This is a genomic window from Paenibacillus radicis (ex Xue et al. 2023) (assembly GCF_024722015.1).
GTDB lineage: Bacteria > Bacillota > Bacilli > Paenibacillales > NBRC-103111 > Paenibacillus_S.
The window spans coordinates 1-57,671 of sequence record NZ_JANQBD010000002.1; the positions used below are offsets into that span (position 1 = coordinate 1).

The window sequence follows — 57,671 nt, forward strand, 5'->3', positions numbered from 1 at the left end:
TTCATAGTAGAGCGTCCTCCTGGATGATGGGATTTAAAGGGCTTTGACCCGTTGCGTACTCCCATCGTACCGAGGCGCTTGTTTTTTTGCAAAGCTCAAAAATAACGCTCTACAGGAATGCTAACGTGTCCTCTTAGTTTAGCAACCGTTTTCTCTACATCGTTGTATTTTTTCTCGCCGAAGTAACAGCTAAATTGCTAAACTCTTGTAAAAAATCGTTGTGGTCGCGCTCGTTATCTGCGTAATTTCCTTTCTCCTGATTTGACATACGTACTACTACTAGATCTAAATCTGGAACAACTAAAACTAGAGGACCGTATGAACCCACAATTTCATATGAATTTTGTGGTACATTTTTCCCCATTGAACATTGTGATGATTCACCATCCTTAACGAACCACAGGCAGCCGTTTCGTGGAAGCCCCTCAGATAATTCAATTGGCGATTGTACAGCAATGGCGTTCCTAATAATGATTTCAGGAACAATGGATTTGCCGTTGATGATACCTAATTTCAAATGCAGATATCCCCAATAAGCTAGTTCCCTTGCTGAAACAAATAAATTCCCTTGACTCCCGTCAGTGTTAGAACGAACACGTACATAAGCGCTTTCACCACTAATAATAGGTACGAGCTGTTCTGAAACAGCACTACGATAACCTGTTTCTGTCCATCCTAATGGTTCAAATATCTTTTCATGCAGTAAATTAATATATGGTTTTCCTAAAGTATTACTGATTATTGTTTGCAGTAATCTAATGCCCACACTGTTATAATCCCAATCCGTACCTGGTTTAAAAATTCTCGATATATGACCCTCTTTTTCTGATAGCCCGTGGGTATAAGTTAATAAGTTTCTAATTGTGACGCCTTCTAAAGCAGCCCTTTCACTATCACTAACCTGTAAATATTTCAATACATAATCGTCGAAAGAATGGATTTTCCCCTGATAGAATGCCCACGCCGCTGCAAGTCCAAGGTAACTTTTTCGAACAGAGGCAACGTTAAATTGCGAATCCGCTCCAGTTTTGCGTGCTGCCTCGTCAAAGGAATGAGTACCGCTGTAAATTTCAGCAACGATATGGTCATTTTGAATGGCAAATAGCGCACATGCCGAGGCAGCATTCAATTTACTAATTTGCTCAACATAAGACATCAGATTGTCAAAGCTAGAATTTATCTTTCTCTTCAGCATCGCATAAACGCCCCTCTAGAATAAAATAAAAATCACCCATTTTCTCTAGAGTATACCACTTATAAAATTAGAATTTGATATATCTCTGCTAAACATGCTTAATACGCGGAAATGACTGGGCCGCCACATTCATGGTGGAACCGCAACCTCCTTATTGGGTGAAACTCAATCAAGCCAGAACTTCGACCATAAATCCACCCGGGGATTGAACATAGAATGTCCAACCATGCGACCTTTGTGGTGGCTTCACATCAAACCCATCATCTTTCAGACGTTGATTGATCTCGTTCACCCGCTCTTCGCTCTCCTGAATGAAGCCGATATGAAAGGTCTTAGGATAACTGACTTGAGCACCGCTCATCAAGGTAAGCACTAATCCGTGGTTGTCAGATAGTACAGCGAATGAATTACCTCGCGTGCTCCCGGTTTTTAGTTCGAAATATTTCTCCAAGAACTCTCGAGTCGCTTTAACGTCGTTGACCGTGAGATTAAGATGGTTTAATTTCATAAGTTACAACTCCTTCATATGATACTGAGATACTTCAAAAATTAATTCCAGCATCCATATTTTAACACAAGCATCATGTTGTCAATATTATATTCGCTTGCTCGATTTACACAAAACTATTTTTTGATCCCTACAGGAATAGATATGGTCTTGTCGTAGGTTTTAATATAGTGATATCCGTTCAACAGCAAGTATTCTGGAGAGTCAAATGTATTAAAAGAATACGTCTGCTCCCACAAGATATTACCGTTCTTAAGATCCCACGGGCGTGAAGAGGAAATGGATGATACGGGTACTGCGATACCACCCGCTTGAACAGATAAATTTCCCGTTTCCAGGATTGTAAATTGTTGTCTAGCGATTACGATATCATACCCTGTATCGGTTTTTGTGACGCTTCGAATCCATATCTTTTCACTTCCAATTTTTATGGATTGGTCCGATGGTGAGGCTAGTGAGATAGATTCTTCAACTTTCTGATAGCCGGCGAAATTTTCAAGTACAAGTTCAACAGTCTCAATCTTGTCTGTCGGAAGCACATCATATTCAAGTTCAAATCCCGGGAAGCCTTTTTCGCCGAGACGATCCGAACTCATTCCCCATGATTTCAATTCTGTTCCATTCACATAAAGCTTTGTTTCAGCTGAAAATCTCGGGAACTTCTCATAATCCATTTCATAGTGTCCCTTCACGATGGTTGAAGTTGGTGAAGCCGTAATGGAGTCATAGTGCACAGTTCCCTGATCGACAGGAATGGATTTTGAAATGTCCTTTTTAAGCATACTGTTCATCGCTTTATTCGCTTCAAACTTGAAAGAGATCGGATATGACGCCTGTTCCCCGTTATCTAACCGCTCACTGAATGTGACGGTTAATGTTCTGGAGAATGGACTAACCGGCTTGAATTTATATACTCCCTCGTAGTGGGTCTCGTCTTTGCTATAATTTCCATTTCCTTCTTTCGGATCTGAATCAGTCAAGAACCCTTGCATTTTACCCACGCCGTAACGAGATGTACCATTATCTCTAAATACGGAGCCTGTGAGTCGATCAATGGTGTAATACATTAACAATGCGTTATCGTCCGCGATAACCCCATTGATGGTAATGATAGTGCCGTCATTAAGTGTTTTGCTTTTGTTGATCGTTTGTCCGTATCCTTGCTCCGCCACTTCAGGAAAGCTCAGAGAGCTCAGCTCGATTTTATTAAACAACTTACCTCCGTAATAAGCAAATGCAGGAAATTGATAGGTACCTACAATCAGAAGGAATGCTGCAACTGATGATGTAACCCATTTCATTGCTCTATTCGTGTTTCTTTTCTTAGTGGGGACATGCTCAAGTGCAATTCGAAGTATGCCCTCAAGTTCTGACGGAGCCTGTACGATATTCATGGTCTGTTTGTGCACCTGTAATCTCTCCTCGACCGTTTTCATAACGATCACCCCCAATCATGGCTTTCAGTTTTTGTATGCCTTTCGATATTCTTGATTTAATTGTGCCAACCGGTGCACCGGTCATGTCCGCAATCGTCTGATACGGAAGATCATGTACGAAACGAAGTTCGATCGCTTCCCGCTGCCGTGTATTCAGATTAGAGAGCAGCACCTGCATGTCCATCTCGGACTCCGTATATCGATATGGATTATTGGCAGTTAATGCAGCAAGTGATGCTTCTCGCTCGTCTCCTAGTGGAAGAAATCGTTCCTTTTTCTTGAGGATGGTTTTGCAACGATTGACGAGAATGGTTTTGCTCCAGCTGTAAAAGACTTCACTCTTTTGCAATTGATCCAATTTTTCATAAAGCGTAACAATCATATCGGCCATAGCATCCATCGCGTCATGCTCATTTCTCATGTAGCTGTAGGCAAGACGATAATAAGCGTCCTGATCGGCTATGATTAGTTGTAATAAAGCTTCCTTGTTGCCTTTTTGGGCTTGTTTGACAAGACGGCTTACATCCATATTCTCACCCCTTTTCATAGATAAGAGATCGCAGAGGTTATTAAAGTTCATTTTGCGCAAAAAAATCTCCACAACCAAGTCATAGGGACGTTATCCGATCCCTATGACTTGGTTGCGGAGGTATATGAAATCAATAATACTGTATCCCATATTCGGAGTCGAAGGAATAACCTCCCCCCCCCACGTTTCTAATTTGGTTAGGGAAATCTGCTCACCTGTCTCGGCGTCATAGGCTCATGTTCCGTCAATTCTACGATGGACTGATCTTGTAGAGTGTGTGCCTTTTGCCCAAATAATCGGTGTATTCAACATACTCTATTTCTCTAGATGCTGCATAATGAAATACAAGCTGTTCACTAATCATTTCAGTTATAAAAGTTGTCTTGGTTGAGTTGTGACTTACTGGAACTAATTTGAATTTATATAACACATCGTACATTTTAGGGACAGTTAGATACAGCTCGTTATTTTTTAATGATACGTCTAACACTTTATTCGTCCCATTTTCAATCATGTACTTACCTACTTTGGAATCTTTATTGTTCAATTGGATTGGCTCAGCTGGAAGTGGCAATGAAACGTTACCCTCAAAAATAGTCTTGGCAATTTCTCTGCTTAAATGAGTTACAGGAACAACACTCATGTTACTCAAAAAGATTACAGTAACTTGTTCGTCTACAAATCTTAGGAAATCGCAAAAATAACCGCTAATATCTCCAAAATGATTCACGCATTTCCTGTCCCATACTTCTGAAACCATCCATCCACATGCATACGAGCCGAGATATGGAGTAAACATTCTGTCCATCAGTTCATTATTAAGGAGTCTGGATGTTGTTAAGGCCTTATCCCAGATAAACAAATCTTCCGTCGTAGAGTATAAACCATAGGCTCCTAATGGAAATGACATGTCCGTATATGCTGGGCGAATCGGTTCTTCATAAAATGAATAGCCAGAAGCAATATCTGAAACAAGCTTTACACCATCATCACAGCCAGTATTATACATACCCAACGGTAGACAAATTTGATCCTTAATATAACTGGAATAGGGCATCCCTGAGACTGTTTCAATAATTGCCGTTAGCAACGCATATCCAGAGTTTGAATACCCAAACCTGCTTCCTGGCTCGAAGTCCAATTCACTTGCTTTGAATGAGTTAATAAGTTTTTCCAAGGTCGAAGGAAGTCTCATTTTATGAGACCAAAAATCAGGAAAACTTGTATAATTGGGAATGCCAGATGTATTCGTTAAGCAATGAAAAATTGAAATCCGATCACCGTTCGGGTAATAAGGTAAATATTTGCCAACAAAATCGTTTATGTTCAAATTTTTCTTCTCGTGTAATTGAAATATGCTCATAGCTGTGAAGCCCTTAGTAATAGAACCAATTGGGAATTTAGTAGTAGATGTATTTGGCACCTTATGTTCCCAATTCGCTATTCCAAAGCCTTTACTCATAATGATTTTCTCGTTACAAGCTATTAATATGGATCCATTCAAGTATCCGTTTTGATCGTATGCTTCCATCCATTTACTTATCCGTTCTAGGAGCATACGAAGTTTCCCTCCTCGGGGTCAAGAGTCATCAACTACAAGATAACCAAACTGCAACGTAATAGTTAGAAGTTTTAATAACAATATTACCACAATATGGGCCATAGGCTGAACAAATCTGCCCGTTTCAGGAGGTTTATAGAGTTCTTGTCGAAGTAATCCGGAAATAAAAGAAGAAGAGCTTCTGTCGTGCAAAGCTCCTCAACTATAGTTTACACTTTAGTCATCTGATTTTTTTGTTCTAGTAACCACAAAAAGCCGTTCGCATTACTTTGCCGTTTTATTCATGAAGTCGACGTATTCTTTCTCCGCATCAGCGGTTGCCGGATACCATTCCTTCTCCAGGAAATCTTTCAATTGCTGCTGTGTAACTCCGCCCGTAATGTATTTCATCTCCTGCTCATCCTTCTTCTTAACGATATCGGGAATGCTGCTGTTCAAGTTCAAAATCTTCGGAGATCTTACCGCAGGGACGTTCACCGTTTTCATTCCTTTTAAGGCAGCTTCCGTTTGTTCCTTGAATTTATTTACTTTCTCCGCAGTATCGGCTCCCTCGATAATCGCGCCATTGCCATCAATTGCGTTAGCAATGGTCATGTAAGTGCTTGTCAGAGTAGCTAGCTTTGCGGCTTCCTCCGGTGTTCTCGTAATGTTTTTCGTAGCCGGATCATAGCTGTCGAACGTGACCCCTTTTACCCCAAGCTGGAATAGGGTGTTGGCTTCCACTGTATTGCCCCAATCCAGGAATTTCAGTACGGCATCCGCGTTTTTGGACGATTTGGAAATCATCCATCCGCCCCACGTAGCAGGAGTCACCCAATCCGAAGCAACCCCGGTACTGTCCTTTAATACGCCGTGGTACGTATATTTTTTATCCGATTCCTTCTCCTTCGACAGGTTGGCCATCACCGCGTATTGATGCGCGTAGATCATACCAATCTTGTTCTGATTCAGTTTATCCTGGTCGACATAAATTTTGTTGATCAAAAATTCCGGATCGATCAGCTTTTCATCGTTCAATTGCTTCAGATAAGTGAGGTACGGGAGGTAACCGGACATTTTCTCCCGGATTTTATATGCTCCATCCGTATCCTTCACTCCATTCACCACCGGAAGGGCAAAGGCCGAGGCAAGGAAATTAGATGCGTTCCAGATCGTATTAGCGGCTAAGGACGGATTGGAGAAGCTCAAGCAATAGGTATCCGCCTTCCCATTGCCGTCCGGATCGTTCTTCGCGAACGCTTGACATACTTTCGTGAACTCGTCCAATGTTGTAGGCGCTTTTAAATTCAACTTGTCAAGCCACTGCTGATTGATCATATAGCCCCAATGATTGACGATATTCGGCCGTGGAATTAAGTATGTTTTACCGTCGTTAACGGATTTGACGCTGTCCCACATTTCCTTCGTAATGTTCTTGGTCAGATTCGGGTATTTGGAAATTTTATCGTCGAGCGGCATAAGCAGGCCGTTCTTAGCCCACGTTTCCATATTGGCGTCCGCGCCGCCCCAGTTATAGATGAGGTCCGGCAAATCACCCGAAGCCATCAGCACCTGCAACTTATCGACGTAGTTGTTAATCGGCGGAGCTTCAATGGATAGCTTCACATTAGCCAATTTCTCCGCTTGTGCGATAACAGGGTTGTTCTCGAATACAATCCCTGCGTTCACCCTGTTGAACATTTTAATGGTGACCGGTGCGCTTGTGCTTGTACCCGAGCCGCTTCCGCTTGCCTGTTCATTCTTGGGGCTTTCGCCTCCTTGACTGCAGCCTACCAGAGCAGAACCCAACAGCGACAGACTGAGGAGCGAACCTGCCATATTTTTACCCGCCTTTTTCATGTACAACACTCCCTGAATTATGAATGTATATTACAACTGCAATGACGCAGCTATAAACGTAAGTCAATCAGCCTTTGATGGAGCCGATAAGCATGCCCTTCATGAAGAACTTCTGCAGGAACGGATACACCAGAATAATCGGCAGCGAGGCAAAGATGATAATCGCCATCTTGATCGTAAAGACGGTCACCCCGGTGCTGTTCATATCCATTGCATCCTTTGCAAGGCCCCCGTCGTCGACCACCAGATCGCGCAGAATGAGCATGAGCGGCCATAGATCTCTTTTGGACGTATAAATGATAGCGGAGAAAAACGTATTCCATTGCGTCACTGCGTGAAAAATAACGAAAGTTGCAATCGCCGGCTTGGAGAGCGGAATGATGATCCGGCTGAGCACCGTAATTTCATTGGCCCCATCGATGAAGGCCGACTCTTCCAGACTCGGAGGAATGGCGCTGACAAAGTTTTTCATCAGGATCAGGTTGTAAGCGCTAAGCACCCCCGGCAGGATCATGCTCCACAATGTATTGTAGAGGTGCAGAGTCTTAATCAAATAGAAGTTTGGAATTAAGCCGCCATTGAAGAACATCGTAAAGGTAATGAGAATCAGGATGACATTACGTCCCTTAAGGTCCGTTTTGGATAGCGGGTACGCCGAGATGAGCAGCAGAGAGATGTTAAGCGCCACACCGATTACGGTGATCAGGATCGTATTTCTATACCCGGTCCACATGACCTTCATTTGAAAAATTTGCTTGTACGCTCCAAACTCCAGTTGGCTCGGGATCAGCTTCAGCGGGTTGGCCAAATATTCGGAATACGGCGTTACCGAGAAGGATGCGACGTAAAAGAATGGGAATAAGCAAACCAGGGCGAATAACGAGATGGTGAAGTAATTGAACCAATCGAATGATTTATCTGCGAATGATCTAATTTTCATGCGATTACCAAATCCCTTCTTCTTTCATTAGCTTGGCTATTTGATTGCTTATCAGCAGGAAGATTAAGCCAATCACAGAGGTAAACAGTCCGACGGTCGTACCGAAGGAGAAGCGTCCGCCAAGAATACCGACTCTGTACGCATAGGTCTCAAATACTTCGGACACTTCCAAGTTCATTGGGTTCTGCAGGACGAAGATTTGCTCAAAGCCATTACCCATGATGTGTCCGAGTCTAAGGATTAGCAGAACGACAATCGTCGATTTGATTCCCGGAAGCGTAATATACACTATTTTCTGAATCCGATTAGCCCCGTCGATGCTAGCCGCTTCGTACAATTCCGAGTTGATTCCAGCAATGGCGGCGAGGTAGATGATGCTTCCCCAACCGGATTCCTTCCAAATGCTGCTCAGGATGACCACGGGTCGGAAATAGTCTATATCAGCCAGAAAAAAGATCGGGTCCGTGCCGAATTTGCCGAGAAAAATGTTGACGATTCCCCAGGTTGGCGACAGGAAGTTCACCAGAATGCCTCCGATAACTACCCAGGAGATGAAGTGAGGAAGGTAAATCAAGGTCTGGGCGACCCGCTGGTAAACAGCGCTGCGCAGCTCGTTGAGCAAAATCGCCAGGATGATTGGGAAGGGAAATCCGAATACCAATTGCAGTAGGCTAAGATAGAGTGAATTCCAAAACACCTTGTAGAAATCGCTCAAGCCAAACATGTACTTGAAGTTGTCCAGGCCAATCCAGGGACTGCCTAAAATGCCTTTGGCGAAGTTGAAATCCTTGAACGCAATCAGTACACCATACATCGGGATGTAGTTAAATACAAAGAAATATACGACACAGGGAAGAAGCAGGATATATAAGTATTTCTTCTTATTCAAATAATGAAGCGCACTTTTGGTAGACACGAATACTTTCACCTCGGTTTAATCTGTATTTGTCGGAGTCGCGGGGATCTCACAGGACCATTGTATAATTTCAGCCCTCGAGCAACATCTATTAACTATGGAAAAATGGATATAATTTTTAGGTTTGCGATGATCGTTTCATCCCTAAAGCAGCATCGGCATATCCAAGCACTATTGGTGCTCGTGCCTCTCGTTATTTCAATCGACACAAAAAAATCAGCAGCCCGGATACCTATCCGTTCTGCTGATTCCCACACTATTTCTGCTGCTCTGCGCGCTGCTGACTAAATATATCGTAAATATCCTTCGTCAAAATAATCTTGTCTCTGTCGTTGGCATAGAAGCTTCTGTACCAGTCATCGACCTTCTTACCTCCAGCCTTCTCCCATACTGCTTCCGCATCCTGCCGGGCCATCTCAGGTGAGTAGCCCGGGTTAAGAATGGATTTGATCCAGATGTCGCCTTCACCGGAACCGACATGCCTCGAAGCTTCGGTCAGAATCTGCTGCAGCTCCGTAGGCAGCTGCGGCATTTGCTCCGAATGGGTCGGACCCGCCACTTGCAGATTAAAGTCCACATAGGACGAGTTGAGCTCAAACATCTGCTTCACCTGCCTTTGCAGTGGATCCTGGCTGCTCAACTTCTCTGTCCCGTAGTAGCATTTACCCGAAAGAATCGGTGAAGCCAGTATGGCGAAATCCCCGGAGCCGTAATTAAATTCCGTCTTCCATTTGTCCAGGTCCAGCATCTGCGGACATTTACCCGACTCCGTCTTGCTGTGGATCCCCTCGAATCCGTAATACATCGTTTTCATAAACGTTTCCGAGGTGGCAAAGTCGACATACTTCATCACGGACTCCAAATCTTTAGCCTGCGCGTTCACTACAGCCGTCATTTGAATCGGATTCACAAAGATCGGATTGAACTGCCCGATCGGCGTCTTCGGATAGGGAATGACCGTCAGCTCAGCAAGAGGAACGTTTCTCTTCAATGGCAAGTAAAAGTCCGTATAAAAAGTAACAGGCACATTAAATTGGTCCATATAGATGCCGATTTTGCCGTTTAGGAAATCCTGCTTCGCCTTCGAACCATTCTTATCATTCAAGTAGTTCTTATCGACCAGCCCTTCGGTGTAAATTTTTTTCTTAAAGGCAGTAACCGCTTCCAAATGATCCCAGCCATGAACAAGCTCATTATTATGAACAACATAGTCCGGATACGTGACGCCGAATATTTCATCAAGAACCGCTCCGGGGTTTAAGGACATGGCTATACCGTAGGTATCGTTCTTGCCGTTGCCGTCGGGATCGCGCTCTGTGAACGCTTTTGCCACCTGGTAAAGCTCCTCCGTCGTTTTCGGAGTGTCGAGGTTCAGCTTTTTCAGCCAATCCGTACGAATAAACAGCCCCCGCTGCGGGATCGTTTCATTGATGCGGCCGAACTGGAACAATTCGCCATTCGCCGCCCTTCCCACTTTACCCAGCACCGGATATTTTTTCAGCAGCTCCTTGTAATTCGTACTGTACTTCTCTATCATGTCATGAATCGGCAGCAGCAGCTTCTGATCCATCAGTGTATACTTCAGCGGAGCGGTATACTCCTGAATCAAATCTGGCGCTTCTCCGGCTGCAAATAATGTATTGAGCTTTTGCTCCGACTGTGAGCGGGGAACAGGTACGAACTTGATATCCACCGGTCCGGTTTCATTAATCCATTTGGTTATTTTGTTATTTTCAACTGAGCCTTGACTGGATGGAATCGTACCCCGTTCATAGATGGTAGCCGTAATATGCCCTCGCTTCTCGGACTTCTTGACCGCATGGGTCGTATTTTCTTCCACGGATATGCAGCCAGTTGCAGAACACACAAGAATCGTAATAACTGCTATAGGTAGGAAAACCCGCAACCTTGAAATTACCATGACGGCTCCCCCATATTTAAATTTGACTGAGCTTGCGGAACTCCTTCGGAGAGAGACCCGTTGACTGCTTGAACAGCTTTGCAAAATAATTCGGCAAATCATATCCAATCATGCCGGATACCTCCGTCACATTCATATCGGTGTTGGACAGCAGCTGCTTCGCCCTTTCCATCCGCAGATCGATCAAGAAATTGACGAAGCTACAGCCGGTTTCCTTTTTGAATAGATGGCTAAAATAGGTGGTGTTTAAATGTACCTGCGAGGCGACCTGCTGCAAAGAGAGAGGCTCGGAATAGTGCTCCTTCATGTAGCGGATCGCCTTCGATATCGCGTTAGCGCTGTGCTTACTTTGCCATTGATGATACGTATGGAGGAACCCGTCTGTCTCCGCCATCATCCAAACATAGGCTTCATCCGTGCTGCGGCATTCGTGGAGCCTGCTGATTCGCTGAGTCAAGGCTTGCGGGTCGTGCTCCGACTCGAACTGCTTGCGTGCCGTATCCTGAAGCGCGAAGCTAAGCGATAAGGCATCAATCTTCCAGCTGTCCCCCTGCATGGCGCATATTTCCTTCATGAGCTGCTCCAAATACTCCTTCAGATTGTTCGTTTGGCCCCCCAATATAAAAGCCACCATCTGCGAGCTGATCAGCAGCTGCTGAGCCCGGTTCAGCGGGAACAAATCTTCCACACTGCCTCCCGGAGCCGCATCCGTACGGGTCATGATCGACTCGTATAGATCGGCTAGCTGCAGCAGACTTTGAATTAAGCCCCCTTGATGCGTGGTTACGGTGAGTCCCAAGAGCTGCATAACGGTGGCGCACACCTCAGTACACAGAGACTGCTCTTCCGATCCTTGGGTTATGAAGAGCGCATAACGGCCAGGTTCTACGAGCAGCAGCGTACCTGACATATCATGCACGTCGAGCAATTCGCTAATAATATTCAGGACGGCAAACTGCAGCAGCGGCACATCGCGCTTCGAATACTGCCTGTGAGCTGGAAAATAATCGGTAATCTGAAACAGAATAAGCCTACTGCCGAATAGGCTGTGCTCCAGTTGCGTAACGGATTCTATCGAATAAGGAGACCGCAAAAAGATGGAGCGGAGCGTATTCTCCAGCTGCAGCTGCCTTTCACTAGCCTGTTTTCTAAGTCTTTTCTGCTTTTCCTGAACGATAGTCTCTACCTTCTCGAGCGCCGTGTCGATATCCTGCTTGCTGCAAGGCTTTACGAGCAGGTCAAGCGCACCATGCCGGAGGGCGGTCTGGGCATACTGAAAATCCTGAAACCCGGTAATCACGATAAACTCGATGTCCGGAGAAGCCGCCTTTGCGCGCTTCAGCAGTTCCAAACCATCCATCAATGGCATCCGGATATCCGTAATTACGAGATCCGGATGCCATTCGGCTATAAGCTGCTCCGCTTCTTGCCCGTTCTCCGCTTCCCCGCACACATTCCAGCTCATCCCTGAGCCAGCAATCATTTTGGCCAGCCCTTTGCGGAATAAAGGTTCATCCTCCACCAGAAGAATTCGTGTCACTAGCAGCCGCTCCTTCCTTCGCATAATAGGCTTCATAAGGTAAAGTTAAACGGATTAATGTTCCTGGACGCAATCTTCGGATATCCAGCCCGTACGGCTCGCCGTGGACCAGATAAATGCGGCGAACTACATTGCGGACACCGATGCTTTCCCTCTCTCTTCGCTCGTCATACATAGTCTGTTCATCCAAAATTTTATGAATCATTCCTGAGTCCATCCCGCACCCGTTATCCTGAATTTCAATACGCAGGTCGGTTTCGTGACGGTAAGCGCGAATCAACAGCCGTTTGTCTGTGGTCTGGTCCCGGAATGCGTGAACAAACACATTTTCTACCAAAGGCTGCATCAGCAGCCTCTGCATCGGGCAGTCCGCAAGCTCTTCGTCCGACTCGATACTTACATTCAGCTCATCGCCATGCCGTGCTTCTTGTATCGTAATGTAGTTGCGGATTTGTGCCAGCTCATCCTTCAGCGTGCTTGGAGTAGTTACGGGAGCTAAAGAATATTTCAATAAATCGGACAAGCTGGTAACGAGGGACGCGGTTTCCACATCATCGTACAGCAGCATAATTTTCCAATAAATCGAATTCAACGCATTGTGCAGGAAATGGGGATTAAGCTGTGCCTGCAGCGCCTTCAGCTCCGCCTCCTTCTCGCTTAGCTTACTTATGTAAACCTCTTGGATGAGTGATTGGATATTGGCGATCATAGTATTGAAGCTATCGGACAAAAAAGCAAATTCGTCACTGGATGTTTTCGGGATTATGACGCGCAAATTCCCTTCGCGGACCCGCTGCATCGCCTTGACCAGCACTTGCAGCGGCCGCAGCAGCTTAGCGCTGAAGATATAGACACTGACCGCCATAAGAATAACGCTCACAAGGCCCGAGATTAAAGCCAGATGGTAAATGTTTCGTCCCTTCGCTTTTATATCCGTTAAGGAAATGCCGCTGACGAGCGTGAAAGACCGGGGCTCATGCACACTTTTTACGAAGAGGTAATCTTCGCCGTTGTTATGCTGAATGAACGATCCCTCCCGCTTCTCCAGCTTGGGCTCAAAGGCTGCCGTGTCTTGAGGTTCCCGGCTGTAAAGCAAACGATTGTACTGATCGTAAATATAAGCCCCCGTCGTCCGGCCGGCCATAAGCGGTTCAAGTGAGTTTCCTAGAAACGCCTCATCAATGACCAAGATAATCATCCCGTATGCGGTTTGCTGCTTGGTTGATTTTAACAGCCTGGCCGCTACGATACTGCTTTTATCTCCTGACGGCTCGGAGGAATCCGGGATCTTCATCCTTTGCCACACAATCTCCGCGGAGGTTGTCGGCATTCCCTTCTTTACCTGTTCGTAGAACTCAGGAAATCTCACTTGAATGGAAGCGTTCGACTGACTGTAATACATATTGTGGCCCTGCAGATCCACAATGTATATCGCGCGAATTTGTGGCGTTTCATTTTTGAGAGGAAGGAGAATGTCCGCGAGGTTCCGCTCCAGCATAAAATCCCGGTAGGCCTCACTGACACCGTCTGCCGGTTGGGCATGTGTACCTTGAACGATTTGCTCCACGAGCGGATGGAAAAAGACAAAGTCGGTAATCCGGTAAACATCTTGAATCTTAAAGCCGATCTGTTCAATTGTTTGTTCGCTGGTTTTGAGATATTGCTTGCTGATTTCGCTTTCGAACATATTCAAATTAATTCGGTAGGAGGCGTAGCCGGTAACCAAAGAACAGACGATAATGATGACGGATAAGCACAAAATTAACTTCACTTTAAAGTGCTGATTAATATATTGAAGTATATGGCTGTGCATCATCTGATTATGAATTCCTCCTGAAGGACGGCACCGGGTGAGCTATAGACGTAAACAGAGAAATTGATCCCATCTGACACAACTCCCCTGGACATAGTTTAGCACTTTCACTAGGACTTAACAGCCAACAATGATTGAAAAACGGATAAAATCTTTAGGTCTATCTTTTGATCTAATGAGTATTTACATGCCCGTCTAGCTCAATGAACGTTCGCATACTAACGACCTATACCTTTTGTACATACCTTCTATGTTCCAAACAACCTAAGTTTTTGATCTAATACTGTCTTATTCTCAGCATCTCTTGTGATTTGGTGTTCAAAGGTCCCCGGCTCAAAAAACAAAGGAAATCTCCTTTTAAACCAAGACTGCATCGGTAAATTTAAAGCTTCCTTAATTGAAACCCAAACTAATTCACCTTCTGGAGGGTTCTGAAGTAGTTCTCCTTCGAAAGAGGTTGCTAAATAGTTAAAGACCATATAACGATATTTTTTTTCTGGGATAACAAATTCATATAGACCTTTATAAACAATATCGATTACACGCAGACCTGTTTCTTCCCATACTTCTCTAATTGCACCCTCACTTGTGGTTTCGGGAAAATCAACCTTTCCCCCCGGAGCAATAAATCCAGGAAAGCCTAATCTATCTGGACGATTTATTAATAATACTTTGTCCCTATCTTGAACCATACAAATGGTATAGATGTCAATTTTAATCTGAGGTGCTTCTCTCATTTAATCGTCTCCCGTATAATTTCATATAATCCTTATTTTAGCATATTTTCAATTGATCAGAGACTATTTCGTTATTTGCCATACTCTCATGATCTTTCCTAACGGGTACTTGCTCATGAAAGAGTCACAGGGTATCCCCGGTTCCCGTGCTATCAATGTTCAGCATGCCTGGCTCTTTGGTTACTGAGTTAAGCCGTATTAATTCAAAGAAGACGGAATATCAATAAGAAAGAGGTGATGGTAATATGACTCTCCCGTTTCTTGCTGAAGATTCAACCTTCTTCGCCGCAGCCGTAAAAGCCTCCGAACAATCCGCTGCACCAAGCCAAGAAGCAAATTCAAGATTTTTCCCCGGCTTCAGACAAGGCTTCATCCGTACAAACGGCGCAATTATAAACACGCTTGTCGGTGGCAGCGGACCTCCATTGCTATTACTGCACGGACATCCCGAAACGCATGTCGCTTGGCACAAAGTTGCAGGAACGCTTGCAAAGAGTTTTACCGTGGTGATGACGGATCTACGGGGATACGGCGACTCCAGTAAGCCGGACGGCGGTCCGAATCATATTCATTATTCCAAAAGAGAGATAGGACTCGATCAAATCCAAGTGATGAACATGCTAGGTTTTAGGCGATTTCAAGCGGTAGGCCATGACCGCGGAGGACGGGTTCTTTTTCAGATGATGTTGGATCACCCCTATGCTGTGGAGAGAAGCGTTGTACTGGATATTGCCCCAACTACTCAAATGTACGCTCATACCAACCAGGAATTTGCCACTAAGTACTTCTGGTGGTTCTTTCAAATTCAACCGGCACCGCTGCCTGAACGCATGATTGATGCGATGCCTGAGCTCTATTTGGCGAATCATTTATCTGCTCAAAGCAGAACGCCTGGAGCGGTAACGCCTGAAGCCTTTGCAGAATATTTGCGTTGCTATAGGAATCCCGCCTGCATTCATTCCGTTTGTGAGGACTACCGTGCTTCGGTCACTATCGACGTCTCCATCGAGAATGAGCAAAATGGACTCAAGGCTGCACAGCCGTTTCTAGTGCTCTGGGGACAAAAGGGAACCGTTGGACAACTCTTCGACGTTCTTGGCTTATGGCGAGAACATGCAACTGATATTAGCGGTTATCCGCTACCCTGCGGTCACCTTATTCCTGAGGAGGACCCTCAGGGTCTGCTACGAGCGTTGCTTCGCTTCTTGCGTGTCTGAGGGCGTACTTATAATGGGAAATCAGAAGAGGATAATCCGTTGTTCGAACCTCCGCGAGCTCGGCAAATTTCTTTTCTAACTGAATTCGAACCCCTGCCGGGTTTAAATTTACTTCCTTAGTTCTATCCCTTCCGTTGGCCAAATGTTATCCAATCCTCCCTCGTAACCCTTGCCGATTACTATTCCAATATTATTTTTCCATCGAATTTTTTAAAGTCTTTAAATACTCTTTCGTGATGTTTTGCAAAAAGCTCACTTGAAGCTTCTGGTAGATTATCTAACGGATAAAACTTAGCATCCACGCTTTCATTTGTCTCTCTTTCAAGTGTTCCCGTCCACTCATCCACTTTAAATAAATATTCTATTATATGATGCTCGTTTCCCCAACGGTCCGTGAATGTTTGCGTTGTTGGAGATGAATAAATAGCAATTAATGTTGCTTTAAGAACATCAAGCCCTGTTTCTTCTTTAACTTCACGCTTCATCGCTTCAAATACTGACTCGTCTAGCTCCATGGCTCCTGCAGGCATGCCCCACTTTTTATCACCACTACGTTTTATAAACAAAGCACGACCTTCATCATCAAGTAAGATTGCCCGTACTGAGTTTACGATTATCTTTTGTGAGCCAAGGACTTTGCGAAGATTACCTATATAAGAATCGTGCCACCCACTACCCATTTTTCTCACCCTCTGGATTATTTTGGATGATATTATAATAATACTTAAATCCTATTAATAAAATAGTTTAATTTATATGGATTCGTTCTAATGAAAACAGTTAGACTGATGAATCGAATCTGAAATAACAAAAAAACGTTCACATCTGTGAACGAAGTTCTAATTTTGAGAACACCATGTATTGTGATTGAGAGAATGCTTGGGATGCTTTCATTTTGCCTAAAATCATGAGTAACGGATCAAACCTCCATTTACATGAATCACTTGACCAGTGATGTACATGGATTCATTTGCTGCAAGGTATACGAAGGCGGGAGCTATCTCGAAAGGTTGTGCTGCACGTCCGATCGGGCTGTTAGTGCCTAGAGTAGCTACATGTTCTTTGGAGTAGGTACTCACATTGAGCGGCGTCCATGAAGGGCCTGGAGCGACCGCATTAACCCGGATCCATTTATCAGCCAACGACAGTGCCATACTGCGAGTAAAACTTACTATTGCACCTTTAGTCGCAGAGTAATCAATAACATCCTTGTCTCCTTCGTATGCGACCCTTGAAGTTGTATTGATGATGGCGCTGCCTTTGTCCAAATAAGGTAGAGCGGCTTTAGTCAAATAAAACAAGGGGAATATATTGGTTCGAAAAGTGTTTTCGAGTTGTTCGTTGGAAATGTCCATTATACTGCCCGTAAAAGGTTGAACGGCAGCGTTATTGATTAAGATGTCTAGTCTATTATAATGACGGAGCGTTTCAGCTATTATATCTGGTGAACTGTCTGGATCGCGAAGATCTCGAGCCAGAAGCAGACAGCGAGTGCCGAATTGCTCAACATACTTTTTGGTTTCTTCCGCATCAATATGTTCATTTAAATATACAATAACCAGATCCGCTCCTTCTTTAGCATAAGCGGCTGCAATTGCACGTCCAAATCCACTATCACCTCCAGTAATGATCGCAACCTTCCCTTTCAGCTTGCAGCTACCGACATAACCGGGGTAATCAAAAATAGGACGTGGCGTCATGAGATACTCTAGACCAGGGACTTGATCCTGATGCTGGGGTGGGAATGCTATAGGCTCCTGTACTAACTTAGTTTGATAACCAATGAAGGGGTACACAGGATAGTAGAATTGCATATTTACCACCTCCGAATAGTCGCTAGTAAATCTTTTTTTCAGAATCCCCTTAACGGTTATACTGACTTACCTTAAAAGATCTGAGCTACATCTAGATTTATTCATCAGATTTATGAAATATGTTTACTTTACACTCAAGTTTCTTCCCAATCCTCATTCCTCTATCGACGATCCATTTCAAATCGAGCCACCTTTCCCCCTTAAAGCACATAAAGCCGTGATGTTTGCTACAGCAAACATCACAGCTTTATGCATGCACTTACCTACATACGTTTACCTATTGGGCTGCTGAAATAATTTCTTCGTATGCCCAGTGCGTGCTGTCCAAGTCAGTAAACGGATTGTCTCCTGCGGAGTAAGTTCCTTTAGCCGGGCTTCTGCCTAACACGCGGTTGACTAAGGCAATGAGCTCCGCTCTCGTAATCGTGCCATCCGGTTTAAACGTGCTGTCGGAATAGCCTTGAATAATACCCTTGGAAACGAGGAGCTCAATGCTGCTCTGCGCCCAATGACCTTGAATGTCCTTGAGATCTGCTTTGAATGTGCCCTTATCATGATAGAACGTAGATAAGATACTGGCAACTTCTGCACGACTCAGCCCTTTATCAGGCATGAATGTACCGTCCTCATATCCTTTGAATAGTCCTTTGGCGGCAAAATACTGGATCGCCCCGTACGCCCAATGCTCGGAGGCAACATCTTTGAACGAAGACTTGCTCGCCGGTTCTTTCTTATCGAGGTTGGCGCTTAGCTGAAACAAAATATACGCTACTTCGCTTCTCTTAATATTACCGTCCGAATTCACAAACCGCTTACCGCCCTCTTGGCTATAGCCGGTGATGTATTTGACCGAAGGGTCTGCCGATAAGACGACACCTGTTGTACTTTCCAGTACAGTACCCGGTTTAGTGGGCTCGGCAGATTGAACCGGGACTTCCAGATCGGCCGCTTTAACCGGATCGCTAGGATCTACCGGGTTTACCGGGTCTACCGACGATGTGCTGGACTTCCTGTGGACTGTATACGAAGGATCTACAGGAAGTGCAGGCCAGCCGTTTGCCAGACGATTTTTCCATGTCACGTAATCGGTTTCAATCAATCTCTTTGGAGTTTCCACATACCATTCATATGCAGTGCGGGTATCATAAAACATAATTTTAGCCGCAACGGTGTAGTTGCTGTAGTAACTAGAAGCCCCCGGTTGTCCGATCACTTCCCTCGGATCGTTCGGGTTGAAGTTCATCAGCGGAATGTCGCCTCGAGTAATTTGACGATCCGAAAAAAATGGAACGAAGCTTGAGCCCGAAACTTTGTAGTTTCTCGCCCATGTTACATGGCCGGGTTGGTCGACTAAATACCGTTCGATACCGTTATTCATTGTTATATCTGATACAGTAATCATTATTTTGTCGTTAATTTTCACGCTGGTCAGCCAATTCACAGCCGCTTCCGCCGCAGCCTTTACTTCGTTGGAAGGATTGCGGACGTTCATCAAAAATTGTGCAATACGCGTCGTTTCAGTAGCATTAATGCCTGGACGCTCGTAAGTTTTACCGATCACAGGACTCAGATTAACGGGATGATGATGCGAGCTCCAGCCAGTTAGTGTACCGTTTACTTGGATCTGGGTTTTCACGATACAGTCGATGCCCTTCTGGAGTGCTTTATCCATTAGAGAAACAAGCGATTGGTTGTTATTTCTTACGAAAACGAATTGCTGGTCATTGAGACGGGCAACGTCGTTGAATAATGTTAATACACTGATCATAGCATTGTCCGCATAAGCGATTGTGCTGTTGTAGCCGATGCCGTTTTTTTGAATCGACCAGCCGCCATTATCCATTTGCGCATCGAGCAAGTATTGAATTCCTTTGTAGAAAGCCGGCGTATATTGAGAGGCTTGACCAGGAAAAGCAGTGATCATCTTGGCTAGATAACGAAGCTCTGTTACCGTCGATACTTGTTCTCCTGCTATCGTTTCGATAGAAGATTTGCCTTTCGTGCCTATTTTGCCAACCAACTTGCTTTGCGCCATGTCGATATCGCCGCTAAGCTTCATAAAACCACCGTCATCGTTTTGCAGAGCGATAATATTAGCTGCAATAGTTTGCGCCTTCTCGCTATTTTTGACTGGATCTAGGGAAAAAATTTGATCAAGCCGCGAGCCTTGCTTGTCTGGATAAGACATGTTCGACTTGTTTGTCAACACTTTCACTACAGCATAGATGGATGCTTGACCGCTATCCCAATAAAGTGATGCCCCAAAAGCGTTCAGGATGTAGCGAACAGGCAAATAAATGATTGTCACATCACTGGCGACCAAGGGATTGACCGACCCAAAGCTGGAATGGCTTGATACGTTGATTCTTTGCGGCTTGCTCGCTGCCGGCAAAGCGGGCAAGCTTTGCCCTTTCAAAGTTACATTTGTGGAACCTACCGTCATGACAAGCGTATCCCCATTCAGCGACATCGTAACGGTATCTCCTTGTTCCTCATAGGTGCCGCCAACTTGACGGAAGAACTCTTTCAAAGGAGCTAAATATCCGTCGCTCGCCGCACCCTCCGTAATATTGGTCAGTGTGCCTATACCTGTAACGTTCAGGCCTTCGACTAATTCAACCGGGTTGTAATGATCAACCAGGAAAATTGGGTCCGAATTTTGGAACCACACCCGTTTTAACAGCATTTCGGAAAATTGGAAGTTGTCTTTATCAACGCTTGCCGCACTAACAGGCATCGCTGAAAATAGCATACAGAAAACAAGAAGCAGTGAAAGCATGTGTACATATTTTCTTTTATTCATTGTGTCGTCCTCCTTTTCTGTTCGTTATTTTCCATATCCGTAGCCATTACCGCCTGCTTTAATCCAGTTGTTGTAATAGCCGGCTGCCGTGCTTTTGGTATTCGTGTTCGTGAAGGAATAACCGCTTCTGCGCTCGTGAAATACTTGGTTATGATCGTAAACGATAATCGAATCGCGGTTCGAGAACAAAATATCAAATTTGCCGTCTTTGTTCAGCTCCAGACTGTAAAAACGTCCGAAAAATTCCATGCTGCTTGGTTTGTTATTAGCTAATATAAGCGGCGAAACAAAGCGATCGCCTGCTATTTCGCGGGTTCTGTCCGTCACTGTAAAGGTGGACAATCCCATTTGCGGAATAAATTGCGTCCATTGATAGTGGCTAATAATGGCTTGAGCCACCTCATCGAACTTAAACAAGCTATCCGGTACAATTTCAGATGCACGAATTTTGGTTAAGAATAGCATGACGCGTGCGCTTTCACCCGTTGTAATCGACGGATGCTCATAGGCACGTCCCATTGTAGGTTTTCCGGTATACCGGTCGTATTGTTGCCCCCAACCTGTCAAACCGTAACCTTTAACGTAAATTTGTGCATCTAGCGTGTATCGAACACCGAGGTCGAAGGCGCGTTGAAATTCCGAAATCGGGATATCGCCTTTTTCAATAACGGTTTTGTTCGCTTCAGCGCGAACCCACGAGAAATCTGTCCAAAAGTTCGAGCCAGTATCTGTGTCGTAGATGACATCCATCAACGTTTCAAGCACACTGGTCATGGCGTTATCGTTGTATGTAATATTTTTATAGTAACCGATGGAATACGGATAATATTGTGCCCAACCGCCGCTTGTTGGCGTATTCGGTTTGCTATTGTTATTATAGAACATCACTTGTGCATTTAAGTAATAGTGCATGGAATCCCAAAAGCTTTTTTCCAGGCATGCCATAATGGACTCGTAGGTAAGGTTGTCTTTATCCAAGCGGCCCAGTTCCTGAAGTCTAGCAAGCGTCTTCGGCATGCTAACTTGCAGCGTTGAAGCAATCTTCCCTTGAAGACCGGTGTATAAAGGCGAGTTGCTTTCAGCGGCTTCTTTCATCACTTTCAACACTCTGGCTAAATAACGGTTTTCGCCAAAGGTTGCCCCATTATCGATGGTTGAATAATGCGGAGCAAGCTTGGCCAAAAAATCATCCTGCAGGAGATCGTAACCTGCATTCGTTTTTTGCCAACCACCATCTGTATTCTGAAAGCCGACAACATTAAGCGCTGCTTTAATGGCATTGGTTAATGTGTCTGTGTTTCCATAAACACTTCCATAAACATTCGCAGTGACAATACCGTTCCCCCCCTCCAGGAGGGCTGTCGTATAATTGCTGTTGGGTAGGGTTGTAGTGATTGTAGGCTCGACGGCTTTCGGCTGAAAATAAAGCTCCCAACCGATTTCGACGCGTCTCATCGGCTCATTCCACATGACCTGTGCGCCTAAAGCTTCCGCGGTAAATTTGACAGGAAGATAGAATGCATAGTAATCGCTTCCGTTTTCAAATACTTCTCCTTTTACTTGTACTGCGTAAGGAGCAAGTTCGGACGACGGAACTGTAAGCGCTTTCCCATTTAACGTCGCTGATGTGGAACCGAGCGTATAAACCAGTACATCCTTATTCAGGTTAATCGTAATTTTGCCTGGATTTAAGTTGCCGTCCCAGGTGAAGGTACCGGGCAGTGCTTCGATCATATCTCGAAGAGGGGCCATCATCCCATTCACATTGCCGTACCCGAATTTCATTTCAGGTTTCAGAAAAAGTCCGTATTCCAATTCTTGCGGTCCAAACTTGCCGGCATTCGATTTCATCGAGTAGTTGGGCTCTGTCTCAACGATCCCGCCCCATTTGACAATTAAATCACTCAGATCTACTGCTTCACCTGCCTTGGCTTGATTTGTGAAAGCGGGTACAAAAAGTGATACGCACAGCATACAAACCATAAATTTGACAAAGATGCCCCTGTACATTTCTCCTACCTCCTAAAATAGTTATTACAACTCTACTCCATCATTCTAGTATGTTGTATATATTATTTCAATAAAAATGAATATTAACGCTTAGAGGAACGGAGGATTCTAATTTTGGGATCAAAATTCTCTAGAATGAATCTTTCTCATCTCCGCTTCGCTCGTTTTGCATTAGCGGTTCGAGTACAACCGCAAAATGATCGCCAACAGCAGACAACCGAGAGCAATGATATCTATGATAACGACATTTCCGATCTTATTGTTGAAACCTCCGATGGAATAAGCAAGCATAATAAACGATGCTATACTGATTATCCCCCCGATGAAAGCGAGCAGTTGAAGCATGGGTTGAAATGCGGCGCTGGCGGAATTTAACAGGGAGGGATATTTAAAGGCCTCTATGCGAAATATTGCCGGAAGCGCCGGCGTGGCGATCGGCAATGTTTATCGTTATTACAAGAACAAGGATGAATTGTTTGATGAGCTTATTCGACCAGTCTATGAGCGCTATGAGGCTAACATGGCCGAAATGGGACAAAAGCTCAACTTGAGCTACAGCAATGATCTCCCCGATGTGCTCAAGTATTATAGCAAAATCGAAGCGACTCTGATTGATTTGTTCAAGACCTTCACCGCTGAAATGACCATTGTCTTCAACCGTAGCGAAGGCACTAAGTACGCGCATGCAAAGCACGACTTGATCCATCTTTCTTTTTCCGTTATCGAGAGCATGATTCTGAAGGCCAAGAGAAATGAGTTCCTGAATGAATATGAAACGGCTCTTGCTCGAATGTTATCCTCCTCACTCGTGGAAGGATTGTGCCTTATTCTTAGGGATAACGAGGAAGGGGATACGTACAACAAGCTTGTAGACCAGTTGCTAATCATCTATTCCGCAGGTCTGAATTCCGTTATCCAACAAATGCAGACTTCAGGGAGCGATCAAACAGAATGACAAAAAACAAAAAAGCTTCCATTACCCTACCTCTCATCGTTATTGCCTTTGTATGTCTCGGATATGTCATAATCAAATCGCTGACTTCCCCCTCAAGCAGCAAGAGTTATACGGCAACTGACATACAAAGCATTCAGGTCGACGTCAAAAATGTCAAAGTCCATATTAATACCACGGAGGGTCGGGAAAATAAAACAGAGGTTGAGGTTGTTGCCAAGGGCAAATATGACAGCAGCCATATCCATATAGAAACGAAAAACAATGCTCTTGTCATTGAGCAAACCGGATCTCACAAACTGCTGAATGTTAACTTTAACAATAGCTTGGATGTTTTTGTGAAAGTCGAAACGAACGGGACGAAAAACCGGTTGGATCGAACTGCCGTCTCCAGTCAAAACGGCAAGATAGCCATCGAAAATCTCAACAGCCGAGCGATCGTCGTTCAATCCGAGAACGGGGAGATCAATATGAAAGAAGTCTCAAGCGACGAGCTTTCGGCCCATTCCACGTCCGGTGCCATTCGTTTGGACGGGGTCAATACATTAAAACTGGACACAAAAACGGAAAATGGCAGCAATCATATCGTATTTAGCGACAAGTTGGAGAAATTAATTGCAAATTCCACAAGCTCCTCGGGAAATATCAACTATATATTTCAAAATGATATCAAGCTTAATCTCAAGTGGAAGGGCAAATGGGACAGTAAGCTCAAAAGCGATGAAGCCTCCACGAATAAAATTGTTATGGAATCCGACTCGGGCCATATGTCCGCCAGTAGAAAGTAAGGAGAGGAAAAATTATGCGCAAGGATTACATCGATTGGCTCAGAAATATAGGCATCCTGTATTTGTTCCTTTATCATACTGCAAGAATATTTGATGACCTCAATCCGTTCTATATCAAAGGGGAAACGAATGTATTCTCATCTCTTGTAATTCATTCCTCCTTCTGGTTTATGCCGCTGCTCTTTCTTCTGGCCGGCATGTCAAGCTTCTATGCGCTTCAGAGGAGAACGGCAGCCCATTATATCAAGGAGCGATTTCTGCGGCTGCTGATCCCACTCGTTATTGGGGCTTTGATCATCGTCCCTCCGCAGGGGTATTATGCGAGAAGATTTCATCTGCACGAGGAAGAAAGCTACCTCGCATTTTTGAAGCGATATTTTACCGATATTTCCGATTGGTCCGAATATGCAGGCGGCATTTCCCCTGCTCATTTGTGGTTTATCCTATTTCTTTTTCTCATCTCGGTCGGTCTTTTGCCGCTGATGCTCCGGATAATCAGGAGGCAATACTCACCATCGTGGATGCGTCATCCCCTTTTCATTGTCTTACCATTTGCAGGCTTGTCCGTTCTTTCCTCCCTACCGGATGTGAGCGGTAAGAACATTTTTCTCTACGCCGGGTACTTTATGTTAGGATTCTGCATGGTAACCAGTGATACGATCATGGATCTGATTGAGCAACATCGTCGGCACTACCTAGTGGTGACGTTAATAGGAACAGCCCTTCTTTTCTGGGAAATCTACACCATTGGAAGCCAGTCTGGCTTTGTTTTTACCGCTCTCCACCTGCTTCTTTATTGGGTAACTCTGCTTACGATGCTCGGGTATGGCAAAAAGTATCTAAACCGGAAGTCAACCTTTATGACCTACTTTAACCCAGCTGCTTTTCCCGTCTATATTTTGCATCAGACTTATCTCATTATGATCGGGTATTATGTTCTAAAAGGGATCAATCACGGCTTCATACCGTGTCTGCTTTGGTCTCAAGGCCTGAAAACAAACACGTGATTACCATAGCTGCCGCGAAGCGAGCCTCTTCACTATCGTTTGCTTAAGATTGCTTTGTTACAGTCAATTCTTAATGTCGAAACGATATGTTTGACATAATGCATCTAATTCCAGAATCTTCTGACGTACCTCAGGCAAGACTTTATCAATCGGGATACCATTTACAAATGGCTGTTTATTATACACTTTTCTTACTTCAGCTTTAAATTCACCTTGATCACTGTTCTTACAAATAGTTACTCTATGAGGTTCATTTACTAGAACGTTAATTAATTCTTTTACAATCCCTGAAACGGATCCTTCTAGCATAGACAGCAGCTGATAATCGGTCATTTGGTCAATCGTTTTATAGATTTCAGGATTTTCTTCACTAAATAAAATGATCGCTCTGGATAGCAGCTCATCCATTGCTAAAAAATGCGGGTTCAAAAATATTCGATTATCCTTTATTACAGCATCCAAAATGTGAATAGCTGTATTCTCATCAGTATCAATGACGTTGTTATAAAAGTTTATCTTTTTTATTAGGATTGCCGGATGAATGATATATTCCCCTGCTCCATACGTATCACGCATGAAACTGTCAAAATGATCAATGCTTATTCCGTCCGATTTACTGCTTAAAGGAGTATTTTGATTAAGCAAATCGATAATTTGTGATGGGTTTAAACTATGCTTTTCTAATATGTTGCGAACTGGAAAAGAACTAATGTTAGCTTCCGTGAGCAAATGATGGTTTTTCCCTAACGACTTTTCTACTGAATGAGAAAAGGGAAGATGCCCGATGTCATGTAAAATCGCTGCGGCATGCAACTCACGCCATTCTGGGAAAAAAAACTTAGTAAGCGACCAGACTCCTACTGTGTGTTCAAAGCGAGAGTGAGTTATGGGACTGATTAAAGCGCCTGCACCAAAATGATGCAAATGTTTCAACCTTCTCAAAGTAGCACTTTGGAACAATTCTATTTCAAAAGGTACCACAGGAGTCTCTATCTGATACAATGGTTCCCATATAATATCGCCTGTAAATGTTTGTTGTACTTGCTTCATATAAATTGTTGTCCTCCATGCATGTTGAGTGGTTATAAAAACTTGAGAGCGCTAATGACAGCGCACACGACTTTATTCGAATTTATTCGACTCAAAACCATTGCCTGCTCCCAAAAACCTGCATTTATACAGTCTTTGGCCGATATATCCGAAGTCTCATTGAATTCATGCAAATGTGCATTTATTTTTTCATTTTTAGCTGAATCGGAGCGTTTTCCATGAAAATGGATGTACTTTTGCAGGTTTGTTCTCTCTACAGCAATTCCGGTAGGGAAATAACTGCGTTTTTGCAGGATTTTGTCAGGACTTATGGTCGGAGGAGGTTCAAGTACTGCCGGTTCGAAAGCTTCCATCGATCCCGCTCCAGAATGTAACATCTGGCTTTTTCAATCCTTCAAGATTTAATACAACTAGCCGCCTCTAAGATAAAATCCTGCGAATTCATGAGCTAGAGTGAGTATCACAAATCATTCGCGGGAGCGAAACGAATTCTGCTATATCTCCAACTTATACCAGCCGGCTTCTCCTAAGAAATCGGATCTCGACAACCCATTCTCACCTAATAAGATACGGTAGTTCGTTATAGTTCCATCATGAGCAATTATAAAAACTTTCTTTGTACACAACGTTTTGATCCAATTAATTAGTCCCAATCCAAGCGGCTCAAACGCTGATTCAGTGAGGGTATTAATTCCAGTGTTCCATAATTCCTGGTTATCCTTATCTAGTACGATAAAGTCACTATGTTCACTTATTATTTTATCAAGGGAATAGTTGATATCACATTTAGATACATAGGCTTCTGGGTTTTGTGGTATTGGAAACATTCGCGGTCCAACTAGTGGGCTCACATATTTTTTAGTTAGCAGCAGGTCACTCGTAATAATGTTTGTGGTCTCAATTGTTCTTATAGTCGGGCTAGCAATATACACACTATCCTCACTAAAAGAGAATACTGACTTCAGACTAGCCACCTGATCACGACCTCTTTCAGTCAAGCGAGGGTTTTCGGTATTTAGTCTGTTTGGGATATCTATGTTATGTACTCCTTGTCCATGGCGAATAAAAATAATTTCCAATATTGTACACTCCCTTCCGTTCTAAAAACAAACGTCGCCTTGGCAGCGAGGCTCGAATCACCGATTTAGTATCCGTTGAGCTTTCGTGTTTCGTTAGTTGAATGCAATTATTTTTTTTCAGTTTCCACAGTAAACCCCTGAATATTTCCTAGATTTACAATTTCCTGTTTCGTCATTCCTTTAGTATCGAGAATTAATTCTCCTTTTACCTCATAGTAAGCAGCGGGGCTTAACAACAGGTTTACGGGGAAGACGCTATTACCCGATATTACGTGCGAGTGAAGCGAGTCAGGCAGTTTCATTTTTACATCGTTAACATAGTTTTTTTCTGTACTATCATTCCAAATAGTTGCCGTAAAAGACAGCTTTTGCTTATAAAGATTTGTTGTATTCTCATCCACTGCACCCATTGCACTATTCCAACTGCTAATGACAACACCCTTATGCTGAATATCAGGTGACCATTTATGGTTTTGAAGCCACAATGCCCCGACAACTACTATCAGAAACACAATAATCGATCCAACATTTTTCTTATTAGGCATAAATTGTCCCTCCTCTGTTGTTATTAATTTCATCTAACTGAAGAAGGTGGCTGTCATTTTCCGAATCGAGCTTAACCGAAAAACCTATAGAGAGATAAAATACATCGGCAATAGGGTTATCGGTCCTTAATACAAGCATTTTATAGTTTTTTCTAGCTTCTGCAATAACTGAATCCATTAATGTTCGCCCAATCCCAAGTCGACGTACTCTTGGTGAGATATAAAGCCGACGAACACGACCAACTTCTTTGCTTTTAGCATAGGGATCTCGATTCAATCCACAAACTCCTACAATTTCGTTGTTCTGATAAGCAATAAAGAGTGCTTCCCCTTCTTTATCGAATTTATTTGCTCCAGTTTCATAGTCGTTTACTAACCGTTTGATATGACGAAATCCTTCACTTGCACTTTCTTCAACCAACAGTATTAATTTATGGGTATCTAGATGATTAACTTTTTGGATAATAATTTCATTCACTTAAACCCATCTCCTCAAATTTTTTTCAAATTTGTTTCTGCAACTTTGCTGAATTATCCTGCCCACTTTAATAAACAAAAAGAGAGCTGCCGCGAAGCAAGCCCCTCAACCACGTAGCAACTCTTTGTGAAGCATAAGTGGATTATCATTTAACAAATAGTTAATTAGCTCTTCTCCGTAGATCGTCATTGTTTCTTCCCATGGGTGACCTATAATTCCCCATGAAAAATCCCTTGCAAGAAAGAAGTGATAATCCCCGTCTGGATAAATTGAAATTATCTAATCGCCATTATCCACCCTCCATGGCACGTGTCTTGGAAATTCCAGTCTTGCATCCACTAAATAACAGTCATGCTGCCAATCTAAAGCATAAAAAAGCTCCCCTCGTAGGGTGCATTTTTGAAACGCTATAACGGATTTTGCCTCGAAATCTCTGATGAGTTTTTCATCGTAACAGTTGGATATGTCATATTTGATGAACGGGCTGGGCGTGCTATACGACGGAAATATTTTGGTACTAGGCCCTATAATTTGGGTTTTATTGGTCCGGTAAGACTTTTATATCGTTCCCTTAATCTTAATTTAGCTATATACAAAATCTGCCCTACATGTTCAGAAAAATGGGCCGCACATTGATGCAACATGTCTAAATTGGTTCTGTCAGAACCTCTCACCACTTGAATTGCATCGAGTTGTTCTTCAGTTATGCATTCGATTGTTGAAATGACAAAGTCAAAGCGCTCCTTGATGAGTTGCTGTAATTCCTCATTAGGTACTATAATTGCTCCCAACTCTTCGTCCCTACTACGACTTATTGTTCTATGTAATATACCTTTCTCGATACGTTCCTTTATGTAACCATTAATGTGCATTATTAAGTTTGAAATGCTATTACTATAGTTGTTCGGTCGCCAGTTTACATGTTCATCGTCAAGTTGTTCCAATACTTTTAGCATACTATCTTGAAGTTCTCTAAATTTTGCAATTAACCAGTTACGATTAAATTCATAATTCATGTGTACTACACCCCTTCTAAATACGAACCTGCGTTCTGCATAAGAATACCATAAAAATCTTATTTACAATCCCAACTTTTGGTAACAGCATATGTGTACTTTGAAAAATTCTCATAAGTTACATGGCCATAATATACAGGTACCTTTAACATCTTTGTTATTAACTCCCCTTGCTCTTCAACATTTGAAGGTAAGTTTTTTAATAACAATAATACAGGACATTCGTATTTTCCATGTTTCCAGTTATGTTCTCTTGAGATATTGAAATAACTACTTCCATTCAGATCTCTGGATACAGCTTCACACCATTCCCATGTATCTTCATAGTCACTATAGTAGTCAGGTAAATATAAACTTATTTTCAGATCTTCAGTAATTTCAGGTAGTTCTTTTTCAATATAAAACCAGAATTTGTTTTGTTTCACTAAGTATCCTCCTTTGGAAATTTCGAAGTGAAATTGGTGTCTTTTTATTAAATTTTGATGCTGATAACGAGAGGGTATTTCTTGTTTACTCTTTGAGATGCCACCTTTATAGAATAAGTACATTCCCTATTTACAATACAGTACATTTGTTCGCATGTAAATATTTACCTATTTAATTAAGCTGCCCGTTACTTAAATAAAGAAAAGAGGAGCTGCACAGCTGCAGATCCTCAACTAAAGCAAAGCCCATTTCTTAGGCTATACAGGAATTTTTAACGTGATGATAAGGTTGTAAAGATTGGGTTGATTACTTCGTTGTACTTACCCAATACTTCCAATATCAGTTGTCGCCCCATTCGTGTTTTCGATGGTTCTAAAACTTTCGTTTATGATACGGAATACCCTCCCCTTCTTCGCAATACTGTTTTAGACTATACAAAAAAATAGCCCAGTTATAATTACATATACGATAAAATGTGGACACTTCCTTCCAATTCATCTGACGAAAAATGATTGAAGTTTTCCCGTTTTTTTCCTCCAAATCAAAAGAAATAGTCGTACCTATCCATTCTGGATCTGAATCCACACACTGCCACAGGATCCTTTTATCAGTAACAAGCTCATCAACTCGCATCTTTGTTAAGCCTTTGCCGCCGAAAAAGAATTCATTTATACAACCGATCTGATCATTGACTACTAGTTCATTTGTCCATACTTCTGAAAGTCCTTTTGCAGTGGTTAAAGCTTCATATACCGTTGAAGCCGGAACATTTACAGTCTGCATGTGCTCGATATTTGCCATCGTGCTCATCTCCCTTTTTTTAAGGATTTATTTTTAATACATTAAGAATTTTCAAATCTTCTTTGATTTTATCATGCTATAGTTGATGTGATTTCTTCTCGATTGCTATGTAGTTCTTGATAAATCTATTCCTTCGCGTAGCATAGAGATTATATATGTTTAATAGTCATTTAAAGCCGCTACCATATTTTCAGTATTTTGTGAGAAGCCATGTCTTTGATAAAAGTTAACGCTTTTATTACTTGGCCAAACAATAAGTAGCTCAAAATTTTCATCTTTTGCATTCAATTTTGCCATTTCAAGAATCTCTCCACAAATTCCTTTATTTCGATGCTCTGGAAGGGTATACACGTTTGTAACATATCCTAAAGGAGATATTTTTTTACCGGGTCGAGGAACTACATCCACTTGTTGAATAAAAACATGAGACAGTATTTCACCATCTCTTTCAGATAGCCAAATAGTCCACCGGGGGTCATCTAATGCCGATTTTAAAAACTCTCCATATACTTCTAAAAATTCCTTATACACTTGAGGTTGCACATCCTCATGTTCTAAAGTAAATTGCCAACGCATGTTGATTAATTGTGGAATGTCATCAAGACGGGCTATACGTATATTCACCTTCTCACTCCCTTAATCATTAAATCTGTTTATTAATACAAGAAATCTTTTCAGAATCCTTTTATGTAAATTACATTCTACCCTTTAGGATAATGAAACTGCCGATTCTTTCAATTGCAGCCGTCTTGTAGCTAATCAGCTGGCGTGTTCACTTAGCGAAATCACCCAACAAAGGCATGGTTTTTCTATTGAAACTCCTGCAGTACCATTAGTATTGTTAATTACACTTGAATAGTTATCCCAATTAAAATAAAAAGGCCCTATGTCAATTTTTTTATTGTCACGTTCTAATATAAAATCCTTCCAGATGATAATATCTTCTTCTTTGTCAATTTTGACTGAAATAAATCCACATTCTTCATCTCCACACAAGGGACAAACTAAAATTAGATAACGGTAATACAAATATTCGTGTGGCTTTCTAAGCAGAAAGTAATCAATCATTAATCTTTGATTTTCATTAGTACCCCAACCTAGGGCAGGGACCATATCATATTTTATTAGTCTTTTATATAACGAAATACCATCTATAATGATATCAGCGAATAAAGTATTTTTGTTTCCATCTTGATTTGGATCAAGTTCCTCATATCGACTTGAAAGTCTAGTATCTAAGCAATTTATTAGTTTCATTTTACCTCCTTTCAGATGGTGAAGATTTACTACATGCAATCATATAGTCACCTCCAAAAAATAAACGTGAAAATGTGGAGGTTTGTTACCGAGTGAACTAAATATTGTTAAAATTATGGATAACTGCCCGTCCCTCACAACGCAGCTGCCGATCTTATGCCAGCAACCGCGTCTAAGTTGTTTGTTGAGCTTTAGTGTTCAGTCCCTCAGTTGATTCTATGACTTCCAAGATTCTTTCATCCATCCACCTAAAGGCTCAAGTACATAAGTACAAACGATTTCCAATTCTGGACCTAATCCAGGTAAGTTAAGACATCTCTCAACCAAATTTGCCATAGTGGTATCACGCGTTCTTAATTCTTCGAGTATATACTTCGTTTTTACTGCCCACCATTTATGCTGAAATTCTCGACCATTATAAAATAGGCTCTGTCGTCCAAAATTTACAAACTCACCTATGTAGCAAAGATCAATGTCGCTATGATCGCTATCCTTTCCTGTTGCATATGAACCGCTAAGGACAATGGTTTCCACACTAGCACGGGTTGATAAGTCCTGCTCTAAAAAAACTTTAATAATATCCATTATTTCGGACTCAGATTGAACCTGGAACCTCACCTCTTCAACACCTTTTCTCACAACCTGCCCTTCAACGAAACTCGCAAACTGAAGCTACCTCGCCCTTCCGATCATTAAAGCATGATAGTTGACGATCATTAGGCCTCTTGGAGTGGTATACTGAAGAAATATTTCCTCAACCTGTTTCAGGCATTCCTGCCAGACAATTTTCTTTAATGTTTCCTTCTGGCCAAAACATTTCTTGATCAGGACATCCTCAGGTCTCGACAAATATTCAATCTCTTCATATATCTGTAATTCAATTTTTTCTAGATTGCTTTCGGACAGTTGGCGTTCAAACTTGGCTTTAATATCTTCTAGGTAACTGTCCGGAAATGGATAATATAATCCTGGAAAAAGGTTTCGAAGGCCACCGTCTGTTCCACAGTGATACAATCCCAGCACTATGCCGCCGGGTTTAATAACCCTATGGCCTTCTTCAATTCCCTTGTGGAATAGCCACGGCCCCTTTTTCGTGTAAACGACGTCAAAAGAGTCGTCGGGAAACGGCAACCGTTTGTCGGCATCAACGACAAAAAATGTTACGGATTCGCCTGTTTCCTCTATTGCTGAGGCTATGTATTCCTCATTGATGTCAATCCCCATGACTTCTTTTGCTTTGTGAGCAAACGTCTTAGTGAATTCACCGTGGCCGCAGCCAACGTCCAATACCCGTACGTTCTCCTTGAGGTAGGCCGCAATTTTATCCGCAAAAATTACTTCGGCTCGCGGTTCATCGAACACCGAGTTCCATGGATATTTGTACCTTCCGGTTTCAGAGGCCAAATTCGCGTGCCACTCAGCAGTCTGAGGCGGAATCCAATCAGGATGTTTCATTGGGTCGAATAATAATTTCGGCATGTTAACAACCCTTTCCTAAAAAAATATCTATTACTAAGTATACGGTATATACTGTAGGTCATGTAAGCAGTTTCATTTTGCATTATTCTATCCGTGGCTCCAATAAACAAAAAGAAGAGCTGCCACTAAGGCAGACTCCTCAACTATATTAGATTAATCCATTATTTTGCTCCAAGATAAAAGCTTCGGCTTGATCAACAAGTGATTTTATTTCCTCAACCGTATCCAGAATCAATTCTCCTTCGAGATACTCCGTCTTTAAATTCTTATAATATTCTTTGAGTTCGGATAAGCTAGTAATCAACTGATTAGGTAGAGGATTTACACTTCGTTCAGCTAGTCTCTCAGACCAAGTTGTCTCATTGCTACATGTACATAGGAATGTTTTTAATTCCCCGCCTCTTTCCTCAACCCAGGTCTTTAAACTCCGTACGCCATCAGTGTTATTCAACCCAAAATCAAGTATAATAGTGGCACCAGAATCAAGAACCGTTTGTAAGAAACGATACAGAAATTCGAAACATATTTTGTTTCTCAAATCATGCTCGGGAACAAAACCAGCAACTGAATCGTAAATATCGTCCTTATGTAATACAGGTAGTTTGAGTCTTTTACCAAGCTCGTTTGACAAGGTTGATTTACCAGTCCCAGATTTACCCCTAAATAAGATGATTTTAGACATATTGTTATTTGACATCGAAATACTCCATCAATTCATCCAGTAGCAAGTTGGCCGCTTTGTACCCGCCGGCGGAGTTCCAAATACCTTCATCTACCTTAATCACTTTATTGGCTTTCGTTACGTTTAAGTTTTTAAATAACGGATCATTCAACCATTCTTTTACCACCTTTGCTGCATCCGTCTTCCCTTTCGTTTCCGAAACGAAGTAGAACAGGACATCTCCATCCATTTTAGTGATACTTTCTTTATTCAAAATTTCAATGAAAGAGTCCTTATCCTGCGACTCGGGACGTGCGATGCCCAGTTGGCTCAGCAGCACACCGGCAAATGTCTGTTTCTGGTAGATTCGCACTTGCGCCGCCGAGAAACGAACCAGCGAAACTTTCGTTGCCGCCTTGCTGCCGAGCTTAGATTTTACTTCGGCTACACGCTTGTCGAAAGCAGCCATAACTTTCTCGCCTTCCTCTTTCTTATTTACCGCCTCTGAGTACAGCTTGAAATTGACTTTCCAATCCCCAACCAAGTCAGCCGCGAACACCGTAGGAGCAATTTGCTTCAGTTGATCATAAACTTTCTCCTGCCTCACTTTGTTCCCGATAATCAAGTCCGGTTTCAAGGTGGCAATCAGTTCAAGATTAGGTTGCAATTCATCTCCGACGACAGTTACATTCTGCATATCGTTCTTGATATGGTCGTACCATGGTTCGCCAATCCAGGACATAACGGCTCCCAACGGTTTAACACCGACTGCGAGCAGCGCTTCCGTCCCCTCATTGGTCAAGATAACGACTCGGGATGGCGTACCCTTGATCGTCGTTTCGCCCATCGCGTGTTTAATGACTCGCGGGGCATCGGCTTCCTTATTCGCAGAGGATGGAGATACATTAACGGTCGGGATCGGTGTCACTCCATTCGTCATTGTCGGCGTTGCCGTTGACCCTGATGAACAAGCGCTCAGCAATAATGTGAAACAGATGGCGACCATCGCAGTCATCCAGGCTCTTGACTTCTTATACATCTGTGAATCTCCCTCTTCCAAGTAGTGATAATGGTTCTCATAACCATTATTACTATAGCGTCTAAGCCCACTCGCCACAATGGGATATTCCGACAGCGGGAATGGATTATTTCGACGCCATTCCCGGGCATATAACTCTTTAAATCTTTTGGGAGAGACGCCCTCCTGCTTCTTGAAAATCCGGCTGAAATAGTAACTATCCGCGTACCCGACACTTTCAGAGATCTCTTTTAGCGTTTTATCCGTATAGACGAGAAGCGCCTTAGCCTTGTTCACCCGAAGTTGAATCAAATACACGATCGGGCTTGTATCCATTTGATTCTTAAACAAACGGAGCAGCTGTCTGGACGTACATTCCAGCGTGTCCGCCAACACTTCCAGCGTCAACGTTTCCTGATAGTGCTCCTCCATATAATAAACAGCTTGGCTGACGAGATCGGGACGAATGACGTCGCCCCCTTGTTCGTGCAGTTGCTCTACCAGTTCGTAAAGCAAGTGATAGAATAGCGTTTTCACTTTGAGTTTATCGAGCTGACTGGGTGCCTGCCATATTTGATACATATGCTCCAGCTTCTGCAGCCAAGATATTGGAAACTTAGGCGCTAAACTATAGCACAACTGGAACGGATTCTCACGCTCCATCAGATTGACCAACTCATATCGGCTCGGAAGCGGCAATGTTGCCTTATATAGCACCATAAAATATTGCAGTTGCTCGACAGCCGCAATATCAAGGCTAAGCCCCTTCCCCACGTGTAGAACATGAAATCGCTGCATGCGGCTTTCGATTCCGTCTATGTGCAACTGGGCACTACCGCTAGTGACATACAGGAAAGCGCTTGTCGGCACGCGATATCCGCGCATCACTTCACCAGGCTCCAGCAGCATGAGACGAACGTCCATCACTCTGATGATAGCATGATTCCACAATACGATATGGTCGCTGATTCTCATAAATCGGTCATTCCTTTCTTTCAATCTATAAAACTATCATATCATAATTGAAAATAATTCTCATTATCATTAGAGGCTCGGAGCAGGCTGCCGCGGTACCTGCTCTGTTACCTTATTCAACTATAGTTCCTATTAGAGTTTGCCTCTTGGGATTTCTGGTGAATATCCTCTTTATTATTTATTTGGAGTATTTGAAATGATTTGTTTAACGAATAAAACATCCGCTCCCTGTGGTGTGTTCATAGTAATGTCGTAGGTGATACCTCCGGGTTTGCTCATCACCACCTTGACTTCTTTGTCTTTCGTGCTGACTTCGGTAATGACCCTGTCCGAATCTATTACGATTTTCTTCTCGCCGATCGTAGCTTTATTTTGCAGTATATCTACTTCATCTGAACTTATCAAATTGGAGCAATAGACTAATGCAACAGTTAGGGCGAGAGAACCTCAAAAAATATTTTACTATAAAAACTGTCAATGTTTTTTCGCATAACTGCCCGTCTAGCACAAAAAGCTGCACGCGGTAGCCTCAAAGAGTCTATTCAAGTCGGTTGATTGTCGAATACCACACTGAACCGAATAACCCATTGCATTCTTTAAAAACCATCAATAGCTGTTTAAGCACTTCCAAGTGTATAAGGAAGTGCTTAAACAGCTATTGATTCTTCAGCTTTCTCCATCTGCTAGCTGGTAAATTTATACTTTTTTGAGTCTCACATAGCTTAAAGGACACCCATTACCATTGCTCTGATCTTCCCTTCATCTAACTATGCAAGCCCCCTTCCAGACGAGGGCGCTGACGATAGTGACCAATCGGGATTTGGATAAGACAGGTTTTTCCTTGTGGAGCCAAATTATAAATTTCATCACAAATACTTGGATTAAATCCGAGCAGGGGCCGCCCTCCCATTCCGACAGCAGATGCCGTTAGGAGTAAGCGATGTACAAGCATCCCCGCTTCCATCTGTTGAATACGGTATCCTCGGTACCCTATCAACGATTTGAGATGGTCCTTGTCACCAACCACATGCAGACATAACGGTACTTGAAATAGATTAACGTTATCCATGGACATTCCCTGTTGCAACCATATCCGATGATCTCCGGGAAGTACGCGGCGCAATAAATGTGCTGAATTGTCATAACGGTAAGCGCCGTCCGGTATGCCTTCAACGTTATTCAAACAACAGTACAGGAATATACGAGACACATTTTCAAGAGGTCCCTTCAAATCATTGTGATATGAGAAGGAAGACGCAGTCTCTTGCAGCAAAGCGGCCACATTCGTTTGCGTCACCTTGTTCAATACGAAATCCGACTCAGGTGAATACCGCTTTCGGCAAATCGAAGCCAGATCATACGATAACCGCTCAACACGGGGCATATATATCGCCTGTATCCCTCTATCAACATGCTTCAATGCCCTGACGTGACGAAAAGCTCCAGTTGAATTTTGCATGGATGCTTCGTTCATCTTGGTCAGCATCGGAAACTCCTTGATTTTTTGTGACCGCACATAATGTTCATGCCGAATGACTGGTAGTTCCCTGCACAAATCATCCGCAGAAATACCCTCTTCTCCATAAATTCCATTATTATTCCAGATTGTGGGCTCCATCGAGAGCGGAATCACCGCATACACACTCTCCTCCCGATCGGATACCCCGAGCAGATGGTTGACCGCACGATCAAGAAACTGGAAATACACATCTGATTCGTAACCGAACCGTTTCGTTACTTCAAGTAACTGCCCGATCAGTACACCCGTATCTAGACCCTGCAGACGAAAAGCAAAATTATTGTATTTATAAAAATTTTTCCAAAACATTACCGACACAAATACAATACCAAAACTAGCCGACACATCGTATCGGTTGCCGAGAGCCTGGTTCATATAGGAATCGAAATTTCCTTTGCGAAGTAATACCAAACGATGGTGAGCCGCATCATAATGGTAAACTCCGACAGGAACATCCTTTGTCTTCAAATATATATACAGTTCATTCGGGTACAACCCGCCACCTGATGGGATGAAACGTCGGTATATCTGCAACGGGCGCTCTGATTCTTTTATGGCATTTGCTACAGGGTATTGGCTTAGTTGAGTGAGGCCATATACATGCCAGAGGAAATGACCGATTGTTATCAGATCAGGATTGGCGGGCGATTCATGTCCAATAAGCTTTAGAGGTACTTCCGAGGACAAAGGAATGACCGGCAAGTTGCGATAGAGCTTATAGCTAAGTGGCGCGTCCTCCCAATCAATTTCCTTATCCGGCTGACTCGACTCAGAGGTATCCGCATGCAGACTTTGCAGGAATTTGTCCAGACTCATCCTTCTCCCTCCTCAGGCCGTTTCATGGAAAAGGATGCGGATGCGGATTGAGTTGTTCTAGAAGCAACGGCTGCTTCACATAACCGAGTAGCGCTGGTACTTTCAACACCCTCTCTAGTTCAGTCACACGGGTGAGATGATATCCGAACGTCATCGGCAGCATTCCTGGAATCAGTACTTTCACACAGTACAATTCGTTTCGTTTCAATTCCGGAGTTGTCTGATCTACCACAATCACATCGAGGTTCAACTGGCGGAACATCAGAAGAACATCCTTCAAGTCATCGGTCAGGTCCGAATGCGTCGGTGTCCGGTTGAATTCCTCCTGAAATGTTCGCAGAGGGCGGTTTTCCTCCAGCAGAAATTTCAGGCGCTCCTCTGCTTGCGGCAAGCTGTACAGCATTGAATGGTCCTCCATCCCGAGCACTAGCGATGGGTCATGGAACATTTGCACATACCGCTCCCGGTTAGCCTCGAACTTTTCGTCAAGAGTCAGCATCATCCCTGATAATTCATGAATTGCACTTTTGGCCGCACGAACTGGATCCGGATGTGCTCCAGCCGCGCAAATCAAGTTTACTCCCTTAGTTTTCGTATTTTTCGCCAATGCCCAAACGCTCGGGATTCCGTTCTCCATAGTGGCGTTATACAAATGCAATTCAAATCCCGCCACCGTTTGCAATCGGCTGACCATGAGTTCCAATTCTAGATCGCCTGCCGATAAAGGATCAAGCCGAGGAAGCGGCAGCTGTGCGTACCAAGTCAACAAGAATGAATCTCGCTCTACCACTTCCATAATGCCGTAGAAAATGGCCTCCTCCAAGGTTCCTCCCAAGGCGCATCCGTTGGATGTTTCATAAACAAACCCTTGTCCGCAGCTCGAACTGTAATAAGCGAGCTGCTGTGGAACCATTATCGGACTTTGACGCTCAAATGAATAGCCCCAAACCCAATCGATTGGCTCGTCTGGAGTAAATGGCTTGAAAGTAAAATCAGGTAGGTTATACTGGTCCGTCGCGTATAAGCCAACCGTGACAGGATTCAGAGCATGATCCGCTAAATTGCGGTAACTGTCTCTGATCATCGTCCTTTTGCCGCGGGGCGCCATACCACAATACCGCTCCAATCCCTCCATTATGGCAGTCAACTCGCTATCCGCATAGGAATGAGTTCGACCTGCCGTTGCCTCGTCTTGGTTAAACATCGGAAGATTTACACTCACATCGGCAAAAGGAGATAAGAGATCGATCATTTTCCCATTCAAAAAGCCAGTTTTATAATCCAGATAATCTTCAATCAGAAATCCCTTCATGTCCTCCAACGAACGGCAGCGGTAGCTTTTCTCATTGATCTTAGGACTTGGTTGCAGTGAAATTCTGGCTGTAGTCGGTGTATCGTCAAGCAAACCACCGCAAACTGAACATAACGGATCTGGCAGAAAAAAGTGGCTTGTGCATTTCAGTGTTTTTAAGTCTATGAAATACATCCGTTCTTCCGAAAGGGGCCGATCGCTCTGAAGGATCCTCTGCAACTCCGCTACGAGCAGGAATGTCATCTGTAATAGTCCAGTACGGGATACCCACGCATCACTCGGTATTCCTCCAGTCTCCGTCAGACGCTGCTGCAGCATCAACATCTCTTTACGGTCACGTCCCGCCAAGAGACGCCGGGTATCGGCACATTGCGAACACCCGGACAAACCTGGGCGAATCAGCGGTCCTATCACTCCCTCACCAAATGCGATAAAGCCTCGTAGCCATGGAATTCCTGCTGCCCGAAGTAGTTCCTCCGCCTCCTCATGAACGGAAGGATGCCAAGCATCGTGCAGCACCAAGGCGAAATCCGTCGCTTCTGGTATTCCTGCCTTAAAATCGTGCAAACGTACAATCCGGCATAAGGCGGACATCTCTCTGCATACCAGGTCCGCCAACTCGCCTACCCCGATAATAGCCACCACTGTGTTCACCGGGACTCCTCCTCTCGCAGCAACACACCGAATACTCCTTCAGGTCCTTCTTTCAAAAAAGGTTCCACGGCCAGATCCACAACATAAAGCTCTTTACCATTCTTTCTCAAAATTTGTAAAGCTTCCTGCAAAACTTTCGGTTGTGCTGCTTCTTCACTTGATGGGACCACAAGATCAACCGCTAATTCTTTTCCAAAATTCACCGATGATGATTGAAGCACTTGGGCCGCACAGACTGCGGAATTATTCTGCACCCTATGTAATGCAGCTTTGAGCGCATTCTGCAACGCCATTGTACTATTCAAGCCAGTACTGCCATACAAGAAATCACCTGTACCGACCCATATTGTTGGGAATCCAAACACTTCCTCGCCGATGCCGATCACCGGCGCTCCCCTCATCGCAGTCAAAGCCTGTAAATAAAACCGGCAGCGTTCATCCTCCACCTTACTTAACTGAGTCCGAATAACAGGATGCTTCCGATCTTTCTGTTGCCTGGCTAGCTGCTCGGTTAAATTTGCTTGCAAACCGCGGATAACGCCTTCCGCAGCCGTTTCCCCTACTCCGATTCCGACAATTTCTTTCGTATTTACGACCATACTGATCAATCGTGATACATACGCTTCAATTCCGGTCAAACCCGCTTCCCTCCGCGCCTCCTCATGCGTCAGTCCTGCACAGACTAGCTCCGGCTGCAGCTTGGCAGGTCCCTCTGACAACGGTTCAACCGCCTGAACACGACATTGAGAGAGCGGTAGCTGCCTTAGCGCCCCTTCTTCCCAAATATGGAGAATCCCCGTTTGTGTCGAAGTCAAATGGTTAAAGTATGTCAGCAAACGGTTCGTTGCACTTTTGTCCGAGCCTCTATCAAGCAAAAGATTCGATATTTGAACTCTTTGGGCTGCCGCAAATCCATGTATCATAGGATGCGGCATGAATGGATGCCAGCTTCCTTCCAATGTTTCCAGATCAAGCAGAAAGAACGAATTTCTTAACTCTGATTCTCCGGTCACTGTTTTAAATAGCTCGAACACGATCACATTTGCAAGCATCGCTCCCGCAGTGGATGAGAAGACATGCAGCGCCGGATCCTTATAAACAGCTGACTCGTGTAAGCGACGCCATGCGGATTCCCAACATCCCTCTGACGCTGGATGTACGACCGGGCCCGCCATTCCTGTCTGATGAAGGAACATTGCCGGCACAAAAATCTTATTCTCCGTTTTGCAAATCGAATGGAGATGCCGTAGCTCCTCAACATCTCCCTCCTGAGAGACATACAGAATCGATTGGAACGGCTGCACGACGTCTCGCCAGCCGTCAGCTCCTTCTATCCCCAGAGTGATTTCCTCAAGAAGCACCTCAGGATCCGTTCGGCGTGCGTGCTCCGCCAATTCCATCAGCCGCTGCCGATTCGTGGGCACAGATTCCGTTATCAGCATATGGAACCTGGGCAGTCCAGACTCAATCAAGGCTGAAACCAACGCAACGAAAAACGGACCTGACCCGATCGCTAAAACGCTAGCCTGTCGGTAACATTGAAACCGGTATGCGCCAGAGTCGCCGAAGCTGTCTAAAAAGGCTATTTGAGCAGCGTGCTTTTGGATAATCCCATTCGTCAATTGATGAGAACGATCTTGACTCACATCCCGAATAAATCCCTTTTGGTGTAGGACGTCCGCGATTTCATACACCCGGTCCCGGTGTGAGCTTGACAATCCGTCCGTCAAATCCTCCAATGTGTATTCTCCATTAAACATCGGAATTAGTTTTTCAATCCACCGATCGATCATCTCGCCTTCCATACGGAATGTGCCTAAGTTATTCCGGAAATATACACCCTCATTTGGAACTGGGAGAAAGAAGGTGTCTGCCTTTACTTTCAGACGCGCAGCAGGGGTCAAATTTGGCATTTTACTCCTCCTAACTGTTGCAGATAGCCAATTTGTAACATCAATCCTTCATTATCATATGTAAGCCTATTCGTCCCACATGCCTTTGTCTGTAATTATTAAATGCCCCTAACAGCCTATCGCTGTACAGGGGCATTCGCTTCTTCACGCCTATGCGGTTCTCTTAAGAAACTGGTAATGATGGGGATTAAGGGTTAACGACAGCGATGGTGACAAAATCCGCCGCAGCGTTGGTTGCAAAAACCACCACAGACTCCAGCACAGAATCCACCACAGACTCCAGCACAGAATCCGCCACAGACTCCAGCACAAAATCCTCCGCAGCCGCCGAAGCCACCGCAGCGGCCACCAAACCCGCCGAAGCCAACACATAGCCTTGAAGGATCTGCCGGGTTCACGCCAATCGGAAACTGACCCGTCGGGTACTGGCTTTGTTGATTCCAAGGTGTCATCTCACCGGCTTGAAATTGGGAAACGTTCAACTGTTGAAGCTCATTTTGGAAATTATTCATTGTAAATACCTCCACTTTTTTTGAAATTGGCATCAAGTAAAGATTGATCTTTATTGAACATGATAACAGTCTATGGAGCAGCATCCGCACTTGTTACTGATTCAAATGCCTATTTTATGGGCTTTTGTACCAAAACAACTATGACGGTTTGATATGACCTAATGAACTAGCATATTAGCCCACTTGAATTCCAGCAGTTCAATCTTACTTTGAGGATGTTGGGACCATATTACAGAGGTAAGTAGGCCGCCAAAATCCTGATTTCTCAAATTTTTACAAAATAACATATGTAGGCATATTTATGTCACTGGGACATTTATTCCATTTAATTACACATTATCTGCCGAGAAATACAATTTTTTTTATAAGGTGGGTCAATAAGTTGTTATGGGAAAAAGCCCTCAATCCCGGAGGAAAGAGGGCAGTGCATCTGTATCTATTAGATAAATGAACGAGAAACAATAACCAACAAAATAAATAGTACGAGAATTACACCCGTAGAAGTAAACAAACCTGCACAGCTACAACTGCCTCCTCCAACTCCCAATCCCATAGTGTCTTCCTCCTTCCTTTACAACTTCTGTATTTTATGAACGAATGAGGAATAGAGATTGGACTGTTTAACTAAATAGGCGCTTGCAACGGGGAATGTGTCGTTCCAAATTTGATAGATTTACATAAGATATTATATGGGTCATCCTCCAACTGATCCATTATTTCTCATAGCTCCTTCTGGATAGACGGTTGCATTCATTGCGCCGTCTATTGCACTGGATTCAAGAAAGCCTCCTTAGATACTTAACCATTCTCTTTGTACCATGGGTTTAAATGGACTAATACTTCTTCAACATCGGGATGCTGATTCATGATCGTTTCTTTAATGTGTCGGGAAATATCATGTCCGTTCTGAATGGTTAATTCTGCCGGAATACCGACTCTCACATCGATGATAATGTAATGTCCGTGGTCTCTTGCGCGAATTCGGTCAATTCGTTTTACTTCCGGAACCGATTGAACCAAGTTGATATATGCATTCAATTTCTCTGAATCGACATTCTTTTCCATCAAAACGCCAACCGATGCCTTTCCCATATGAACAGCCAACTTTAGCACAAAAAAAGCGACTACGATTCCAGCAATCGGATCTCCGTAAGACAAAAAAGTAATATTATAGTAATCCCCAACCATAGCTAAACCGATCCCGATTACTGCTGCAATCGAAGCATATACATCTGCAAGATGATCATAGGCCGTTGCGATCAAACCATTACTTTTCATTTTTTTCCCGATAGACATCGTATATACATAAAGCACTTGCTTCAAAATCAAAGAAAACGCTGCAGCGACTAAAGCTATAACGCTTGCATTATGGGGAGGTTCAAAAAGTACCTTTACAGAATGGTACCCCATATAGATTCCAGCCATCCCCAAAATAATGGCCACAATACCTGCACCCACAACTTCTGCTTTTCCGTGTCCATAAGGATGATCTTCATCCGGAGGCTGCTTGGATACACGCATGGAGCTAAGTGCCGCACCGGTAGCAACCACATCCCCCGCATTGTGAACGCCGTCAGCAATCAATACTGGACTATTAAATAATAAACCAACAGAAAATTTGATGCAGGTTAAAACGATGTTACTGATTAAACTGATCCAAATTGCAAAAGCTGACTGTTTATCTTCTCTGCTCATAACTTATTCCCCCTACCAGAATTATACCGAACATCCCTTCTCAAGTTCATAGTTCACAACGATTCCCTTACAAACGGCTGTCGATCATTACACATATCCTTTCAATCTATCGCATTCTTATGGCAGCCATGTTCATCATTATTGGATCAAATGCTCCAATCTTATACAATCGTCGAATTTTGTTGATTCATACCTTGGATCATTCACTATCTGACCCAAACTTAACTTTCCTCTTCATGGTTACAAAAATAACAAGCCCACTAGAGGAATTCTTCTAGTGGGCTTTGTATATCAGCAGTCAAATTAAATAATCTTCGTATATTTAATGCAGGCCCCTTAAATCGATACCACTCTACATTCGAACTCTTGTTGTCAGGTTCTCCAGCAAAGTTAAAATGTCAGCCTCTAGAATGAGCAGTTTCTGATTAATGATTCTATTTTTGTGCTTTTACAACTAGAAAATGTGGATTGGTTGAAAGACGATCAAACCATTGGTTATACCAGTCAATGGATTCGAGTTTGTCTTTCAAATCTAAATCTGGTTGCGGTTCAACGATTTGGTCAATTACGAATTGTGCTGATGTAACGTTAATGATTTCTTGAAGAGGTCTCCTATAAAATGTGACCTCCACTGGACCCGACTCCTTTTTGTTCCATATTTCCATCAGTAATTCATGGGCGAAGTAATCAGGTCTTTCAAAGTGTTTAAAGTCCATAAAAGGGTGATGTACAGAGAAAATCAGATGTCCACCTGGTTTCATGATACGATGGAATTCACGAAAGGTTGGCACCCAATCATCGATGTAGTGAAGAGTTAATGAGCTTACAATTAGGTTGAAGGTCTCGTCTTTAAATGGAAGCGTGTCAGTTAAATCACAAGTGAATACTTCTGCTTCATTGCCGACTCGCCTTTTACATGCTTCTACCATTGCAGGACTTAAATCAACAGCTGTAACCTGCGCACCCAGTTTTATAAATTGTTCAGTATACCACCCAGCGGCACAACCAGCATCTAGGACTGCAAGTTGATTCATATTAGTTGGCATAAGTTTCATCATGGCTGGCCGTTCGTAATAAGCGTTATGCCCACTCTGAGTATCAACATGTATTTCGTAGTCTTTAGCAAGTTTATCGTAAACTTCGACAACCTTCTCTTTCATATTCTTCACACCCTCCGCTAAACTCAAGTTCTTTATTTCCAAAAAAATGATTTAACCAGTAGGATTCCCGCTTTCTTATTGATCAAAATACTTATTCGACGCCACCTATATTTTCCCTTTTATAAATCTCATAATTTACGCTCTTCTTGCCAGTTAGCCCAACGAGGCTGCCGATATCTATGCCGACAACCCCGTCCTAATTGCTATTGATCTATCGTTATATGTTAGCATGACAAAAGGCTGCTGCAGCAGCGATCATCGTTGTAAAGAGTCCTTTACTTTATTGGACTTTCTCACACCCTCAACTGTTAACATATACATCGTCAAAGATTGGGCTTCTTGAATCATCCATTCCCGATATTCGTTTTCTGCTGCCATAAATTCTTTTTCAGTAATATACCCATCTCTTTCCATTTGAACTCCTCTGCTTGAAGCTGTATCTGCCCATAATCCTATTCGAGTTTGGAACTCTTGATCTGTTCGCTTCGTTGCCTCATGTTGGGGGGTTATAGTAATTTCTTCAATACCGCTTTGTTGAAACATTTCAAGAAGATGATCGGCAATCTCGTTATCCATACCTGCATCGGAACGCCATTTTAAATATGCTGTATAAAAAGAGAGCATGCTTGGGGGAGGCAGTGGTTCCCATGATATCTTCACATGATTATAATCTGAAATCACAACACGCCCCCCAATTTTAGTGGCCGATATCATCATTTTCAATGCTTTCAATGGATCCGAAAGCCATATTAAAACACGAGCGGAGGTTACAATATCAAATTCTTTGTCATAGGTAAGATTATAGATGTCACCTGTTTCAAATGATAATCCTGGTATTCCGCCATGTGCCCGGTGGGCTTTTTCGATTAAGCTTGGATTACTATCAATTCCTATAACACGCCCGTTTGGACCTACTGCTTCCGCTATTCCGCGTGTTATTGCTCCTGTACCGCAACCAACATCAAGAATCGTCATGCCTTTAGTGAGTATATCTGCTAGCCTTTTATGAGAGTTTGTTAACGATCGAGAATCTAATACATTTGTTAACTTTCCTGATAATTCAGCCCGATTTTGGGCAATATTTTTGTCCATAAGGTACCCCTTAATAATATTGTTTAATTATTCCGTTTACTTGATGGTACCTATCTTATCATTTAACTTTTTATTGGTATAACATATATTTAATATTAACTTTATAGGTATTAACTATTAAGATTCAAGATTCTTTGATCTGCCTTTTGCTAGAAAATATATTGCTCCGCTTTTTTCTTAAGTAACCTTTACGTAGTAGTTTCCACTCTGAATTTCTGCGGTTCCTCTTACATCATAGGCACCAAAATGGCTGGTCATATTCGGAAACCCAAATACATCGTCTAAAGTGATGAGTATAAAACAACCTTGCTTACCTCGAACAACAAATTCGTACATCAGAATCAACTCATTTCGTTTTAACTTGCTACAGATCAATTAATATGCCCGTTACCACAACACTTTCGTTAATGTTGATGAGAGAGGTTCATATCTGATAGATACTGTGAATCGTGAATTATAATCCTATCGACTTAGCCTACTATAAATTGTATAGTTTAGGATAGTATTTGTAAGAATGGGATATTGGAAAGAAAGGTGTGAAAATCAATGAACACAGAATCCTCAAGAAATTCGTTAGTGATTATCCTTCACGAAATTTATGGGGTTAATGATCATATTAATTTTTTCAGTCACGAGATTATTAATGAAGGTTTTGATGTACTTACTCCTAATTTATTGCACAGGGAATCATTTCCTTATGATCAAGAAGAAAAAGCATATCAATATTTTACGAATGAAATTGGTTTCAATAAATCATTGCTTGATGTCAAGCAACTAGTAAAAGTGAATAGAGAGAAGTACGATAAGATATACATTATTGGATTTAGCATAGGTGCAACAATTGCATGGATGAGTAGTGAATATGAAGTTGATGGAATAATTGGATTCTATGGATCGAGAATTAGAAATCATGTAGATATAGAGCCTAGTTGTCCCAATCTATTATTCTTTTCAAAAAATGAAAAGTCATTTAATGTACTCGACTTAGAAAGAAAACTAAAGTCTAAGAATAAAACGGTATTAAATATTATTGAAGCTGAACATGGGTTTATGAATCCATTTTATAAATCCTATAAGCCTAAAGAATATAGGGACTGCATGGAGAATAGCATTGATTTTCTTAATCGAATCGAAGAAGGCGCAGGCATTCGATAACACCACGTTCATGCTAGAGATGCGTTTGGGTAAGCTCATAAATCCATGTAAAGATTAACGTTTCTTTTTCAACATCGGGCCAAATAACGAAAAGAGAATGATGACGAGGCTGACCGTGGCAGTAATATAAGCGGCACCACCATGAAGGACGAGCTGGGGATCAGCGGGATATATACGATTGGAAACAAGAAAGAATCCAACATAGATGAGCAAAAAGACCATACCTACTCCGTACATCATCCAGAAGGATTTACCCTTAGAGGAGAAAGAGCCCGCACGAAGAATAGTGAGTAATCCAAAGCACAAAGCAACGGAGATCATTATATAGGTGATATTCTCATATAGCGGTATCGTCAGGTCTCCACTGAAACCGTTCAGAAAACGCCATAGAAGGAGCAATGGTATTATGGGTGCGAATGTTTTTAATTGCTCCCATTTCGAGGATTTGGGGAGTTCCTGAATGATCTCATCAGAATAGGACTTAAGATCTTGGCCGAATACTTGCTCGAATGACTTCCCCTCCCGCTGAGCAGTTAATAAATGGTCTTCGAGCTCCATTAGGATCTCACTAGCTTTGGTATCCGATACGGAACTGCTCCGAACGTAGAATTTCATTTCATTTAACAAGGTTTTATTCTTTGCATTCAACATTATACATCATCCTTTGCTATTATACGGTTTACCGCAATACTTAGTTCGTACCATTTGCTACGGAATAATTGCAGCTGCTGTTCTCCTTCAGGAGTCATTCGATAGTATTTGCGGTTAGGCCCGGAACCAGAGGGTCGCTGTGTACTTACTATAAGATTTTCTTTCTCCAGACGAAGCAAGAGCGGATAGATGCTTCCTTCCTTGGCGAACACGAAGCCACTACGAGCGAGCTTCTCCATAATTTCATATCCGTACGTTTCCTCTTCATCAATAACCGCAAGAAGGCACCCCTCCAGCACTCCTCTAACCATTTGACTGAACATAAGCATTCCTCCAATAGTGCCCTCCAAGCTATATTGCACAACAAGGTACTGAGCTATAAAATAACTAACTTGCAGTGCAAGCTAGTTATTTTATTCTATCCGATTGTTACTTATAATGCAAGTTGAGATATTATCGATTGATGAAATTGCATTCCATATAGCTTGCTGTACGATCCTGCCAGTCAATAAATCCAAAAAATTTACTAACCCCGTATCAAATCCCTTAATTTGTTTGCATGTGCTATAGGAATTTCATAACCTTGATTGGTATTTTTAAGGTCTACCAATAACCCCTTCATATCTCTATTTGTACCTAAAGTAAGATGAAAATCTTTTGTTGTTTGATCCTGGAATGTTATGCTCAAATTGTATTCTGCTGCATAATCAATCTTTTCAGACATTTTTACTGCACTTTCTAAAGCAGTTTTGAATATTTGAAAAGATTGGAAATCCTTAAATTTCTGATTGGTACATTCATTTGTATTAGCTTGCTGCTTACATATCAGATTAACTGAAACCTCATCGATACTCAAAATAGCATCCTGGTTCTTCTCTTTGCATCCAAGGATAAATAATAGAGATAACAAGATGAAAAAAAGGATATATTTTTTCACAGTAAACACCTCCTTAAGCTTCTAGCTTATAGACGGAAAGGGTATAAAAAGGTTACATCCAGTGTTTAAAAAGTATAGTTCAGCGTAACACGAATACGACAAAACGGGGTCAGCCCCTGGTAACTTAATCGGCTGACCCCGTTTATTGCTGATTATTTTATTTTTTGCTGCTCTTCGTCGGTAATACTTTCCTCGATTACTTCTTCATTTTGGCGTAAGCTTGCTCGTATTCTTTAATTAGTTGATCTCCGCCCGCTTTGCGCCACTTTTCCACCTCATCCTTCCAGCCTGCGTCGTCAAGTCTGCCCATAATGTACTTGGTCTGAGCGTCCCAGATCATTTGGTCCAGCTCCTTACCACGTTCACTGTAAATCGCAGAGTTTAGGGTCAATGCCGGGTTTGACACAGAATATTGGGTGCCTTCACCTTCCATTTGATTCCCTTTCACCCCGATCGGTGAATCAATCTGTGGCAACACGTTCAAGGTCTCTAAGCTGATCAGGTTATCGCGATATGGCTTGATTTCTTTGTTGAATAAATTCAAGTCGGTGATTTCCGTATTTTTGCCATCAGCCGATACTTTGTAGTGCTTGCCATCAATACCACGACGCTGCAAGGTAGCCATCTTCGAATCGAGCAGTTGATCCAGGAACGTTAGGACGCGCTTCAATTCAGCCTCGGTCTTCACTGACGATTTCGGAATAACCATCACTCCGAAGTTACCCGGTTCTCCAGTCTGCCTGATGCCGTTCGGTCCTTCAAAGAAGGCCATATCGAACACGCCTTTGGGATTCACTTTGGCCATGCGGTCTTGGAAGCTTCGTCCATTGGTGGCTACTCCGCCGAGCTTTATACCTACCCGCTCGCTATCAATCGCTTTATCGTGCTCGGTTAAATCGTATACGGCGAAATCTTGGTTGATCAGGTTCTCTTCATATAGCTTTCTGAACAGCTTCATGGTATCTACATACGGCTTAGTCATAAATTCCGGCGTAAATTTACCGTTCTCTGCTGCCCAACGGTTCGGCGCGCCTTGAGTAACAGCAATCCGAGTTAAAGGAGGCTGGGTTCCTTCATTATATCTTTTGTATAGCTGGGTTCCGTAAGTATCCGCTTTGTTATTGCCATCCGGATCCTCGGTCGCGATGGCCTTCATCACTTTGTACCAATCATCCAATGTTTTCGGTATTTTCAGCCCAAGCTTGTCGAACCAATCCTTTCGATAGACGATGGCTGCCCGGCCAATTGGACGAAGAACGGGAACGCCGTAAATTTTACCTTCCACAGAGACGTTCTCGAAATATTGCTTATCTAGAGCAGCCAAATTCTTATAATCCTTAAGCATCGGTCCGATTTCCCAAAATAATCCAGATTTCATCGCGTTAATTGTCGTAGGAACGTAATTAAGTCTTACCAGCTTGGGAAGCTCGTTGGAGGCGATCATAACGTTAATCTTCTCGTCGTAAGCCGCATTCGGAATCCATTGGATATCCAACTTCGTATTGGTGTATTTCTCCAGTTCTTGCTCAAATTCATTGCCTTTGGATGGAATTTCTCCCACCTGTTGAAGCGCCATCGATAATTGCAATGGAGTATCATCCACTTTGGAAGCTCCTTTTGTTTCGCCTGTGCTTGCCGGTTTATCCAGTCCACATCCTGTCACTACACCCGCCGCCATAATGATGGCACTACATAATGCAACCCATTTTTTCATGTTTTCTTATCCCCCTTATTTTTTCGCTTTGGCAAATCTTGATTGATTAACTTTTCCGTATACGCTTTTTTTGAGCCCTCCCTAATTCAAATTAAAATGATTTATTAAATGATAACGGACCAATTGTAATGTCCAGTCATCCCTTAACCGAACCTAACAGTACACCCTTTGCAAAATGCTTCTGCAAGAAAGGATAAATCAGCATAATCGGGATGGTCGCGAAGACGATGACCGCCATCCGGATCGTGAGCGGCTGAATGAGCTGTTCATCTGTGCTTGTGTCGCCGATCCGGGTTTGCGCCAGGATGACGATTTCCCGCAATAGCACCTGTACAGGCCAACTCTTGTTGTCGTTAATGTACATGATTGCGTTGAAGAATGTGTTCCAATGGCCGACTGCGTAGAACAAACCGAAGGTCGCCAACGCCGGTGCAGACAGTGGAATTACGATTTGAAGCAGCACACCCAGATCGTTGCAGCCGTCGATTTTAGCCGAGTCCTCCAGCCCGTCAGGAATTTGCTGAAAAAAGTTTTTTAAGACGATTAAGTTGAAACCGTTGATGGCCACTGGAAGCATCAATGACCATAACGTATTGGTCAATCCCAAGCCTTTAACTACGAAGTAGGTCGGAATCAGCCCACCATTGAACAACAACGTAAACAATACACCCAATATGATGACATTTCGGCCGCGAAACGTTTGCCGAGAAAGCGGATACGCCAGCAATGAGGTAAATACCAAATTGATTAGAGTCCCAAGGACCGTGATATATACGGATATTCCTAAGCTGCGTAAGAGCGTATTGGTGGAGAAGATGTATTCATACGACGCCAGAGAAAATTTAGTGGGGAACAGGATAATGCCCCCCTTGGCCACCTCATGCGGATCGGTGAACGAAACCGCCAATATGTAGATAAACGGAAGTACAGTAACTAACCCGATCAGCAACAATATCGTATAATTGATTCCGTCGAAAAGCTTGTTTCCGAGTGTCTTGTCTTGAACCACGGATGTTCGCCCCCTTACCTATAATAATGAATGGTAACATTAGTAAACTCCTTCTTCCCCAAACCTTTTAGCCATCCAGTTAGCCGTTAACACTAATACTAAGCCGACTACCGATTTAAACATCCCGACGGTGGCACTATAGCTATACTGGCCTTGCGAAAGTCCTTTTAAGAACACATAAGTGTCGAAAACTTCCCCGACGTCCCGGTTGGTCGGAGACAGCATCAGGAAGATATGCTCGAAGCCGCTGTCCAGGAACGATCCAAGTCGCAGGATGAGAAGGATAACAATGGTGCTTCGGATCGCCGGAAGCGTAATATGCCAAAGTTGTCTCCAACGATTGGCTCCGTCCATGCGGGCTGCTTCATATAATTGAAGATCCACTCCCGATAAAGCGGCAAGGAAGATAATCGTCCCCCAACCGACTTCTTTCCATATGGATTGCGTGACTATCAACGTTCGGAACCAATCCGCTTCCAATAAGAAGGCAATTTTCTTGCCGGTCAATGCGTAAATCAGCTCATTCAATACGCCTCCTTCCGTGGTTAACAGTAAGTAGAAAATCCCGACGACTACGACCCATGATACGAAGTGGGGAATGTACATCAGTGTCTGAACAAATCGTTTGAATCTTTCTCTTCTCACCTCATTCATCATCAGAGCCAAAACAATTGGCATCGGAAAGAAGAATATCATGTTGTAAACGGCAAGTAACACTGTGTTTCGGAACAGCTCCCAGAAAATCGGCTCGCCGAAAAATCGCTCAAAGTGCTTCAACCCGACAAAAGGGCTGTTAAAGATGCCGATATGCGGTTTAAAGTCTTGAAATGCGATGACCAAGCCGTACATGGGCACATACCTGAAAATCAGGAAGTACAATATTCCCGGTAGAGCCATAATGTACAACCATTTGTCCCGGATTATTTCGCGCATAAACTTATTTGTGACTTGTAACTTTCTTGCAGGTATTACGGTTGATAAATCTGCTTTTACTGACATGCAACATCCCCTTCCAATCGACTATGAATGACCAATATTGGCTCATGCTTCGATTGTGCATCAGCCTCCTGGAACAATAAATAGTCTGTTTTTGACAACTCTTCAAACCTGGATCTACCGCCTTGCACAGAGGGAAAATAGACTGGTTTTGACTTGCATAGTCCGTTTTTGATTATGGTGCGAAGCCCTTGAGCAGCAAGGAAAAACCCGACGGGATTAACCGTCGGGCCTGGTTCTTTGTGTGCTATGTTCAATTCTTAATATGGGTATGCAGCTCCCGATATTGACCGGGGGTCATGCTCGTGACTTTACGGAACGTTCGGATAAAGGCTGTACTGTTCGTATAATTGACCTTCTCCGCAACCTCGGAGATTTTCAAGGTGGAGTGCTGCAGCCAATGCTTGGCGACATTCATCCGATACTCCGCCAAATAATCGATAAAGTTGATGCCCAGCTCTTTTTTGAATACTCGACTTAAGTAAGCCGGATGGAAGTTTAAGCTTTCCGCGCAGGATTCCAGAGAGATATTTTGATTGTACAGCTCATGTACGAGCCTCATCATTTGATTCGCGATATTGACATATTGAGTCTCTGCTTGCTTGGTCAAATAGGATGTAACCGGATCAAACAGACATTCACAGAACCATTGCATTATTTCGTCTAACGCGTTCAGCTTTTGAAAATAATCGATGGTGGCTTGTTCGCCAAGAACCTTACGTATGGGAATGCCTAGCTCTTGAATCAGTTGATAGACTCGGGAAATCAATTGCAGCATCAACGGCGAAAACTCATGAGAGTATGCCTCCTTCTGGATCACAGCTTCCATGTATTCCCGGAAGACTAGATGGACGCGCTCTTGGTCGGCCAGCTTGAGAGCCCCTACCAATTGGTCCTCTAAAATCTTCAGCTGAGAATATACGGCCGACTTATTGCCTTGCGTCGAGTCGATATCCTCGAAGTGTACAATCAGCTCCTGCCCGAGACTGATTCTTCGACGCAGCGCTTCCAAGCATTCACTGTATGCTCGCACAGCCTCCCTAAGCTGATCGAATGGGCGGCTGATACCGATACTAATTTTAACCTGCAGATACTGCTGAATACTCTCTTTCAACATTTGTGCCGTATCATGCAACTGCTGCTTCAGCAGTAAATGATCGTTTTCTTCACAGGCCAACAGAGACACTTGCGACTGATCGATCAGGATCGGACTAAACCGGTTAGCCTGCGGCAACAGTTCGCAGACAATGTTATTTATGGCAAACAGAAGCAGTTCTCTATCGTGTTCCCGGTATTTGGTAAATTGCATCGTATCGATTTGTATGGTGAGGACTACGAGCTTATTCCACTCCGTCGGAAAATCGAAAATCTTCGTTCGATACAAGAAATCGCTTTCCGAGATCAATCCGCTAAACAGCTTCAATACGAAAAACTCTTTCAGATGGTCGTATTGACCGATAATTTGCTGCTGCAGTTGCTTCCCGGTGCTGGATAGTGTGCGAAACCTTTCTTCGATAATCCACAATTCATCCGAGCCCGATTCCGGCTGCTCCGATGCCCCAACTTCCTTGGAATATTCGAACAACCGGCGGATCGGCGTATACATGCGTCGGCTCCCTAGCCAAGCAAACAGGAATACGATGACGAAGATGACTACGCAAAGGGCCAGCGTAATCCCCCCGATTTTACGTGATTTTGTCGTGATTTCTTCAAGTGAAACGACCGATACGTAAATCCAGCCGTTATAGTTCGATACACGGTAATTAACCAACACCGGAGTACCGTTCAAAATCTCATTGACAAAACCGACTTCCTCGTTCGCTTCTTTTGCTTTATTAACGATATCCGTATTGATCTCGGAGTAATTGCCTTTTGTTACAGATAGAAAGTCGTTGCCGTCGCGGTCCAAAATATATTTTTCACCCAAACGATTATTCTGAGTAAGCAGCTCCTTGAATTCTTTCATAGCAATATCAATAATTAGCAATTCGCGGGGAGTGTTCGGGCTGGGGATTGCCGGAATTTTGCATACCAGACTGATGGAATTCACCACATTCGTATCCGACACAGCATCTCCCTCGCTCTCTGAGGACAGATTCACATATTTGCGGTATACCCAGAACATGTTATTTCGATGCTTCGTATATTCCATAATTTGTTGCCGATACGGATGGGTGCTAAAGCTGCGGAATAAACTGAAATTGACAATCCAATCGTCGTACAGGTTAATCAGCGATGCGTCGGTTACGCGGGCAAACGTCTGAAGGCTGTATAAACCTTTGGATAAGTCCCGAATCCTGGTGAAATCGTAAGGATCAAGCGGCTGAATGGCCGAATTGATCACGATCGTTGAATTCATGTATTGTATGGCCGAAAGCTCAAGAGTCTTCAGCACCTGCTCTACGCGAATTTGAGTTTGCTGCAAGATCTGGGCATTGCTTTCATTGGCGTTATCTTTTATATCCCCGGAAGCCATATAGTAAGAGGTTGCCCCGATGAACAACACCGGAATGGCTCCCAATACAATGCCGAATACGATTAACCGCAACAGAAACTTAGGCACAGTCCCGCACCCTTTCTTTAACTTGAAATGACTTGCCATAGGCCGAAAATCACAAACAAGGTCTTGTAAACGGTTTCTTAATGAATGGTATTTATATTGTAGAGGTACATATCATTACAAGCGATAGCTCTTATTTAACTCCTTTAGTAAAAATAGTCCCCTTAACGTGTATAGTCTCTTTTTAACCTGCAAGTCTTGGTGGAAGCATCAACAAAAAACAGACCAAAACTGAAAAATACAGTCTTGGTCTACTTTTCTGTTAATGCTCAACTGACAAGATAAAAACCTTTTTAAAATTCTATCTAATAAATGCTCACTATAATTAGCACCTACCGAGTTGCCGAGAGCGTAAAAATTTGTATATAGCAGGAATACATAAACTTATAGAGAAATAGTGAAAATCAACTCAGAAAGTTGGATGATTATGCAGTGTAATCATGATAGCCTTCGTTCGATATTAATTTCTTCAATCCCGAAAATTTTGGATACGCATTTCGATGCTATCCGTAACCAAAGCCATGAAGCAGATATGTTTGTTCAGACACAGCAAGATTTTTTAATCGCGAGTATCACAGAGATTCAGACAGATATGATCCATGCATTATTTATGAAATCACCTAAATATAGTGACTATTTGATTTCATCGCAAGCACAAGGATATGAGCAAGGAAAGTTTACAGCTAACACTTTAGGTGAGCACGATCAGATCGTTCTGGAAATAAGCAAAAACTTAAATTTAACTTCCCAAGGCATCATGATTGACATTATCGAAGAGTATGTGGATGATTCTAATGACCGTGTGTTTTTTGTCAACCGCTTAATGGAATGTAATTGGAATCGTTTTACCGGCTTTGCTCAAGGCTATCTGGCAAGTAAAGAACAACAGATTGATCATTTACATTCGCAAAAGGTATCAGTAATGGGACAAATGGCAGCAGGTATGGCTCATGAAATACGGAATCCACTAGCGTCAATCAAAGGTTTCGCACAACTAGCTAAGCACAAACTTCTGCAGCCGGTAATTAAGGCGGACGAACTGACTCATTATCTTGATTTATGTATTAATGAAATAAATTCCCTAAATAGGTTAGTTACGGACTTCCTGCTGTTGGCACGAAAAAGCGATAACATAAATCATGACGAGACAGTTGTTGATGTAAAAAGGGTTTTACAAAGAGTTATCGGCATTGTAGATCAGATCGTATTAAGCGATGAGATTGATCTTACAACAAATATTTCCGAGCAAGAACTTTTCACCTATGGCGACGCCTCTCAACTTGAGCAAGTGTTCTTGAATATATTGAAAAACGCTATCGATTCCATTTCGAAAACGAATGGTGTGATACAAATTTTGGCTGCAACAGCTGCTAATAACATTTTCATTAAAATCGCTGATAATGGGACCGGCATGTCTCAGGAAACTCTGGATCGAATCTACGATCCATTCTTTACGACTAAGGAAACCGGGACGGGCATAGGCTTATCTATTTGCAAACAGTTAATTGAACGCCATAATGGAAGGATAGAGCACAAATCTGAAATTGGAAATGGAACCATCGCAACGATCGTTTTGCCAATATATAGACAATGACATTCTGGACAAATGAGGATGTTGCACCGATAAAAAGCCGCGCCGCTCTAAATGGAGGAGAACAAGCAATT

The 57,671-nt window shown here is 43.0% G+C and carries 52 protein-coding genes and 1 pseudogene; 7 read left to right on the forward strand and 46 right to left on the reverse strand.

Features of this window, described 5'->3' with window-relative positions:
• Positions 1 to 154 precede the first annotated feature (154 nt).
• The 12 genes from NV381_RS02625 to NV381_RS02680 form a co-directional block, all read right to left on the reverse strand.
• Positions 155 to 1,195, reverse strand: coding sequence for a serine hydrolase domain-containing protein (locus tag NV381_RS02625; RefSeq protein ID WP_258211712.1), 1,041 nt, complete (start codon positions 1,193 to 1,195; stop codon positions 155 to 157).
• A gap of 169 nt (positions 1,196 to 1,364) precedes the next feature.
• Positions 1,365 to 1,703 carry a VOC family protein gene (locus NV381_RS02630; RefSeq protein WP_258211713.1) on the reverse strand — a complete coding sequence of 113 codons (339 nt, stop codon included), beginning with the start codon at positions 1,701 to 1,703 and terminating at the stop codon, positions 1,365 to 1,367.
• Between the two features lie 116 nt (positions 1,704 to 1,819).
• Positions 1,820 to 3,139: a DUF4179 domain-containing protein gene (locus NV381_RS02635; RefSeq protein WP_258211714.1), complete on the reverse strand. Its 1,320-nt coding sequence runs from the start codon at positions 3,137 to 3,139 to the stop codon at positions 1,820 to 1,822.
• On the reverse strand, positions 3,066 to 3,668 hold the full coding sequence (locus NV381_RS02640; protein ID WP_258211715.1) for an RNA polymerase sigma factor: 603 nt from the start codon (positions 3,666 to 3,668) through the stop codon (positions 3,066 to 3,068). The genes NV381_RS02635 and NV381_RS02640 overlap by 74 nt, the downstream gene beginning before the upstream one ends.
• A 250-nt stretch (positions 3,669 to 3,918) precedes the next feature.
• A complete protein-coding gene (locus NV381_RS02645; protein ID WP_258211716.1) occupies positions 3,919 to 5,226 on the reverse strand; it encodes a serine hydrolase domain-containing protein in 1,308 nt (435 codons plus the stop codon).
• A gap of 267 nt (positions 5,227 to 5,493) precedes the next feature.
• A complete protein-coding gene (locus NV381_RS02650) occupies positions 5,494 to 7,068 on the reverse strand; it encodes an extracellular solute-binding protein (protein ID WP_258211717.1) in 1,575 nt (524 codons plus the stop codon).
• A 67-nt stretch (positions 7,069 to 7,135) separates the two neighbouring features.
• On the reverse strand, positions 7,136 to 8,008 hold the full coding sequence (locus NV381_RS02655) for a carbohydrate ABC transporter permease (protein WP_258211718.1): 873 nt from the start codon (positions 8,006 to 8,008) through the stop codon (positions 7,136 to 7,138).
• Positions 8,009 to 8,012: 4 nt separating this feature from the next.
• Positions 8,013 to 8,924: an ABC transporter permease gene (locus NV381_RS02660; RefSeq protein WP_258211719.1), complete on the reverse strand. Its 912-nt coding sequence runs from the start codon at positions 8,922 to 8,924 to the stop codon at positions 8,013 to 8,015.
• A gap of 256 nt (positions 8,925 to 9,180) precedes the next feature.
• Positions 9,181 to 10,845: an extracellular solute-binding protein gene (locus NV381_RS02665; RefSeq protein WP_258211720.1), complete on the reverse strand. Its 1,665-nt coding sequence runs from the start codon at positions 10,843 to 10,845 to the stop codon at positions 9,181 to 9,183.
• A 16-nt stretch (positions 10,846 to 10,861) separates the two neighbouring features.
• Positions 10,862 to 12,385, reverse strand: a complete 1,524-nt coding sequence (locus NV381_RS02670) for a response regulator (protein WP_258211721.1) — start codon at positions 12,383 to 12,385, stop codon at positions 10,862 to 10,864.
• On the reverse strand, positions 12,357 to 14,201 hold the full coding sequence (locus tag NV381_RS02675) for a cache domain-containing sensor histidine kinase (protein ID WP_258211722.1): 1,845 nt from the start codon (positions 14,199 to 14,201) through the stop codon (positions 12,357 to 12,359). The genes NV381_RS02670 and NV381_RS02675 overlap by 29 nt, the downstream gene beginning before the upstream one ends.
• 245 nt (positions 14,202 to 14,446) lie before the next feature.
• Complete coding sequence (locus NV381_RS02680; protein ID WP_258211723.1) at positions 14,447 to 14,935, reverse strand: 8-oxo-dGTP diphosphatase; 489 nt, start codon at positions 14,933 to 14,935, stop codon at positions 14,447 to 14,449.
• A 245-nt stretch (positions 14,936 to 15,180) separates the two neighbouring features.
• On the opposite strand from NV381_RS02680, the gene NV381_RS02685 reads away from it, so the two are divergent.
• Positions 15,181 to 16,152: an alpha/beta hydrolase gene (locus tag NV381_RS02685; protein WP_258211724.1), complete on the forward strand. Its 972-nt coding sequence runs from the start codon at positions 15,181 to 15,183 to the stop codon at positions 16,150 to 16,152.
• A gap of 179 nt (positions 16,153 to 16,331) precedes the next feature.
• On the opposite strand, the gene NV381_RS02690 is transcribed toward NV381_RS02685, so the two are convergent.
• From NV381_RS02690 to NV381_RS02705, 4 genes are all read right to left on the reverse strand, one after another.
• Entirely contained in the window at positions 16,332 to 16,832 is a 501-nt protein-coding gene (locus tag NV381_RS02690; protein ID WP_258211725.1) for an NUDIX domain-containing protein, read from the reverse strand.
• A 225-nt stretch (positions 16,833 to 17,057) separates the two neighbouring features.
• The gene (locus tag NV381_RS02695) at positions 17,058 to 17,966 is read right to left on the reverse strand and encodes an SDR family oxidoreductase (RefSeq protein WP_258211726.1); all 909 of its coding nucleotides are present in this window, start codon (positions 17,964 to 17,966) and stop codon (positions 17,058 to 17,060) included.
• A gap of 277 nt (positions 17,967 to 18,243) precedes the next feature.
• A complete protein-coding gene (locus NV381_RS02700; RefSeq protein WP_258211727.1) occupies positions 18,244 to 20,769 on the reverse strand; it encodes a pectate lyase in 2,526 nt (841 codons plus the stop codon).
• A gap of 24 nt (positions 20,770 to 20,793) precedes the next feature.
• Positions 20,794 to 22,779, reverse strand: a complete 1,986-nt coding sequence (locus tag NV381_RS02705) for a pectate lyase (protein ID WP_258211728.1) — start codon at positions 22,777 to 22,779, stop codon at positions 20,794 to 20,796.
• A 114-nt stretch (positions 22,780 to 22,893) separates the two neighbouring features.
• Between NV381_RS02705 and NV381_RS02710 the strand changes: the two genes are divergently transcribed.
• From NV381_RS02710 to NV381_RS02725, 4 genes are read left to right on the forward strand one after another with little or no spacing between them, the layout of a single operon-like run.
• Positions 22,894 to 23,154, forward strand: coding sequence for a hypothetical protein (locus NV381_RS02710; RefSeq protein ID WP_258211729.1), 261 nt, complete (start codon positions 22,894 to 22,896; stop codon positions 23,152 to 23,154).
• Between the two features lie 25 nt (positions 23,155 to 23,179).
• Positions 23,180 to 23,734 (forward strand): TetR/AcrR family transcriptional regulator, encoded by a 555-nt coding sequence (locus NV381_RS02715; protein ID WP_258211730.1) that lies wholly within the window; start codon positions 23,180 to 23,182, stop codon positions 23,732 to 23,734.
• Positions 23,731 to 24,519: a DUF4097 family beta strand repeat-containing protein gene (locus NV381_RS02720; RefSeq protein ID WP_258211731.1), complete on the forward strand. Its 789-nt coding sequence runs from the start codon at positions 23,731 to 23,733 to the stop codon at positions 24,517 to 24,519. The genes NV381_RS02715 and NV381_RS02720 overlap by 4 nt, the downstream gene beginning before the upstream one ends.
• Positions 24,520 to 24,533: 14 nt before the next feature.
• The gene (locus NV381_RS02725; protein WP_258211732.1) at positions 24,534 to 25,526 is read left to right on the forward strand and encodes an acyltransferase family protein; all 993 of its coding nucleotides are present in this window, start codon (positions 24,534 to 24,536) and stop codon (positions 25,524 to 25,526) included.
• A gap of 63 nt (positions 25,527 to 25,589) precedes the next feature.
• On the opposite strand, the gene NV381_RS02730 is transcribed toward NV381_RS02725, so the two are convergent.
• The 23 genes and pseudogenes from NV381_RS02730 to NV381_RS02835 form a co-directional block, all read right to left on the reverse strand.
• Positions 25,590 to 26,576, reverse strand: a complete 987-nt coding sequence (locus tag NV381_RS02730) for an HD domain-containing protein (RefSeq protein WP_258211733.1) — start codon at positions 26,574 to 26,576, stop codon at positions 25,590 to 25,592.
• Positions 26,577 to 26,608: 32 nt separating this feature from the next.
• On the reverse strand, positions 26,609 to 26,929 hold the full coding sequence (locus NV381_RS02735; protein WP_258211734.1) for a hypothetical protein: 321 nt from the start codon (positions 26,927 to 26,929) through the stop codon (positions 26,609 to 26,611).
• A gap of 141 nt (positions 26,930 to 27,070) precedes the next feature.
• Positions 27,071 to 27,655: a phosphoglycerate mutase family protein gene (locus NV381_RS02740; RefSeq protein WP_258211735.1), complete on the reverse strand. Its 585-nt coding sequence runs from the start codon at positions 27,653 to 27,655 to the stop codon at positions 27,071 to 27,073.
• A 107-nt stretch (positions 27,656 to 27,762) separates the two neighbouring features.
• Positions 27,763 to 28,200 carry a hypothetical protein gene (locus NV381_RS02745; protein ID WP_258211736.1) on the reverse strand — a complete coding sequence of 146 codons (438 nt, stop codon included), beginning with the start codon at positions 28,198 to 28,200 and terminating at the stop codon, positions 27,763 to 27,765.
• Positions 28,193 to 28,678 (reverse strand): GNAT family N-acetyltransferase, encoded by a 486-nt coding sequence (locus tag NV381_RS02750; RefSeq protein ID WP_258211737.1) that lies wholly within the window; start codon positions 28,676 to 28,678, stop codon positions 28,193 to 28,195. Before NV381_RS02750 ends, NV381_RS02745 begins: the two co-directional genes overlap by 8 nt.
• A 105-nt stretch (positions 28,679 to 28,783) precedes the next feature.
• Positions 28,784 to 29,209: pseudogene (locus NV381_RS38345) on the reverse strand (DUF2716 domain-containing protein).
• Entirely contained in the window at positions 29,203 to 29,694 is a 492-nt protein-coding gene (locus NV381_RS02755; RefSeq protein ID WP_258211738.1) for a DUF1572 domain-containing protein, read from the reverse strand. The pseudogene NV381_RS38345 and the gene NV381_RS02755 overlap by 7 nt, the downstream one beginning before the upstream one ends.
• A gap of 59 nt (positions 29,695 to 29,753) precedes the next feature.
• Positions 29,754 to 30,119 (reverse strand): hypothetical protein, encoded by a 366-nt coding sequence (locus tag NV381_RS02760; protein WP_258211739.1) that lies wholly within the window; start codon positions 30,117 to 30,119, stop codon positions 29,754 to 29,756.
• 373 nt (positions 30,120 to 30,492) lie between these two features.
• A complete protein-coding gene (locus NV381_RS02765; RefSeq protein WP_258211740.1) occupies positions 30,493 to 30,921 on the reverse strand; it encodes an SRPBCC family protein in 429 nt (142 codons plus the stop codon).
• A gap of 159 nt (positions 30,922 to 31,080) precedes the next feature.
• A complete protein-coding gene (locus NV381_RS02770; RefSeq protein WP_258211741.1) occupies positions 31,081 to 31,545 on the reverse strand; it encodes a GNAT family N-acetyltransferase in 465 nt (154 codons plus the stop codon).
• A 135-nt stretch (positions 31,546 to 31,680) separates the two neighbouring features.
• A complete protein-coding gene (locus tag NV381_RS02775) occupies positions 31,681 to 32,178 on the reverse strand; it encodes an oxidoreductase (protein WP_258211742.1) in 498 nt (165 codons plus the stop codon).
• Positions 32,179 to 32,394: 216 nt separating this feature from the next.
• Positions 32,395 to 32,817: a nucleotidyltransferase domain-containing protein gene (locus NV381_RS02780; RefSeq protein ID WP_258211743.1), complete on the reverse strand. Its 423-nt coding sequence runs from the start codon at positions 32,815 to 32,817 to the stop codon at positions 32,395 to 32,397.
• A 33-nt stretch (positions 32,818 to 32,850) separates the two neighbouring features.
• Entirely contained in the window at positions 32,851 to 33,657 is an 807-nt protein-coding gene (locus NV381_RS02785; protein WP_258211744.1) for a methyltransferase domain-containing protein, read from the reverse strand.
• Positions 33,658 to 33,805: 148 nt separating this feature from the next.
• Positions 33,806 to 34,354, reverse strand: a complete 549-nt coding sequence (locus NV381_RS02790; RefSeq protein ID WP_258211745.1) for an AAA family ATPase — start codon at positions 34,352 to 34,354, stop codon at positions 33,806 to 33,808.
• A complete protein-coding gene (locus NV381_RS02795) occupies positions 34,344 to 36,311 on the reverse strand; it encodes an AraC family transcriptional regulator (RefSeq protein WP_258211746.1) in 1,968 nt (655 codons plus the stop codon). The genes NV381_RS02790 and NV381_RS02795 overlap by 11 nt, the downstream gene beginning before the upstream one ends.
• Before the next feature lie 763 nt (positions 36,312 to 37,074).
• Positions 37,075 to 38,646 (reverse strand): SagB family peptide dehydrogenase, encoded by a 1,572-nt coding sequence (locus tag NV381_RS02800; protein ID WP_258211747.1) that lies wholly within the window; start codon positions 38,644 to 38,646, stop codon positions 37,075 to 37,077.
• Between the two features lie 22 nt (positions 38,647 to 38,668).
• A complete protein-coding gene (locus tag NV381_RS02805; protein WP_258211748.1) occupies positions 38,669 to 40,612 on the reverse strand; it encodes a TOMM precursor leader peptide-binding protein in 1,944 nt (647 codons plus the stop codon).
• Positions 40,609 to 42,525 (reverse strand): putative thiazole-containing bacteriocin maturation protein, encoded by a 1,917-nt coding sequence (locus NV381_RS02810; protein ID WP_258211749.1) that lies wholly within the window; start codon positions 42,523 to 42,525, stop codon positions 40,609 to 40,611. Before NV381_RS02810 ends, NV381_RS02805 begins: the two co-directional genes overlap by 4 nt.
• Positions 42,526 to 42,719: 194 nt before the next feature.
• On the reverse strand, positions 42,720 to 43,037 hold the full coding sequence (locus NV381_RS02815) for a heterocycloanthracin/sonorensin family bacteriocin (protein WP_258211750.1): 318 nt from the start codon (positions 43,035 to 43,037) through the stop codon (positions 42,720 to 42,722).
• A gap of 439 nt (positions 43,038 to 43,476) precedes the next feature.
• A complete protein-coding gene (locus tag NV381_RS02820; protein ID WP_258211751.1) occupies positions 43,477 to 43,590 on the reverse strand; it encodes a YjcZ family sporulation protein in 114 nt (37 codons plus the stop codon).
• A 245-nt stretch (positions 43,591 to 43,835) separates the two neighbouring features.
• Positions 43,836 to 44,732, reverse strand: coding sequence for a cation diffusion facilitator family transporter (locus NV381_RS02825; RefSeq protein WP_258211752.1), 897 nt, complete (start codon positions 44,730 to 44,732; stop codon positions 43,836 to 43,838).
• A gap of 434 nt (positions 44,733 to 45,166) precedes the next feature.
• Positions 45,167 to 45,892, reverse strand: coding sequence for a class I SAM-dependent methyltransferase (locus tag NV381_RS02830; RefSeq protein WP_258211753.1), 726 nt, complete (start codon positions 45,890 to 45,892; stop codon positions 45,167 to 45,169).
• A 255-nt stretch (positions 45,893 to 46,147) separates the two neighbouring features.
• Complete coding sequence (locus NV381_RS02835; RefSeq protein WP_258211754.1) at positions 46,148 to 46,984, reverse strand: class I SAM-dependent methyltransferase; 837 nt, start codon at positions 46,982 to 46,984, stop codon at positions 46,148 to 46,150.
• 546 nt (positions 46,985 to 47,530) lie between these two features.
• On the opposite strand from NV381_RS02835, the gene NV381_RS02840 reads away from it, so the two are divergent.
• Positions 47,531 to 48,139 (forward strand): dienelactone hydrolase family protein, encoded by a 609-nt coding sequence (locus tag NV381_RS02840; protein WP_258211755.1) that lies wholly within the window; start codon positions 47,531 to 47,533, stop codon positions 48,137 to 48,139.
• A 54-nt stretch (positions 48,140 to 48,193) separates the two neighbouring features.
• Here the strand turns inward: NV381_RS02840 and NV381_RS02845 are convergent, their stop codons facing one another.
• The 7 genes from NV381_RS02845 to NV381_RS02875 form a co-directional block, all read right to left on the reverse strand.
• A complete protein-coding gene (locus NV381_RS02845; protein WP_258211756.1) occupies positions 48,194 to 48,790 on the reverse strand; it encodes a hypothetical protein in 597 nt (198 codons plus the stop codon).
• Positions 48,790 to 49,113, reverse strand: a complete 324-nt coding sequence (locus NV381_RS02850; protein WP_258211757.1) for a PadR family transcriptional regulator — start codon at positions 49,111 to 49,113, stop codon at positions 48,790 to 48,792. Before NV381_RS02850 ends, NV381_RS02845 begins: the two co-directional genes overlap by 1 nt.
• A 203-nt stretch (positions 49,114 to 49,316) precedes the next feature.
• Positions 49,317 to 49,727: a hypothetical protein gene (locus NV381_RS02855; protein ID WP_258211758.1), complete on the reverse strand. Its 411-nt coding sequence runs from the start codon at positions 49,725 to 49,727 to the stop codon at positions 49,317 to 49,319.
• A gap of 196 nt (positions 49,728 to 49,923) precedes the next feature.
• On the reverse strand, positions 49,924 to 51,441 hold the full coding sequence (locus NV381_RS02860) for an extracellular solute-binding protein (RefSeq protein WP_258211759.1): 1,518 nt from the start codon (positions 51,439 to 51,441) through the stop codon (positions 49,924 to 49,926).
• A 136-nt stretch (positions 51,442 to 51,577) separates the two neighbouring features.
• Positions 51,578 to 52,450: a carbohydrate ABC transporter permease gene (locus tag NV381_RS02865; RefSeq protein WP_258211760.1), complete on the reverse strand. Its 873-nt coding sequence runs from the start codon at positions 52,448 to 52,450 to the stop codon at positions 51,578 to 51,580.
• A gap of 39 nt (positions 52,451 to 52,489) precedes the next feature.
• On the reverse strand, positions 52,490 to 53,383 hold the full coding sequence (locus NV381_RS02870; RefSeq protein WP_258212139.1) for an ABC transporter permease: 894 nt from the start codon (positions 53,381 to 53,383) through the stop codon (positions 52,490 to 52,492).
• A gap of 316 nt (positions 53,384 to 53,699) precedes the next feature.
• Positions 53,700 to 56,009 (reverse strand): helix-turn-helix domain-containing protein, encoded by a 2,310-nt coding sequence (locus NV381_RS02875; RefSeq protein WP_258211761.1) that lies wholly within the window; start codon positions 56,007 to 56,009, stop codon positions 53,700 to 53,702.
• Positions 56,010 to 56,403: 394 nt separating this feature from the next.
• Here NV381_RS02875 and NV381_RS02880 point away from each other — a divergent pair, with 394 nt between their 5' ends.
• Positions 56,404 to 57,600, forward strand: coding sequence for a sensor histidine kinase (locus tag NV381_RS02880; protein WP_258211762.1), 1,197 nt, complete (start codon positions 56,404 to 56,406; stop codon positions 57,598 to 57,600).
• Positions 57,601 to 57,671: the final 71 nt, after the last annotated feature.

Excerpts from the sequence above, each read along its gene's own strand:
- NV381_RS02860 (WP_258211759.1), bottom strand. The coding sequence starts at position 51,441 with ATGAAAAAATGGGTTGCATTATGTAGTGCCATCATTATGGCGGCGGGT.
- NV381_RS02720 (WP_258211731.1), top strand. The coding sequence starts at position 23,731 with ATGACAAAAAACAAAAAAGCTTCCATTACCCTACCTCTCATCGTTATT.
- NV381_RS02830 (WP_258211753.1), bottom strand. The coding sequence starts at position 45,892 with ATGAAAGAGAAGGTTGTCGAAGTTTACGATAAACTTGCTAAAGACTAC.
- NV381_RS02785 (WP_258211744.1), bottom strand. The coding sequence starts at position 33,657 with ATGCCGAAATTATTATTCGACCCAATGAAACATCCTGATTGGATTCCG.
- NV381_RS02795 (WP_258211746.1), bottom strand. The coding sequence starts at position 36,311 with ATGAGAATCAGCGACCATATCGTATTGTGGAATCATGCTATCATCAGA.
- NV381_RS02825 (WP_258211752.1), bottom strand. The coding sequence starts at position 44,732 with ATGAGCAGAGAAGATAAACAGTCAGCTTTTGCAATTTGGATCAGTTTA.
- NV381_RS02730 (WP_258211733.1), bottom strand. The coding sequence starts at position 26,576 with ATGAAGCAAGTACAACAAACATTTACAGGCGATATTATATGGGAACCA.
- NV381_RS02765 (WP_258211740.1), bottom strand. The coding sequence starts at position 30,921 with ATGGCAAATATCGAGCACATGCAGACTGTAAATGTTCCGGCTTCAACG.
- NV381_RS02800 (WP_258211747.1), bottom strand. The coding sequence starts at position 38,646 with ATGAGTCTGGACAAATTCCTGCAAAGTCTGCATGCGGATACCTCTGAG.
- NV381_RS02755 (WP_258211738.1), bottom strand. The coding sequence starts at position 29,694 with ATGAATTATGAATTTAATCGTAACTGGTTAATTGCAAAATTTAGAGAA.
- NV381_RS02630 (WP_258211713.1), bottom strand. The coding sequence starts at position 1,703 with ATGAAATTAAACCATCTTAATCTCACGGTCAACGACGTTAAAGCGACT.
- NV381_RS02640 (WP_258211715.1), bottom strand. The coding sequence starts at position 3,668 with ATGGATGTAAGCCGTCTTGTCAAACAAGCCCAAAAAGGCAACAAGGAA.
- NV381_RS02840 (WP_258211755.1), top strand. The coding sequence starts at position 47,531 with ATGAACACAGAATCCTCAAGAAATTCGTTAGTGATTATCCTTCACGAA.
- NV381_RS02700 (WP_258211727.1), bottom strand. The coding sequence starts at position 20,769 with ATGAATAAAAGAAAATATGTACACATGCTTTCACTGCTTCTTGTTTTC.
- NV381_RS02690 (WP_258211725.1), bottom strand. The coding sequence starts at position 16,832 with ATGGGTAGTGGGTGGCACGATTCTTATATAGGTAATCTTCGCAAAGTC.
- NV381_RS02705 (WP_258211728.1), bottom strand. The coding sequence starts at position 22,779 with ATGTACAGGGGCATCTTTGTCAAATTTATGGTTTGTATGCTGTGCGTA.
- NV381_RS02815 (WP_258211750.1), bottom strand. The coding sequence starts at position 43,037 with ATGAATAATTTCCAAAATGAGCTTCAACAGTTGAACGTTTCCCAATTT.
- NV381_RS02685 (WP_258211724.1), top strand. The coding sequence starts at position 15,181 with ATGACTCTCCCGTTTCTTGCTGAAGATTCAACCTTCTTCGCCGCAGCC.
- NV381_RS02810 (WP_258211749.1), bottom strand. The coding sequence starts at position 42,525 with ATGCCAAATTTGACCCCTGCTGCGCGTCTGAAAGTAAAGGCAGACACC.
- NV381_RS02625 (WP_258211712.1), bottom strand. The coding sequence starts at position 1,195 with ATGCTGAAGAGAAAGATAAATTCTAGCTTTGACAATCTGATGTCTTAT.
- NV381_RS02655 (WP_258211718.1), bottom strand. The coding sequence starts at position 8,008 with ATGAAAATTAGATCATTCGCAGATAAATCATTCGATTGGTTCAATTAC.
- NV381_RS02850 (WP_258211757.1), bottom strand. The coding sequence starts at position 49,113 with ATGTTCAGTCAAATGGTTAGAGGAGTGCTGGAGGGGTGCCTTCTTGCG.
- NV381_RS02665 (WP_258211720.1), bottom strand. The coding sequence starts at position 10,845 with ATGGTAATTTCAAGGTTGCGGGTTTTCCTACCTATAGCAGTTATTACG.
- NV381_RS02715 (WP_258211730.1), top strand. The coding sequence starts at position 23,180 with ATGCGAAATATTGCCGGAAGCGCCGGCGTGGCGATCGGCAATGTTTAT.
- NV381_RS02870 (WP_258212139.1), bottom strand. The coding sequence starts at position 53,383 with ATGCGCGAAATAATCCGGGACAAATGGTTGTACATTATGGCTCTACCG.
- NV381_RS02645 (WP_258211716.1), bottom strand. The coding sequence starts at position 5,226 with ATGCTCCTAGAACGGATAAGTAAATGGATGGAAGCATACGATCAAAAC.
- NV381_RS02735 (WP_258211734.1), bottom strand. The coding sequence starts at position 26,929 with ATGGAAGCTTTCGAACCGGCAGTACTTGAACCTCCTCCGACCATAAGT.
- NV381_RS02680 (WP_258211723.1), bottom strand. The coding sequence starts at position 14,935 with ATGAGAGAAGCACCTCAGATTAAAATTGACATCTATACCATTTGTATG.
- NV381_RS02745 (WP_258211736.1), bottom strand. The coding sequence starts at position 28,200 with ATGCCTAATAAGAAAAATGTTGGATCGATTATTGTGTTTCTGATAGTA.
- NV381_RS02650 (WP_258211717.1), bottom strand. The coding sequence starts at position 7,068 with ATGAAAAAGGCGGGTAAAAATATGGCAGGTTCGCTCCTCAGTCTGTCG.
- NV381_RS02775 (WP_258211742.1), bottom strand. The coding sequence starts at position 32,178 with ATGAAACTAATAAATTGCTTAGATACTAGACTTTCAAGTCGATATGAG.
- NV381_RS02845 (WP_258211756.1), bottom strand. The coding sequence starts at position 48,790 with ATGTTGAATGCAAAGAATAAAACCTTGTTAAATGAAATGAAATTCTAC.
- NV381_RS02835 (WP_258211754.1), bottom strand. The coding sequence starts at position 46,984 with ATGGACAAAAATATTGCCCAAAATCGGGCTGAATTATCAGGAAAGTTA.
- NV381_RS02790 (WP_258211745.1), bottom strand. The coding sequence starts at position 34,354 with ATGTCAAATAACAATATGTCTAAAATCATCTTATTTAGGGGTAAATCT.
- NV381_RS02695 (WP_258211726.1), bottom strand. The coding sequence starts at position 17,966 with ATGCAATTCTACTATCCTGTGTACCCCTTCATTGGTTATCAAACTAAG.
- NV381_RS02820 (WP_258211751.1), bottom strand. The coding sequence starts at position 43,590 with ATGGGATTGGGAGTTGGAGGAGGCAGTTGTAGCTGTGCAGGTTTGTTT.
- NV381_RS02725 (WP_258211732.1), top strand. The coding sequence starts at position 24,534 with ATGCGCAAGGATTACATCGATTGGCTCAGAAATATAGGCATCCTGTAT.
- NV381_RS02675 (WP_258211722.1), bottom strand. The coding sequence starts at position 14,201 with ATGATGCACAGCCATATACTTCAATATATTAATCAGCACTTTAAAGTG.
- NV381_RS02635 (WP_258211714.1), bottom strand. The coding sequence starts at position 3,139 with ATGAAAACGGTCGAGGAGAGATTACAGGTGCACAAACAGACCATGAAT.